The 57,671-nt window shown below is 40.6% G+C and carries 55 protein-coding genes, 1 pseudogene and 1 riboswitch (2 of these 57 only partly in view); of the genes and pseudogenes, 26 read left to right on the top strand and 30 right to left on the bottom strand.

Going from position 1 to position 57,671, the window contains the following annotated elements; all coding sequences use genetic code 11:
- The 5 genes in view from bcp to NSQ23_RS02770 are tightly spaced (at most 45 nt apart) and all read right to left on the bottom strand, a layout consistent with a single transcriptional unit that may run on beyond the window.
- Positions 1 to 172 carry the start of a thioredoxin-dependent thiol peroxidase gene (gene bcp / locus NSQ23_RS02790; protein ID WP_077429385.1) on the bottom strand. Its footprint begins 290 nt before the window's first position, so 172 of the gene's 462 nt are visible here — the first part of the coding sequence; its start codon is at positions 170 to 172; its stop codon lies beyond the left edge, outside the window.
- A gap of 12 nt (positions 173 to 184) precedes the next feature.
- Positions 185 to 583: a potassium channel family protein gene (locus tag NSQ23_RS02785; RefSeq protein WP_041637782.1), complete on the bottom strand. Its 399-nt coding sequence runs from the start codon at positions 581 to 583 to the stop codon at positions 185 to 187.
- Positions 584 to 628: 45 nt separating this feature from the next.
- Complete coding sequence (locus NSQ23_RS02780) at positions 629 to 1,414, bottom strand: ABC-2 family transporter protein (protein WP_004888914.1); 786 nt, start codon at positions 1,412 to 1,414, stop codon at positions 629 to 631.
- Positions 1,415 to 1,418: 4 nt separating this feature from the next.
- Positions 1,419 to 2,210 carry an ABC-2 family transporter protein gene (locus tag NSQ23_RS02775; RefSeq protein WP_006322070.1) on the bottom strand — a complete coding sequence of 264 codons (792 nt, stop codon included), beginning with the start codon at positions 2,208 to 2,210 and terminating at the stop codon, positions 1,419 to 1,421.
- Positions 2,203 to 3,198 (bottom strand): ATP-binding cassette domain-containing protein, encoded by a 996-nt coding sequence (locus NSQ23_RS02770; RefSeq protein WP_064214532.1) that lies wholly within the window; start codon positions 3,196 to 3,198, stop codon positions 2,203 to 2,205. Before NSQ23_RS02770 ends, NSQ23_RS02775 begins: the two co-directional genes overlap by 8 nt.
- Before the next feature lie 133 nt (positions 3,199 to 3,331).
- Between NSQ23_RS02770 and NSQ23_RS02765 the strand changes: the two genes are divergently transcribed.
- The 3 genes from NSQ23_RS02765 to NSQ23_RS02755 all read left to right on the top strand — a co-directional run bounded on the left by NSQ23_RS02765 (position 3,332) and on the right by NSQ23_RS02755 (position 10,573).
- The gene (locus NSQ23_RS02765) at positions 3,332 to 4,627 is read left to right on the top strand and encodes a glutamate-1-semialdehyde 2,1-aminomutase (protein WP_035018424.1); all 1,296 of its coding nucleotides are present in this window, start codon (positions 3,332 to 3,334) and stop codon (positions 4,625 to 4,627) included.
- Positions 4,628 to 4,889: 262 nt separating this feature from the next.
- Complete coding sequence (locus tag NSQ23_RS02760; protein WP_339172767.1) at positions 4,890 to 9,362, top strand: glutamate synthase-related protein; 4,473 nt, start codon at positions 4,890 to 4,892, stop codon at positions 9,360 to 9,362.
- A 137-nt stretch (positions 9,363 to 9,499) separates the two neighbouring features.
- Complete coding sequence (locus NSQ23_RS02755; RefSeq protein WP_004888909.1) at positions 9,500 to 10,573, top strand: aromatic acid exporter family protein; 1,074 nt, start codon at positions 9,500 to 9,502, stop codon at positions 10,571 to 10,573.
- A 114-nt stretch (positions 10,574 to 10,687) separates the two neighbouring features.
- Here the strand turns inward: NSQ23_RS02755 and NSQ23_RS02750 are convergent, their stop codons facing one another.
- On the bottom strand, positions 10,688 to 11,218 hold the full coding sequence (locus NSQ23_RS02750) for a DUF402 domain-containing protein (protein WP_339172765.1): 531 nt from the start codon (positions 11,216 to 11,218) through the stop codon (positions 10,688 to 10,690).
- Positions 11,219 to 11,317: 99 nt separating this feature from the next.
- The gene (locus tag NSQ23_RS02745; RefSeq protein WP_339172763.1) at positions 11,318 to 11,467 is read right to left on the bottom strand and encodes a gamma-type small acid-soluble spore protein; all 150 of its coding nucleotides are present in this window, start codon (positions 11,465 to 11,467) and stop codon (positions 11,318 to 11,320) included.
- A gap of 504 nt (positions 11,468 to 11,971) precedes the next feature.
- Between NSQ23_RS02745 and NSQ23_RS02740 the strand changes: the two genes are divergently transcribed.
- Positions 11,972 to 12,196 carry a cytosolic protein gene (locus NSQ23_RS02740; protein WP_339174247.1) on the top strand — a complete coding sequence of 75 codons (225 nt, stop codon included), beginning with the start codon at positions 11,972 to 11,974 and terminating at the stop codon, positions 12,194 to 12,196.
- 12 nt (positions 12,197 to 12,208) lie between these two features.
- Here the strand turns inward: NSQ23_RS02740 and mutY are convergent, their stop codons facing one another.
- Positions 12,209 to 13,297 carry an A/G-specific adenine glycosylase gene (gene mutY / locus NSQ23_RS02735; RefSeq protein ID WP_339172761.1) on the bottom strand — a complete coding sequence of 363 codons (1,089 nt, stop codon included), beginning with the start codon at positions 13,295 to 13,297 and terminating at the stop codon, positions 12,209 to 12,211.
- Between the two features lie 55 nt (positions 13,298 to 13,352).
- On the opposite strand from mutY, the gene NSQ23_RS02730 reads away from it, so the two are divergent.
- From NSQ23_RS02730 to NSQ23_RS02720, 3 genes are all read left to right on the top strand, one after another.
- A complete protein-coding gene (locus NSQ23_RS02730; protein ID WP_339172759.1) occupies positions 13,353 to 14,330 on the top strand; it encodes a metal-dependent hydrolase in 978 nt (325 codons plus the stop codon).
- 91 nt (positions 14,331 to 14,421) lie between these two features.
- On the top strand, positions 14,422 to 14,589 hold the full coding sequence (locus NSQ23_RS02725) for a small, acid-soluble spore protein K (RefSeq protein WP_004888903.1): 168 nt from the start codon (positions 14,422 to 14,424) through the stop codon (positions 14,587 to 14,589).
- Between the two features lies 1 nt (position 14,590).
- Entirely contained in the window at positions 14,591 to 14,755 is a 165-nt protein-coding gene (locus NSQ23_RS02720) for a YpzG family protein (protein WP_081253675.1), read from the top strand.
- Positions 14,756 to 14,778: 23 nt separating this feature from the next.
- Here NSQ23_RS02720 and NSQ23_RS02715 read toward each other — a convergent pair whose 3' ends face one another.
- Together NSQ23_RS02715 and recX are read right to left on the bottom strand one after the other, a co-directional pair.
- Positions 14,779 to 15,099, bottom strand: coding sequence for a YfhH family protein (locus tag NSQ23_RS02715; protein WP_339172755.1), 321 nt, complete (start codon positions 15,097 to 15,099; stop codon positions 14,779 to 14,781).
- A 353-nt stretch (positions 15,100 to 15,452) separates the two neighbouring features.
- A complete protein-coding gene (gene recX, locus NSQ23_RS02710) occupies positions 15,453 to 16,253 on the bottom strand; it encodes a recombination regulator RecX (RefSeq protein ID WP_339172753.1) in 801 nt (266 codons plus the stop codon).
- A gap of 68 nt (positions 16,254 to 16,321) precedes the next feature.
- On the opposite strand from recX, the gene NSQ23_RS02705 reads away from it, so the two are divergent.
- The 4 genes from NSQ23_RS02705 (at position 16,322) to NSQ23_RS02690 (ending at position 19,409) form a co-directional block, all read left to right on the top strand.
- A complete protein-coding gene (locus NSQ23_RS02705) occupies positions 16,322 to 17,230 on the top strand; it encodes a TIGR01777 family oxidoreductase (protein WP_064221136.1) in 909 nt (302 codons plus the stop codon).
- Between the two features lie 38 nt (positions 17,231 to 17,268).
- The gene (locus NSQ23_RS02700; protein WP_339172751.1) at positions 17,269 to 18,396 is read left to right on the top strand and encodes an amidohydrolase; all 1,128 of its coding nucleotides are present in this window, start codon (positions 17,269 to 17,271) and stop codon (positions 18,394 to 18,396) included.
- Between the two features lie 232 nt (positions 18,397 to 18,628).
- Complete coding sequence (locus NSQ23_RS02695; protein ID WP_339172750.1) at positions 18,629 to 19,186, top strand: GNAT family N-acetyltransferase; 558 nt, start codon at positions 18,629 to 18,631, stop codon at positions 19,184 to 19,186.
- Between the two features lie 94 nt (positions 19,187 to 19,280).
- Positions 19,281 to 19,409 carry a YfhE family protein gene (locus tag NSQ23_RS02690; protein ID WP_081253673.1) on the top strand — a complete coding sequence of 43 codons (129 nt, stop codon included), beginning with the start codon at positions 19,281 to 19,283 and terminating at the stop codon, positions 19,407 to 19,409.
- Between the two features lie 110 nt (positions 19,410 to 19,519).
- On the opposite strand, the gene NSQ23_RS02685 is transcribed toward NSQ23_RS02690, so the two are convergent.
- The 3 genes from NSQ23_RS02685 to NSQ23_RS02675 all read right to left on the bottom strand — a co-directional run bounded on the left by NSQ23_RS02685 (position 19,520) and on the right by NSQ23_RS02675 (position 22,471).
- Complete coding sequence (locus NSQ23_RS02685; RefSeq protein ID WP_339172748.1) at positions 19,520 to 21,049, bottom strand: methyl-accepting chemotaxis protein; 1,530 nt, start codon at positions 21,047 to 21,049, stop codon at positions 19,520 to 19,522.
- Positions 21,050 to 21,090: 41 nt separating this feature from the next.
- Positions 21,091 to 22,224 (bottom strand): IS4 family transposase, encoded by a 1,134-nt coding sequence (locus NSQ23_RS02680; RefSeq protein WP_339170758.1) that lies wholly within the window; start codon positions 22,222 to 22,224, stop codon positions 21,091 to 21,093.
- Between the two features lie 82 nt (positions 22,225 to 22,306).
- Positions 22,307 to 22,471 carry a hypothetical protein gene (locus NSQ23_RS02675; RefSeq protein WP_339172745.1) on the bottom strand — a complete coding sequence of 55 codons (165 nt, stop codon included), beginning with the start codon at positions 22,469 to 22,471 and terminating at the stop codon, positions 22,307 to 22,309.
- Positions 22,472 to 22,582: 111 nt separating this feature from the next.
- A riboswitch (cyclic di-GMP riboswitch) is annotated at positions 22,583 to 22,671 on the bottom strand.
- A gap of 236 nt (positions 22,672 to 22,907) precedes the next feature.
- Here NSQ23_RS02675 and adhP point away from each other — a divergent pair.
- Positions 22,908 to 23,921: an alcohol dehydrogenase AdhP gene (gene adhP, locus NSQ23_RS02670; RefSeq protein ID WP_339172743.1), complete on the top strand. Its 1,014-nt coding sequence runs from the start codon at positions 22,908 to 22,910 to the stop codon at positions 23,919 to 23,921.
- Between the two features lie 75 nt (positions 23,922 to 23,996).
- On the opposite strand, the gene NSQ23_RS02665 is transcribed toward adhP, so the two are convergent.
- Complete coding sequence (locus tag NSQ23_RS02665; RefSeq protein WP_339172740.1) at positions 23,997 to 25,439, bottom strand: YdiU family protein; 1,443 nt, start codon at positions 25,437 to 25,439, stop codon at positions 23,997 to 23,999.
- A gap of 208 nt (positions 25,440 to 25,647) precedes the next feature.
- Between NSQ23_RS02665 and dcm the strand changes: the two genes are divergently transcribed.
- The gene (gene dcm, locus NSQ23_RS02660; RefSeq protein WP_231106945.1) at positions 25,648 to 27,003 is read left to right on the top strand and encodes a DNA (cytosine-5-)-methyltransferase; all 1,356 of its coding nucleotides are present in this window, start codon (positions 25,648 to 25,650) and stop codon (positions 27,001 to 27,003) included.
- A 23-nt stretch (positions 27,004 to 27,026) separates the two neighbouring features.
- Here the strand turns inward: dcm and NSQ23_RS02655 are convergent, their stop codons facing one another.
- Positions 27,027 to 27,770 carry a PmeII family type II restriction endonuclease gene (locus NSQ23_RS02655; RefSeq protein ID WP_128356965.1) on the bottom strand — a complete coding sequence of 248 codons (744 nt, stop codon included), beginning with the start codon at positions 27,768 to 27,770 and terminating at the stop codon, positions 27,027 to 27,029.
- Between the two features lie 231 nt (positions 27,771 to 28,001).
- Here NSQ23_RS02655 and NSQ23_RS02650 point away from each other — a divergent pair, with 231 nt between their 5' ends.
- The 5 genes from NSQ23_RS02650 to NSQ23_RS02630 all read left to right on the top strand — a co-directional run bounded on the left by NSQ23_RS02650 (position 28,002) and on the right by NSQ23_RS02630 (position 31,689).
- Positions 28,002 to 28,367, top strand: coding sequence for a winged helix-turn-helix transcriptional regulator (locus NSQ23_RS02650; protein WP_064220694.1), 366 nt, complete (start codon positions 28,002 to 28,004; stop codon positions 28,365 to 28,367).
- A gap of 359 nt (positions 28,368 to 28,726) precedes the next feature.
- Positions 28,727 to 29,584, top strand: coding sequence for a carbon-nitrogen hydrolase family protein (locus tag NSQ23_RS02645; RefSeq protein WP_064220695.1), 858 nt, complete (start codon positions 28,727 to 28,729; stop codon positions 29,582 to 29,584).
- A gap of 33 nt (positions 29,585 to 29,617) precedes the next feature.
- On the top strand, positions 29,618 to 30,304 hold the full coding sequence (locus tag NSQ23_RS02640) for a GNAT family N-acetyltransferase (RefSeq protein ID WP_064220696.1): 687 nt from the start codon (positions 29,618 to 29,620) through the stop codon (positions 30,302 to 30,304).
- A 5-nt stretch (positions 30,305 to 30,309) separates the two neighbouring features.
- Positions 30,310 to 30,981 carry a hypothetical protein gene (locus NSQ23_RS02635; RefSeq protein WP_064220699.1) on the top strand — a complete coding sequence of 224 codons (672 nt, stop codon included), beginning with the start codon at positions 30,310 to 30,312 and terminating at the stop codon, positions 30,979 to 30,981.
- Between the two features lie 156 nt (positions 30,982 to 31,137).
- Complete coding sequence (locus NSQ23_RS02630; RefSeq protein WP_064220697.1) at positions 31,138 to 31,689, top strand: DJ-1/PfpI family protein; 552 nt, start codon at positions 31,138 to 31,140, stop codon at positions 31,687 to 31,689.
- 210 nt (positions 31,690 to 31,899) lie between these two features.
- Here the strand turns inward: NSQ23_RS02630 and NSQ23_RS02625 are convergent, their stop codons facing one another.
- Entirely contained in the window at positions 31,900 to 32,349 is a 450-nt protein-coding gene (locus NSQ23_RS02625; protein WP_052023561.1) for a DUF5071 domain-containing protein, read from the bottom strand.
- Between the two features lie 446 nt (positions 32,350 to 32,795).
- Between NSQ23_RS02625 and NSQ23_RS02620 the strand changes: the two genes are divergently transcribed.
- A complete protein-coding gene (locus tag NSQ23_RS02620) occupies positions 32,796 to 34,454 on the top strand; it encodes an IS1634 family transposase (RefSeq protein ID WP_339170145.1) in 1,659 nt (552 codons plus the stop codon).
- 509 nt (positions 34,455 to 34,963) lie between these two features.
- Here NSQ23_RS02620 and NSQ23_RS02615 read toward each other — a convergent pair.
- From NSQ23_RS02615 to NSQ23_RS02595, 5 genes are all read right to left on the bottom strand, one after another.
- Complete coding sequence (locus NSQ23_RS02615) at positions 34,964 to 36,043, bottom strand: CopD family protein (RefSeq protein WP_033016621.1); 1,080 nt, start codon at positions 36,041 to 36,043, stop codon at positions 34,964 to 34,966.
- A gap of 3 nt (positions 36,044 to 36,046) precedes the next feature.
- Entirely contained in the window at positions 36,047 to 36,610 is a 564-nt protein-coding gene (locus NSQ23_RS02610; protein WP_081253598.1) for a copper resistance CopC family protein, read from the bottom strand.
- A 10-nt stretch (positions 36,611 to 36,620) separates the two neighbouring features.
- On the bottom strand, positions 36,621 to 37,238 hold the full coding sequence (locus NSQ23_RS02605; RefSeq protein ID WP_064214394.1) for a class I SAM-dependent methyltransferase: 618 nt from the start codon (positions 37,236 to 37,238) through the stop codon (positions 36,621 to 36,623).
- Positions 37,239 to 37,507: 269 nt separating this feature from the next.
- Positions 37,508 to 38,881 carry an IS1380 family transposase gene (locus tag NSQ23_RS02600; protein WP_088223286.1) on the bottom strand — a complete coding sequence of 458 codons (1,374 nt, stop codon included), beginning with the start codon at positions 38,879 to 38,881 and terminating at the stop codon, positions 37,508 to 37,510.
- 152 nt (positions 38,882 to 39,033) lie between these two features.
- The gene (locus tag NSQ23_RS02595; RefSeq protein WP_163152605.1) at positions 39,034 to 40,221 is read right to left on the bottom strand and encodes an IS701 family transposase; all 1,188 of its coding nucleotides are present in this window, start codon (positions 40,219 to 40,221) and stop codon (positions 39,034 to 39,036) included.
- 279 nt (positions 40,222 to 40,500) lie between these two features.
- On the opposite strand from NSQ23_RS02595, the gene NSQ23_RS02590 reads away from it, so the two are divergent.
- On the top strand, positions 40,501 to 41,784 hold the full coding sequence (locus tag NSQ23_RS02590; protein ID WP_163152606.1) for a cell wall-binding repeat-containing protein: 1,284 nt from the start codon (positions 40,501 to 40,503) through the stop codon (positions 41,782 to 41,784).
- 264 nt (positions 41,785 to 42,048) lie between these two features.
- Complete coding sequence (locus NSQ23_RS02585) at positions 42,049 to 43,497, top strand: IS66 family transposase (protein ID WP_339172734.1); 1,449 nt, start codon at positions 42,049 to 42,051, stop codon at positions 43,495 to 43,497.
- Between the two features lie 346 nt (positions 43,498 to 43,843).
- Here NSQ23_RS02585 and NSQ23_RS02580 read toward each other — a convergent pair whose 3' ends face one another.
- A complete protein-coding gene (locus NSQ23_RS02580) occupies positions 43,844 to 44,335 on the bottom strand; it encodes a PCYCGC motif-containing (lipo)protein (protein WP_064214013.1) in 492 nt (163 codons plus the stop codon).
- A gap of 322 nt (positions 44,336 to 44,657) precedes the next feature.
- On the opposite strand from NSQ23_RS02580, the gene NSQ23_RS02575 reads away from it, so the two are divergent.
- From NSQ23_RS02575 to NSQ23_RS02565, 3 genes are all read left to right on the top strand, one after another.
- A complete protein-coding gene (locus NSQ23_RS02575) occupies positions 44,658 to 45,422 on the top strand; it encodes a ZIP family metal transporter (RefSeq protein ID WP_080706532.1) in 765 nt (254 codons plus the stop codon).
- A gap of 91 nt (positions 45,423 to 45,513) precedes the next feature.
- Complete coding sequence (locus NSQ23_RS02570; RefSeq protein WP_033015899.1) at positions 45,514 to 45,837, top strand: metalloregulator ArsR/SmtB family transcription factor; 324 nt, start codon at positions 45,514 to 45,516, stop codon at positions 45,835 to 45,837.
- Between the two features lie 18 nt (positions 45,838 to 45,855).
- Positions 45,856 to 47,955 carry a cation-translocating P-type ATPase gene (locus NSQ23_RS02565; protein WP_064214496.1) on the top strand — a complete coding sequence of 700 codons (2,100 nt, stop codon included), beginning with the start codon at positions 45,856 to 45,858 and terminating at the stop codon, positions 47,953 to 47,955.
- A 731-nt stretch (positions 47,956 to 48,686) separates the two neighbouring features.
- Here NSQ23_RS02565 and NSQ23_RS02560 read toward each other — a convergent pair.
- Complete coding sequence (locus NSQ23_RS02560) at positions 48,687 to 49,253, bottom strand: SCO family protein (RefSeq protein WP_033015904.1); 567 nt, start codon at positions 49,251 to 49,253, stop codon at positions 48,687 to 48,689.
- Between the two features lie 307 nt (positions 49,254 to 49,560).
- On the bottom strand, positions 49,561 to 49,938 hold the full coding sequence (locus NSQ23_RS02555; RefSeq protein ID WP_042410023.1) for a FixH family protein: 378 nt from the start codon (positions 49,936 to 49,938) through the stop codon (positions 49,561 to 49,563).
- 320 nt (positions 49,939 to 50,258) lie between these two features.
- On the opposite strand from NSQ23_RS02555, the gene NSQ23_RS02550 reads away from it, so the two are divergent.
- The gene (locus NSQ23_RS02550; protein WP_033015916.1) at positions 50,259 to 51,173 is read left to right on the top strand and encodes a cation diffusion facilitator family transporter; all 915 of its coding nucleotides are present in this window, start codon (positions 50,259 to 50,261) and stop codon (positions 51,171 to 51,173) included.
- Positions 51,174 to 51,582: 409 nt separating this feature from the next.
- Here the strand turns inward: NSQ23_RS02550 and NSQ23_RS02545 are convergent.
- The 3 genes and pseudogenes from NSQ23_RS02545 to hxlA form a co-directional block, all read right to left on the bottom strand.
- Positions 51,583 to 51,744 (bottom strand): annotated as a pseudogene (locus tag NSQ23_RS02545) (IS701 family transposase); the annotation flags it as partial.
- A gap of 507 nt (positions 51,745 to 52,251) precedes the next feature.
- On the bottom strand, positions 52,252 to 52,809 hold the full coding sequence (hxlB, locus tag NSQ23_RS02540; RefSeq protein WP_077429955.1) for a 6-phospho-3-hexuloisomerase: 558 nt from the start codon (positions 52,807 to 52,809) through the stop codon (positions 52,252 to 52,254).
- A gap of 5 nt (positions 52,810 to 52,814) precedes the next feature.
- On the bottom strand, positions 52,815 to 53,450 hold the full coding sequence (gene hxlA, locus NSQ23_RS02535) for a 3-hexulose-6-phosphate synthase (protein WP_339172729.1): 636 nt from the start codon (positions 53,448 to 53,450) through the stop codon (positions 52,815 to 52,817).
- A 477-nt stretch (positions 53,451 to 53,927) separates the two neighbouring features.
- Here hxlA and NSQ23_RS02530 point away from each other — a divergent pair, with 477 nt between their 5' ends.
- A complete protein-coding gene (locus tag NSQ23_RS02530; RefSeq protein ID WP_339170009.1) occupies positions 53,928 to 55,046 on the top strand; it encodes a transposase in 1,119 nt (372 codons plus the stop codon).
- A gap of 206 nt (positions 55,047 to 55,252) precedes the next feature.
- Here the strand turns inward: NSQ23_RS02530 and NSQ23_RS02525 are convergent, their stop codons facing one another.
- The 3 genes from NSQ23_RS02525 to NSQ23_RS02515 form a co-directional block, all read right to left on the bottom strand.
- Positions 55,253 to 56,137, bottom strand: coding sequence for an AraC family transcriptional regulator (locus NSQ23_RS02525; RefSeq protein ID WP_064213871.1), 885 nt, complete (start codon positions 56,135 to 56,137; stop codon positions 55,253 to 55,255).
- Between the two features lie 558 nt (positions 56,138 to 56,695).
- Positions 56,696 to 57,058 carry a DUF3221 domain-containing protein gene (locus tag NSQ23_RS02520; protein ID WP_064213870.1) on the bottom strand — a complete coding sequence of 121 codons (363 nt, stop codon included), beginning with the start codon at positions 57,056 to 57,058 and terminating at the stop codon, positions 56,696 to 56,698.
- A gap of 233 nt (positions 57,059 to 57,291) precedes the next feature.
- On the bottom strand, positions 57,292 to 57,671 hold the 3' portion of the coding sequence (locus NSQ23_RS02515; RefSeq protein ID WP_062898339.1) for a hypothetical protein. 256 nt of this gene lie beyond the right edge of the window; 380 of the gene's 636 nt are visible here — the last part of the coding sequence; the start codon falls outside the window, past its right edge; the stop codon is at positions 57,292 to 57,294.

The following is a 57,671-nucleotide window of genomic DNA, read 5'->3' as shown; positions in this document are numbered from 1 at the left end:
CCCCAAGTTCCGTAAATACTTCGTATTGATCACGAAACTCACAAGCCTCTGTCGTACATCCCGGCGTCATGTCTTTCGGGTAAAAATATAATACGATGTACTTCCCGCGAAATTGTGACAGCGTGACGTTTTCCCCATTACTTGCTGGCAATGTAAAATCAGGTGCTTTCATGATTCTCTCCCCTTATCTTCTTTCTGCATCTATCACCGTTCGGACAACAAAAGCGGCGGGTAGTGCGTAGCCGAGTAGCGCTTCGACCATCGCAATCCACCGACCAATTCCAATCGGTACAATATCCCCGTAGCCGACCGAAAGTAATGTAACTGCACTAAAATATAAACTCGTTTCGACATATTGAAAAAAGTTAGAAGCGTTTATATTCTCCCCATTTTCCATCATAACAACATGTCCATTTATATGCAAAATTGTATACACGAGTGCAAAACCGATCATTGTCGTTGAATAAACAAATAAAATGGCAATAAAATTTTTCACTGAAATAACAGAACGTTTCGTTTGCCAAAACGAAATAAAACTCATACATATAACAAAAACGATCATGCCAATCCACACATACGTCACAACATCCCCTCCTGTTCCTTTATATAATACGAGGGGATGTTTTATTTAATTCCCGGCACCACGATAACGTTTGACGCCCGCATTCCATAGCAGCAACGATAACGTAAAACATACAATGCCCATCACCGGTGTTAAAAATGAATACATATACCATTCCGTTTTACGCAAAAAATACGCCGACGGATACACGCCGACAAACGCAAACGGTAAAATCCATGTCAAAATGTAGCGAATAATACGATTATAAATATCAACCGGATATCTCCCATAGTTTCCTATGTTATACATCATCGGCATAATTGAACTGCGCGCATCAGACCAAAAACTGATACTTGCTAACGAAATAAAAATGCCTGCGTAAACAAACGTTCCTCCTAGCACGAACAACACAAACAAAATCGCATCATACCAATGAAACGTTATATCCAATCGAGACGCAGCATACCCCATGACAATGAAACCGGTAATGCCTCCAAGGAGCGACTCGAGTTCCATTCGTTCAAGTACAATTTGAAATAAACTATGCACAGGTCGAGTTAACACTCGATCCATCTCTCCGCGCACAATATATCGTTCATTAAAATCCCAAATGTTAAAAAATGAAGCAAATAAAGCGAAAGGAATTAAAAAGAAACCGTAAATAAAAATAATTTCATCGCGCGTCCAACCGTTTAATAATTGCGTATGCCCAAATACAACAAGAATAAAAATTAAATTTACCCCTTGAAACATCAGATCAGACAAAAACTCAACAACCAAATCCGTTCGATATTGCAACTTTGTCTTAATATATTGGCTCATATATTGGAAGAAAATAGACATATAAAACATATGTTCACCCCCCTTGAATGATAAGTTTTCGTTTGGCTGCTTTCCATAGCAAATAAATCGGAACGATCAGTACGACACACCAAACAGCTTGAAACATCATTCCTCTGATCGCAGCATCCCCTGTGAAGCTTTCCGTAAAAATCATACTTGGGATGTAACTAATCGCTTGAAAAGGCAAGTAGTGCATCACATGTTGCGCCCACTCGGGATAAAAACTAATCGGCAAAATGAGCCCCGAAAATAAATCAATGATGAAACGTTTAGCCCGAAGTAATCCCTCCCCGTTTAACGTAAAAAATGTGACCATCCCTGCTAATAAATTGAGCTGCGAGTTAATAATAAAGCTAAGCGTTGTCGATAAAGCGAAGTAACCCCACGTATGAACATTCGTTGTAAATTGAAGCGAAAAAACGAATGTAACGATAACCATGCCCGGAAGCGAGAAGAAAAGTAAGCGAAAAATTCCTTCTCCAAGCCCTTGCATCGTTTTCATGACTAAATAGTTGTACGGACGAATCAGTTCAATCGCCACTTTACCATCACGAATTTCCATCGCAATTTCACGATCAATGTTATTAAAATAAAACGCTCTTGCCATCCATGCGATCGCCACATACGTCGTCATTTGTTCTACTGTCATCCCTTGAATAGACGATTGCCCTCCATAAATGGCAGACCACAAAAAATAATACGCACCAATATTGATGCTATAAATAAAAATGCCGCTATAATAATTCGTTCGATAAGCTAACATCATTAAAAAACGCATACGAATCATTTCAATATATTTAGCCATGATGAATCCCTTCTTCATAAATGTTGCGAATAATTTCTTCCGTTGAAACTTCACGAATGTGAATATCTTTTAACTCATAGGAAGAAACAACTTTTCCGATCACATGTGCCATATCATTCGCGCGAACATGCGCAATCCAGCTGTATCGGTCTTCCCCTTGTTCCCATGTAACATGAACGAGCGATGTCAGCTCTTCTTTTGAAACAAGATCTCGAAATTGGAAGTGAATCTGTTTTCCTTCTCCCCAGTTTTGTTTTAAATGTTGCAATGACCCATCATAAATGATTTTCCCTTCATCAAGCATAATAACGCGTTCGCAAAGCGCTTCAATATCTGTCATATCATGCGTCGTTAATAAAATCGTCGTGTTGTATTTTTCGTTAATTTCTTTTAAAAACTGACGAATTTTTAACTTCACAAGCACATCTAAACCAATTGTTGGCTCATCTAAAAATAAAAGTGGCGGATTATGAATAAGGGCAGCAGCCAATTCACAGCGCATTCGTTGACCAAGCGATAACTTGCGCACCGGCTTATCAAGTAACGGACCAATATCTAACGTTTCAATGACATGATCCATATGTTCGTTATAGTCTTGGTCAGAAACGCGGTATACTTTTTTTAACAACCGGAATGACTCTTGCACCGCAATATCCCACCATAATTGCGATCGCTGACCAAACACAACGCCGATCGTCTGCACGAAACGTTCCCGCTCTTTATGTGGATTCATCCCATTCACAACAACTCGTCCAGATGTCGGCGTTAAAATTCCTGTTAACATTTTGATTGTCGTCGATTTACCTGCTCCGTTTTCTCCAATGTATCCAACCGTTTCGCCCTGTTTGACAGCAAATGAAATATCGTCGACAGCACGAATGATTTTATAGTTTCTCGTGAACAAATCACGAAACGCTCCTGCTAAACCAGACCGACTAGAGTAAGATTTAAATTCTTTCCGTAGTTTTTCTACTTCAATCGCATACATGTTCCTCACCCCTTATGAAATCACTATTCACTAGTGTAACGAAAATGTTGAAACTCAACAAATGGTGTGCTCAAATAAATGTGATAAAATAAACACCATGAAAGAAATTTTACATAAAAGGAGGAGGCTTCGCGTGAATTTTACGAAGTCTGAACAATTATATCAAGAAGCGCTCGAACATATCGTTGGTGGCGTCAACAGTCCTTCTCGTTCATATAAAGCGGTTGGAGGCGGTGCTCCTGTCGTTATGGAAAGAGCACAAGGGGCATATTTTTGGGATGTAGATGGAAACAAATATATCGACTATTTAGCTGCTTATGGCCCTATTATTACTGGACATGCTCATCCGCACATTACAAAAGCAATTCAACACGCAGCTGAAAACGGTGTTTTATATGGGACACCAACACCGTATGAAATTACGTTCGCGAAAATGTTAAAAGAAGCGATCCCTTCCCTCGAAAAGGTGCGTTTCGTCAATTCGGGAACAGAAGCGGTCATGACAACAATTCGCGTCGCACGCGCATACACAGGTCGTGATAAAATCGTGAAATTTGCAGGTTGTTATCACGGCCATTCCGATCTCGTTCTTGTTGCGGCTGGTTCTGGACCATCCACATTAGGTACACCTGATTCAGCAGGGGTACCAAAAAGCATTGCACAAGAAGTGATTACTGTTCCTTTTAATGATGTCGATGCGTTTAAACAAGCTATGGATCGTTGGGGAAATGAAGTAGCAGCCGTTCTTGTCGAGCCTATCGTTGGTAACTTCGGTATCGTTGAACCAAAACCAGGCTTTTTACAAGCAATTAACGATATTGCTCACGCGGTCGGAGCGCTCGTCATTTACGATGAAGTCATTACAGCTTTTCGTTTTATGTATGGTGGCGCTCAAAACTTGCTCGGCATCGAACCAGACTTAACCGCACTCGGAAAAATTATTGGTGGCGGATTACCAATTGGTGCGTATGGCGGTAGAAAAGAGATTATGGAACAAGTAGCCCCACTCGGCCCTGCTTACCAAGCCGGAACGATGGCGGGAAATCCCGCTTCCATTTTAGCTGGTATTGCTTGTTTAGAAGTATTACAACAAGAAGGCGTGTACGAACATCTCGATCATCTCGGCGCGATGTTAGAGGCTGGCATTTTAACACATGCGAAAACATACGATATTCCTGTGACGATTAACCGTCTAAAAGGAGCACTCACCGTATACTTTTCAACAGAAAAAGTAGAAAACTATGAACAAGCCGAACGAACAGATGGAGAAATGTTTGCTAAATTTTTCAAGCTTATGCTTCATCAAGGGATTAATCTTGCTCCTTCGAAATATGAAGCATGGTTCATTACATTAGCCCATACAGAAGAAGACATTGAATATACAATTAGAGCAGTAGAACACGCATTTAAATCCTTAAAAAATGAATAAATATACAAAATAACGAGGTGATACGTATGTTTTCACCTCGTTTTTTACGCTCAAAATCAATGAAAACGCTTACAAATTTCATGAACTTTTTGTTACATAAACTGAATATCATATCCAAAAACATGAATAAATAATTGATTTTCTATCATGGTCGTGTTAATATAGACTATAAAATTTAGAAAATTTTATTTTTTAAAAAAAGTTTTTTGTAGGAGGTGGCGAAGGCGAGAAGCGAATGATAGTCGCTTGCAAGCCGCATGCTATGAAACAACGGTGGAATCCAGCTTCATTTCAACATTTTTACAAACATGAGCACGACGCGTGTGGAATTGTCGCTGCGGTTGAAAAACGACGCATCCCGACAAGAGAAAACATTACAACATGTATTAACGCCCTCGTCACAATGAATCATCGCGCAGGATTTATCAACGGAGAAGGAGATGGCGTCGGCATCCACATCGACATTCCAAAAGCACTTTGGAAAGAAAAATTGGCTGTTGCCCAACTTAATCCTCAACTCGTTGACCGCGACGATTTTATCGTTGGCCATATATTTATTACACGAACAACGAACGTGGAAGAAAAAAAAGCACGTATGCGCCAATTATTTGCTCAGTCCCAATTGACGCTCATTTTTGAATCTGACCGCGTTACATCTTCTTCAGCGCTCGGTCCAATTGCTTTACGCGAAGAACCAGTATTTTGGCAAGTTGCTCTTTTACCAAATCATCAACAAAAAACATTATCTCAAACATTATTTGAATTAACAATTGAGATCGAAAAAGATGAACATATTCATGTCGCTTCGTTAAGCAATCATCACGCGATTTATAAAGTCATGGGTGCTGGTGATATTTTACCAAAATATTATCATGACTTAGCGAGTCCGCTTGTCGCATCTACGATGACACTTGGCCATAATCGCTATTCAACAAATACATTATCAAACTTTTTCCGCGTTCAACCGTTCAGCGTCCTAGGTCATAACGGTGAAATTAACACGATTGCCAAACTACGTGAAGAAGCAACAATGATCGGTGTCCCATTGACAAACGGCGGAAGCGATTCGCAAGATTTAAGCCGTACGATGGAAACGCTCATTTATCGAGATGGTTATACACTATTTGAAGCGATGGACTTTTTATTCCCTCCCATCGTAAACGAAATCAAAAACTATCCAGATCATTTACAAGATTTATATACTTACATTCGCGAAGCTTGGGGACATTTTGCTCAAGGTCCTGCCGGAATCATTTCGCGCCATGCTGATGAAGCGGTATTTAGCGTTGATGCGCTCGGATTGCGCCCACTTTGGAAAGTTGAGACCGAGCATCGTTACGTATTCGCATCTGAGCCAGGCATTATTCCAACGTGCGAATACACAGGAGAACCAAAACCGCTCGCCCCAGGGGAAAAAATCGGCTTAAAATGGCAAGCGGACGGAACGATTCGTGTTTATGAATACGCAGATTATCAACAAGAAGTATACAATCGTATTCGAAAGCGTTTAAATATTGAAAATATGCGCCAACGTCTACAAACGCCGACATTCAAACCTTATGTGCTCGTTGCTCAACCAACAAAAGTGCATAATGGACAGTACGCTGCATTCGGTTGGGATCGCGAACATATTCAATTGCTCGAACAAATGGCGGAAAAAGGTGCTGAACCGATTCGCTCCCTCGGTCACGATGCTCCGCTTGCAGCGATCGATCCTGAACGAAAAAACATTGCTGATTTCATAAAAGAAAGTGTGGCGGTTGTCACCAACCCTGCTATTGACCGCGACCGCGAAACAGAACATTTTTCGACGCGCGTGGTTGTCGGAAAGCGGCCAAGCATTGTTTCACATGAAGAACATCCGTACACAGTTGAACTTCTTTCACCTATTTTAATTGAAGGAAAGCTCGGAAACGAATGTGCCGAAACATTGCAACAGCCATCATATGATCAACTCGTTCATGCATTTGAAGAAAAACAATTAGCGTACTTTATATCAGCGACGTTCGTTGAGCACGAAACGATCCCGATGGCGCTTAATCGCTTAGGCAAAGAAGCATGTGAAGCTGTCGCAAATGGGAAAACATTACTTATTATTGACGATGTAAAAGCGCATCAAAGTGGGCATTTATGGATTGATCCGCTCCTTGTCATATCAGCCATCGATCAAGCATTAACAAAAGCGGGGATAAGAAGACATTGTTCTCTCTTACTTCGCTCCGGTGCGATTCGCTCACTTCACGACTTGATCGTCGCTTACGGACTCGGCGCGAACGTCATTAGCCCATATTTAATGTTTGCGACAGTAGCTGACACGTCAACTCGTCCAGCAATTCATTTATATCAAGCGTTAAATAAAGGGCTCGAAAAAGTCATCTCAACGATCGGGATTCATGAATTGCGCGGATATAGCCGACTATTTTCGTCCATTGGATTGCATGACGAAATCGCAGCTGTACTAAATATCGTTAACTTTTTCGGCTCGCACACACTTATCCAAAATTTTGACACATTAAAACAAGATGCGATTGCACGAGCTAAAGATTTTGAATCAGAGCAAGCAAAGTTACGAAAAACGTTTCACGTATTCCCACGTATTTGGAAGGCAATTGGCGAAGTAGCTCAAACCGGCTCATACGACAGCTATCGTGACAAATTGACAGAAATCGAAACGGGGACACCAACAGCCATTCGCCATTTAACAGACTTAAAACAAGCAGACGTCCCTGCAAAAAAAGAACACGTCGACATTTCAGTTGGTGAACATAGCTTGCCGTTTGTCATTGCTTCGATGTCATTCGGTTCACAAAATGAAATTGCCTTTCGTGCATATGCCGAAGCAGCAAATCGCCTCAACATGATTAGCTTAAACGGTGAAGGTGGCGAAATTAAAGATATGCTCGGTAAATATCCACGCACGCGCGGGCAACAAGTCGCCTCTGGTCGATTTGGCGTTAATGCTGAACTACTTAATTCATCCAATTTGCTTGAAATTAAAATTGGGCAAGGGGCAAAACCGGGCGAAGGTGGTCATTTACCTGGTTCAAAAGTAACAGCTAAAATTGCTGAAGCGCGAAATGCAACGATCGGCTCTGACTTAATTTCACCGTCAAACAACCATGACATTTATTCAATCGAAGACTTAGCGCAAATGATTGCTGAATTAAAAACAGCAAATGACCAAGCAAAAGTGGCTGTCAAAGTGCCTGTCGTCCCTAATATCGGCACGATTGCGGTCGGCATCGCAAAAGCTGGCGCTGACATTATTACGCTAAGCGGTTTTGACGGAGGCACAGGAGCAGCACGCATTCATGCCATTCAACACGTTGGCTTACCTGTAGAAATTGGCGTCAAAGCGGCACATAACGCCCTTTTAGAAGCCGGATTACGCCATCAAGTGGAAATTTGGGCAGACGGCGGCATTAAAAGCGCGATGGACGTGATTAAAGTTATGCTTCTCGGCGCCAATCGCGTCGGTTTCGGAACGTTAGCGATGATTGCCATCGGATGTACGACATGCCGTGGTTGTCATTTAGATACGTGCCATGTCGGAATCGCTACGCAAATTGAATCAGAAGCACAAGCAAAAGAACACGGTTTGCGTCGCTTCGTTCCAAGACAATTCGAGCAAGCCGTACAAAACTTAGTTCGTTTCTTTACCGCGTTCGGTGAAGAACTTAAAGCGCTCACCGCATCGCTCGGTTATACAAACTTACAACAACTTGTCGGTCGCTCTGACTTACTTGAACAAACACGCGGACGCGATCGGATAAATTTAGCGACGTTATTAAAACCATTGGAGATCGGTCAATGGTATCAAAAAGAAGTAGCAGCAACATCAGAAGAAGGAAAGCTTGCCGTTGCAGTTGGTGCGGAATATTTAGATTACCAAGTTGAAGACTTGCACCGCTCACGTGAATTTTCAACTGTCACAGCTGAACAGCGTGTGCTCGGTAGCCGTGTTGCATGCCATCGGGTACGTGGTCGATTAGACGGATCGTACAAAAAATTGCCAAATATTTCTCTACGATATAAAGACGGCTCTGTACCTGGCAATGGACTCGGTGCGTATAACGTCACGGGCATTCATATTCACGTCGATGGCGGAGCACAAGATGGCGTCGGAAAAACATCGTTTGGTGGCGGCATCTTCATCTTCAAAGCAAAAGGAAAAGACGGAAAGTTTTACAACGGATCAGTCGGAAAAGGATTTGGCTACGGTGCCCAAAAAGGACTATTAGTCGTGCAAGGAAATGCTGATGCACGCGCAGGCATTCGCCTATCAGGGGCGGATATGATTATCGGCGGTCAAGTGACAAAACCAATTCCTGAAGTAGAACATGGCAATATCGGTGTCAACGCCAACATTAAAGGTTTTGCCTTTGAATATATGACAAACGGACGCGGGCTCGTTCTCGGCGATCCAGGGCCATGGATTTGTGCAGGAATGACAGGCGGTGTCGTTTATTTGCGTCATCAGCCAGAAATGGGATTAACGAAAACAGCTCTTGAACGTCGCATCGCCAAAGGAGCGAACGTTACGATTCAACCGCTTAACGAGAAAGGAAAAGCGGACGTGACAGAACTGCTTCGCACATATGTTGATTTGCTTATCGAACACGAACAGCACGACGAAGCAGCAATGCTTCAACCGTTGTTGCAACAACCGGAACAACACTTTTTCCAAGTCATCCCGAAAAAAGAGCAAGCAGATCCATCGGTGTCAACAGAATAAATATAAAAAGAACTGCTTCAAAAAAATGAGGCAGTTCTTTTAATTTTTTTCCTTTTTTCTTGATATACTGATAAAAAACATGTATATTTTTTTGTTGTTCTAACAAGATGATAAAAAAGAAAGGAATTTGAGCGACGATGAGACTTGGAGCCCGCGTCTTTAAAACCGGGATTGCGATTACATTTGCATTAGTTTTAGCAAAATTGTTGCAGTTACCTTCCCCTGTATTTGCTGGCATTTCTGCTGTATTTGCGATGCAACCGACCATTTACCGTTCATACTTGTCCTTAATTGAACAAGTGCAAGCAAATGTCATCGGTGCGGTTTTTGCGATTGTTTTTACACTTATTTTCGGACACGATCCGTTTATTATCGGATTAACTGCCATTTTAGTTATTGCGTTATTTCTTCGTCTTCGTTTAGAATCTTCCATTTCTGTCGCGCTTGTAACGGTCATCGCAATTATGGAATATACGGGGGAACACTTTATTGAATTTGCGCTTATTCGCTTTTCTACGATTATGTTAGGTGTGTTGTCCGCGTTTGTCGTGAATTTAGTGTTCCTTCCACCGAAATACGAGAAAAAACTATATACGAAAATTGTCGAATATACAGAACAAATTTTAAAATGGATTCGCATGAATATTCGCCATGCATCTGAGCACCATCTGTTGAAGGAAGATATTGAAAAGTTTAAAGAGAACATGATGAAACTTGACCAACTTTATTTACTCTACAAAGAAGAACGAACGTATTTCCGTAAACATAAATATAGTAAGTCGCGCAAACTTGTCCTGTATCGACAAATGATTGTTGCAACAAACCGCGCCTTAGAGACGTTAAAGCTACTGCATCGTTTAGAAAACGAGCTGTCGCATACACCTGCTGAACTTCAAGATGCAATAAAAAACGAACTCGATTGTTTATTAAATTACCACGACCAAATATTGCTGAAGTTTATCGGGAAAGCAAAATCTGATCCACAATCACAATTTGCAACGGAAGCGTGTTCTGGAAAAAAAGGATTAATTCGCTCGTTTTTAAACCATTATGTTGAACAAAGCGTCGAACAAGAAAATTATCAACTATTTCCTCTGATCGGAGCGATTATTGAATATAGTCACCAACTTGAACATTTAGACACACTGATCGAAAGTTTCCATCATTATCATAAAGAAGAACATGTCGTGCCTACTCCTGAACAAGAATAAAAAGATGTCCCGCCAAAGAAACGGGACATCTTTTTTAGCTTTCCCTTCCGTAGACACTCTGGAAACACTAGCCACAAGCAAGAAACCGCTGTTTTAAAATAAAGTATGTACCTTTTACTTTCCATACATAATAAACTTTTTATACCAATGTTCTACCACTTCAGGAGCAAACGGTCCCTTTTTTTCTTTAATCCATTGAATTAATTTTTGAATGTTATTTTTTAAAATCTTATCAATAATTTCAGGATAGTTCATTTCGTCGCGATGTCGTTCATATTCATCACGATCTAATATATCGTACTGACCGTTTGGAAATACTTTAATATCCAAGTCATAATCAATATATTTCAACGCTTCTCCATCCCAAACGTAAGGAGAGCTCATGTTGCAATAGTAATACACACCTTCTGACCGAATCATCGCAATAATGTTAAACCAATGCTTCTCATAAAAAAAACAAATGGCCGGCTCGCGTGTCACCCATGTTCTTCCATCAGCTTCCGTCACAAGTGTGCGATCATTGCCGCCAATGATTTCTTCTTCGCTTCCCTTCAACACAACTGTCTCTTTCCATGCCCGATGAATATGCCCATCATGTTTATAACTATGAATTTGAATGATCGCCCCTGTCTGTGGATACTCCATACACATTCCCTACTTTCATTCGACGCTTTTTCTTCTATTATAACGTTAATCAGCGAGGAAGAAAAAGGGCATCGGACGAAAACCGATGCCCTTTGCCCATTATTGATTTTTCTTTGCTTCTGATTTTGCATTTTGTTGCTTCACGTGTTGAACATCTGTTTCAGCAGAAAACTCTGTTCCATATTGACCAGCATTTTGTTGTTTCACATGTTGAATGTTTGTTCCTGCTGCTGTTTTGTTTGGTTTCATCCTATTTCGCGCAGGAGACTCCCACTTCAACGACCAAAGAGAGTAAGTGGGAGAGGAATGCGCGTTCCCCCTTTCTTTTGTGTATGATATAATAAAGACGTGGAGAAAACCGTTCAATAAAGGCACTCCAATAACTGCTACTCGATGTATGGAGTTGGTTACAGGAAACGTTGTAACCGTAAAACATCGAGCGTAGGTCCGTCTGTTGTGTGTGGAAGCCAAGTACTGCCAACAGACACACCGAGAGAATCGGTAACGATGCAGGCATGACCTGCGTCGTTGGGTAGTCGTCAACCTGCCCCTGATGCAACCCCAAGTCAAGGAAGGAGGACGAAATCCGTTTGCACTTCTGGGGAGTTGCAAGCCCTCACTTCAAGCGTTAGCTAAGTGGGGGTAGTTGACGATACTCACCTCCACGCTTATTACTTTGCGTCATCTACTTAAAAAATATCCGTATGAATAATTTTTATTTCGCTTTCTACACTACATAAAGAGGTGAGAAAAATGTATGTTGGACGCGACTTGGCAGCCCTTCAAATGATTCCGAAACAAAAGTGGAAAGATAGCGAGTTAGCATTTTTTCACCATGTCTTCCAACAAGTCACTCCATATTTGAATGCAGAGGGACAAACGTTACATCGTGAAATGATCGAAGAAATTGAAGCAAGAGGCGGTTTACAACGAAACGAAGCAACATATACAAATGGAACACGAGTATTTTACGAGTAAAGGCATATGCCTTTACTCGTATGCTTGCCATATTTTTTGGTATATGACCGGGAACGCATATTGGTTTAGTTCATCGACTGTGACCCATTTATTCGTCTCGTCATCGATTTGTAATTCAAGCGCGTTTCCTTTATATGCTTCAATATGCCACACGATATGGGAAAATACGTGTTCGAATGTACCGATTCGTTGTATTGAACGAAGCACGACATGATATCGTTCGCTTATTTCTTTTATAAATGCTTGTTCATTCGATGTCGGAGCATGTTCGTCATTTGGAAATTGCCATAAATTCGCAAGCAATCCGCTACTTGGTCGTTTTTCAATTAATATGTTTCCGTCTTCATTGACGAGCACAATGGCACGGAAGGCAACATGCTTCGGTGCTTTCGCTTTCGTTTTTACTGGCAGCTGCTTTTCTACCCCTTCAGCAAACGCACGACAATGTCGTTGAACGGGGCATAATAAACAACTCGGATTTTTCGGCGTACATATGAGTGCACCAAGTTCCATTAACGCTTGATTAAAATCAGACGGATTGGTATGTGAAATAATATGGGATACAATTTGTTCGAACTTTTTTCTTGTGCTTCCTTTCGCAATGTCGTCTGTAATATAAAAAATACGCGATAATACTCGCATCACATTTCCATCTACCGCAGGCTCAGGAATATCGTAAGCAATGCTTAATACCGCACCCGTTGTATATGGTCCAACGCCCTTTAATGAAGAAAATTGTTCCTTAGACGCTGGCACACGTCCACCATACTTTTCTTTTACTTCTTTTACAGCTGCATGTAAATGGCGAATACGGGAGTAATATCCGAGCCCTTCCCATACCTTTAACACTTCTTCTTCCTCTGCGTCAGCTAACGCGTCTAAAGTCGGGAACTTTTCAATAAACTGATAAAAGTAAGGGATGACCGTATCGACACGCGTTTGTTGCAGCATGACTTCTGATACCCATATTTTGTATGGATCTTTTTCTTTACGCCATGGTAAATCACGTTTCTCCGCTTGAAACCACTGAATTAAATCGTGCTGAAATTGCTCAATATGAAAATGGTCCAATATTTGTTGTACATTTTCTTTCACGTTCATTCCTCCATGGTGGTAAACTAAAAGTAAGTCCAATCGGAAAAAGGAGGCCTTTTATTTGGATACTGGTACACACGTTTTAATGGGATTTGCATTAGGTGGATTAGCGACGCTCGATCCAACGATTGCGAACGATCCGACGCTAGCTCACGCGGTGCTCATCGGCACGATCATCGGCTCGCAAGCACCTGATATCGACACTGTTTTAAAATTAAAAAATAACGCCAAATATATTCGCAACCATCGCGGCATCACCCATTCCATCCCCGCGTTATTTGTTTGGACGCTGCTCATTAGCGTTGCCCTTTTTTACGTGTATGGTGCATCGTTTTTTCACATCGCGCTTTGGACGTTTATCGCTGTCAGTTTTCATGTGTTTGTCGATATTTTTAATTCGTATGGCACGCAAGCATTACGTCCTTTTTCAAAAAAATGGATTGCCCTCGGTATCATCAATACATTCGACCCGTTCATTTTTATCATTCACTTAGCTGGTGTCATCCTATGGCTGAACGGGCACCATGCTGGGTATACGTTTCTCGCTGTGTACGTTGTGCTCATTGGTTACTATATCATCCGCTTTCGTCAACAACAAGCAATAAAACGCAAGATCAAACAAATGTTTTCGGATGTCGAACAAATTATTACCGTACCGACAATAAAATGGAATGAATGGCATTTAGCTATGACAACATCAACCCACTTTTACGTTGCTCGCTCGCAAAGGGGGGCGATTAACGTGCTCGACATGTTCGAAAAATGCCCTATTCCAAACATTCCTGTCATTGAAAAAGCAAAACAAGATGAAAATTTAGCGGCATTTTTGTCGTTTTCACCTGTATATCGCTGGGAAGTTCATGAGTATGACGACCATTATGAAGTGCGTTTTATTGATTTGCGTTACCGAAGCAAAGATTATTATCCATTTGTTGCGGTCGTGCAGCTTGATCGCGACTTAAATATTGTTAGCTCCTATACAGGATGGATTTTTAACGAGAAGAAATTGCGTAAAAAACTAGAACTTATTCCAGGCTAAAGTAAACGGGCGGTGTTCATAAATCACCGTCTATTGATGAATACTATACGTGTGCTTCAAGAGCACGACATCACGTCTGGGGGGACTAACAGTGGGCAATAAAGAACGAGGCTTTCCGAATCAAAACAACGAAAAATTAGAAGGTGAGCCACGCGCAAAAGCGGAATACGCATCAAAACGTGCAAACGGAACAATTAATACGCACCCTCAAGAGCGAATGCATGCGTCAAGTCAACGTGGCGACATCGAGGAGGAATAAAATGGGCAAACATTGGCGCAAAAAATTTTATGATAACCGTTATTCCGATCCTTTCCTGAAACCATGGGCAAACCCGAAACACGCTCATGCCCAAGTAAACGGTGAAACACAACAATCACAAAGTTTAATGATTTTACATTCTGAGGTAAGTAAGCGAAAAGCATGATGAAAAAGAGGTTGACGCTCGTGTCAACCTCTTTTCTTTAACAATGAAATAGGTAACGCTACTTCTGTATCTGGGTCATTCAAGCGATATCCCCATGCGAATACACCGTTCACATACTGAAGTTTAAATAGTGACTGTGGGTCTCCTTCAATTTCGTAAAACTCTCCTGGTTGAAAGTTATCGGGATTTAACAAATACGACTTCGCCACAGCCATTTTTCTTTCGTACACCGCGTATTCGTTTACCATGCCCATTTGTTCTGCTTTTCGTGCTTTTTCAGTTAATGTGGCGATCTCTTGTTTTAATTCCCATTCACTCATTTCACTATATCGTTTTTGTTCCATTCTCCCCACTCCAACTTTATGACTAACTCACCCTCATCGTATCATAAAGCGAAGCTAAAATACATAGATGGATATAAGGATAAATATTCCATCCGTCGATACACAATAAAGCATCGGTATAATCGTTCCTTTTTTACGAACTAGGCCGACAACGGAAACTGTCGCAACAACGTTTAATCTTGACAACTGCTTATGTATACGTCTTCCTTATTGTTATAAATATAAATACACCGTTTTGGGACGATTCCGACCATATTCAAGATCGCTCCCGTCTTCGTTCACCAAAACGTATAGCAGAAACGATTATAAATGAATATAAGCGACAGCCAGAAATCGTCATTGAGTAGGAGGAGTTACTCCTCCTTTTTTTGTTCTAAAAACTTCTCAATGAGTGAGAGCGAAAAACCTTTTCGATATAACGCCTGTTTTATTTTTTGTTCGTACGTGTAACGATCATATTTTTCGTAACGGCGATGTGCTTTTTCCCCGTAATATACGAGCGCTTCCCATTCCGCTCCATCATCTGCAATCATATGCTGTTTTGCCATTTCAACAATATGTGAAGGAAAACCTTTCATATGCAACAGTTGTGCAATGTATGCTTTTTGTTCTTGATGCGACCGTTTTTTCGATTGCTTATTTATTTTTTCCACCCACTTGATCGCTTTGTCTCGTTGCATATCCTCTGTATAGCGTTCCATCGCTTGTGCGATCATATCTTCACTTATCCCTTTATCCATTAGCTCTTTATAAATCACATAAGGTCCTTTCATTGTCGTATTTACTTGCGTTTGCACGTACGCATGTGCAAATTGCTCATCGTCTATATATCGTTCCTGTTGTAGCTTTGCAATCACTTGTTCAATCGTCCGAACATCTATGTCCCTTTTTTTCAAATAGTCAACAACTTCTTGTTTCGAGCGCATACGGTAAGCTAAAAAACGAAGCGCCATCTTATACGCTTGTTTTTCATGATCTTTTTTCATCATCTCCTCGCATTGGGCCGCTGTCAACATCATTCCTTTTCTCATTCGATATTCAATGAGGACATCTTGATCAACGGAAACGATTTGTTTATCGCCACTTTCCTTAACGAGATGAACGTAAAAACGTTCAGCATTTTTTCGATCTACTTCAATTTTTTCAATCCACATATGTTGAACACACCTTTTCTTTCTTTTTTCCTAAAAACAACGCATAATGAAGGAAAGGAGGGAAAAAAATGAATATTTTAATAGCTGGAGGAACTGGTTTTGTCGGTCAAGCGTTAACGGCGTACTTTGCTCAAAAAGGTTATCATATGTATATATTAACGCGAAATGCCCAAAAGCAGGAACACCATCGTTATATTCATTATGTACAATGGCTAACGAACGAAGCAAATCCTCTTGAACAACTTCCTTATATCGATGTCGTCATTAACTTAGCTGGAGAATCAATTAATAGCGGTCGTTGGAACGACGCGAGAAAACGAACAATTGTCGAAAGTCGGTTACAAGCGACAGAAGCGATATACGAGCTCATCGCACAAATGCCGAACAAGCCAAGCGTCGTCATTCAAGCGAGCGCAATCGGCATTTACGGGACATCACTACACGAAACATTTACCGAGCGTCACAACAAAGTCGGAACAGACTTTTTGGCTGAAACAGTGAAGAAATGGGAAGAGGCTGGACAACGTATCGAATCACTCGGCGTCCGCACAGTATTCATGCGCTTTGGCATTATTTTAGGGAAACATGGTGGCGCCCTGCCACGCATCGTGCTTCCGTACAAATGGTTGATTGGCGGAACAATTGGAAGCGGCCAACAATGGATGTCGTGGGTGCATATCGACGATGTCGTCGGTGTAGTGGATTTTGCGATTCGAAATGGAAATATATCGGGTCCGGTCAACGTCACCGCCCCACAACCTGTAACAATGAAGCAGTTCGGAAAAACAGTCGCAAACATATTACATCGCCCACACTGGCTACCCGTCCCATCATTCGCGTTACAATTGCTGTTAGGAGAAATGAGCATGCTCGTGTTGGAAGGACAACGCGTCATCCCAGAAAAACTACTGCAAGCTGGCTACCGTTTTTCTTTTCCAACTATTGATCGAGCGCTAGCGAACATACTACAATCGTAACGAATACAATAATAGAAAAAGAAATAAGGGAGCTTGCTATGAAAGATATATTACTAAAGTACGGTACGATATACCCAATCACTTTCCCACCGATGAAGGGGGCTGATGTACGTATTGAAAATGGAAAAATTAAGGAGATAGGCTATGACCTTCCTGTATATGAACAATCAGAAGTTATTGATGTCTCAGGAAAATACGTCTTTCCAGGTTTTATCGACGTTCATACACACCTTGGTTTATATGACGAAGGAACGGGATGGGCGGGCAACGACGCGAACGAAACGATTGAAACGATGACGCCGCATGTGCGTGCCATTGATAGCGTATATCCACTCGATCCAGGTTTTCGCGATGCAATCGAACATGGGATTACAACGGTACACATTATGCCAGGAAGTGCAAATGTCATCGGAGGAACGACGGCAGTCATTAAAACGTACGGAAAAAACGTCTCAAAAATGATTGTGAAAGAAACCGCAGGTCTAAAACTCGCCCTTGGAGAAAACCCAAAACGAATGCACAGTCAAGGAAATAAAGAATCACTTACACGTATGGGCATTATGGGGATGCTTCGCGAGACGTTTTATAACGCCAAATATAGCGATTGGCCGCACGATTTTCGTACGATCCCTATCATTCAGGCGTTAAATCGCGACATCCCGATTCGTGTCCACGCCCATCGTGCTGATGATATTTTATCCGCCATTCGTTTTGCTGATGAATTCGGGCTTGACTTACGCATCGAACATTGTACCGAAGGGCATCTCATTGCTGAAGAACTGCAAGGGCGAGATTTACAAGTTTCTGTCGGACCAACACTAACACGTCGATCGAAAGTAGAATTGAAAAACAAAAGTTGGAAAACGTATAAAATTTTATCTGATGCCGGCGTTCATGTTTCGATCACGACAGACCATCCTTACACACCGATTCAATATTTACACATTTGCGCGGCGATCGCTGTACGCGAAGGACTTGATGAACAAAAAGCGCTCGAAGGCATTACCATTTTACCAGCGCGAAATTTGGGAGTGGACGACCGAGTCGGCAGCATAGAAGTGGGCAAAGATGCTGACATCGTCGTTTGGAATTACCATCCGTTTCACTACTTAGCAACCCCTATATTCACGATGATTAATGGAGAAATAATATACAAAAAAAATTAATAAAAAAACTATTTATTTTTTACATCATTTCAAGTATGATATAAAAGGTTATGTACAAAAAACTATATATGTATGCGATAGTAAGGGAAGGCAAATGGTGCGCCACCAGCAGTGCGCTGGTTCTAGTGGGTTCGATTCCCACCCCGAAATTTTTTGATTTGCATAAATTAAAAAATTTCGAGGGTGGCTCGTTCCCTATGGTCGACTGCCCTCGTGAATGGAGGGAGATACGATGCTTAAAAAACGTGAACTGCAAGATTGTCAAGCGTTATACGAGCTTATGGTGCACCCGGATGTCTTCCCTTTCGTGCGCCATAAAGCATATTCATACGAGGAGTTTTTATTTATTACGAAACAAACAATCGAAGCCGAAGAACGCGGTGAACTCATTTCGCGCACCATTTTAGATGAGTGGGGCAATCCGATTGGAACGATTAACTTATTTGATATTGAAGATGGTGCTGGCTTTTTAGGCACATGGCTCGGAAAACCGTATCATGGGAAAGGATACAACCAACTTGCCAAAGACGCCTTCTTTAACGAACTGTTTTATGAACGTTCCATCAACACGATCTTCATGCGCATTCGCAAAGTCAACGTCCGCTCCACAAAAGCTGCTGAAAAACTTCCTTACGTCACCCTTGCTAATGAAACGAGAAAGCGATTATGGGAAGAAATTAATCAAGGTGAAGACATATATAACTTATATGAAATTTCAAAGGACAACTATACGTTATATGCGATGCGCCAACAAAAAGCTGATGATGAACAACAATTAAAAGAAGCGTAACCTGTTCTGTGCGAACAGGTTTTTTTATTTGGATAATTTTTTATTTTTCTGTTCATAATGTTAACGCTACATTTGAAAAAAGCGAGGGATACATATGTCTGACAAAAAGAAACGTGGGAAAACAAAAAGTACGCTCTCGAGAGCACAAGAAGTGACCTATGCCCGCGATTTTAAGCGTGCCGATCAAGCTGGAGGATTCACCGCCAAGCACGCACGCCATTAACAACATTCTCCATTCATTTTTTTCGCTATTCGTCACATGCTAGTAGCGAAATGAGACGAAGAAGGTGTCCGAATGTCGGGACACCTTCTTTCCTAACCTCGTAACTCGTACTACACTCTAAACTTCGCCACTTCACTTCTTAATTTCTCGGCCATTTCAGCTAACGATGTAGCTGCGGACATGATTTCTTCACTAGAAGCGAGTTGTTCTTCAGAGGAAGCAGAAATTTCAGCCGTCCGTTCAACGAAACGTTTCGCAATCGACGATACTTCATCCATGGACGCATGCACTTGATGGACACCAGCCGACATTTGTTCTGAAACCGCTGATAGCTCTTGAATTTGTTCATTCACTTGTTCAATCGAACGTAAAATTTGTGCAAAAAATGTTCCTGCCTCTCCCACGAATTTTGTTCCTTGTTTCACTTCTTCTGTTCCTTTTTCAACAATGCTGACGACATGGCCTGTATTTTGTTGAATCATTTCGATTAACAGGGCAATTTGATTGGCCGATTCGCGTGATTGTTCCGCCAATTTACGCACTTCGTCCGCCACAACCGCAAATCCTTTGCCATGCTCTCCTGCGCGCGCTGCTTCAATGGCTGCGTTAAGCGCCAATAAATTTGTTTGTTCAGCAATACCGACGATGACATCAACAATTTTCCCGATTTGTGCTGATTTTTCGTTTAGCTCTTTAATCACTGCATTCGTTTCATTTGTTGATTGGTTAATTGTATTCATTTGTACAACGACTTTTTGTAAATACTGCTGTCCGACAGTCGCTTGCTTCGTCGTCTCTGCCGCAGAGTTCGCTACAACGGTAGCTGTTTGAGCCATCCGCTCAATTCCTGCTGCCATCTCACTAATAGCCTGCACGCTCTCTTCTGCATGTTTTCCTTGCATTTCTGCCCCTTGAGCTACTTCTTGAATGGCTGTCGTTACTTCTTCCGTTGCTGTGCTTGCCTGCTCAGCGCTTGCCATAAGTTCTTGTGCCGAAGCAGACACATGCTCTGTCGCTGCGCTTACTTGTTGAATAAGCTGTTTTAAATTGTGAGCCATTCGATTAAACGACTTCGCCAAATCACCAATTTCATCTTGATTTGTCACATGAATATCATCAACCGACAAATCACCGTGTGCAATTTTTTCAGCATGATCGGAAATTTGTTTCACTGGTCTTGCGATTTTTTCGCTAATATAAAGCGCAATTGCCATACTCACAAAAAAGGCGATACCAATTGTAATAAGCGTCATGTATTTCATATCTTTTGCTTGTTGTGACAACATCGCGCTCATTTGCTGTAAATGTTTTTCTAGTGCTGCCCGCGCTTGCTCACCCGCTTCAGTTACTTCTAACGCAATGGCATTTCCTCGCTCTTTCATGAGGCGTGAAATTTCAGCCATTTGACCTTGCTTTTTGAACTCCACTACCTGTTTCGCAATATCACGATAGTCTTGCTCTGCTTTTACTAACCGATCAACCGCTTCCTTTGTTTTGCTCTCTAACTGTAATGATGTCATTTTTTCTTGATTATCCGCAAATTCGCTCGCTGCTTGTTCAAATGCATTTAAACTTTCAGGTTTTCCGTTAATTAAATATTCCTCTACAGCAATTTGTTCGCGCAACGCTGCATTTTGCATACTTGTAACAATATTTATTTGTTCAAACCCACGGCTGTTGATTATCCAAAATTAGGCATACTACTCCCATATATTCGGGCATACTCAAATAAGACAGCTGCCATCTCGGATTTCCATTCGAGAGGAAGTTGCCCAGAGAAAAAACGACGGACAAACGAAAGAAAGGTAAGGGACGAGGTTGTCCGTTTTTCCGTTCGATGATATAGCCATCTCAGTAACACATAAGCGATAAATGCCGCAAAAAGTTGGTTGTATACCGCATGCTCGTTGGTGCCAAATAAGGTCGGAACGTTTAGATATTGCTTGATCCATCGGAAAAACACTTCCACTGTCCAACGTTCTTGATACATCTCGGCAATCTTTTCCGCCGATGCCTCTAAGACGTTCGTGACCACACGGATTTCATGCCCGTTCGCATCCTGAAAGATCACGACGCGATGGCGCTTTTTGGAACGACATTGTTTCGTTCCTAACTGGCAAGTAAAATCCGCCACAATAGAAGAAGAGGAGGAAGAAAGGCGCTTTAGGCTCTTTTTTTGATGGATCTCGACATTGTCTTTCATCCGAATCACAAACGGTTGCTTCTGTTCGACAAACCGATCGAGGCGTTCAATTTTAAAGTACGCTCGATCTTCGACAAGAACCGTTTGTACGTCTGTGAGCCGCTCTCCCACCGGTCCATCGTGGCGCAACCCTACGGTTTCTACGATGTCGCTCGGCATTTGTTGCTCAGGGGAATACGCGACGTGCATTTTCACTCCGGATCGTTCCCCATGATAGGGTGCCCATGTCAGGCGGTTTTTCCCCACGGTGACGGTCGTGGAGTCTACTATACGCAATGCTTTTGGAAAGCGAAGCGAACGGCGGGTTTGGCGATTGCACTTAGAAACAACCAAAGCAAATAAGCGCTTCATCACCTCGTACGGAACTTCTTTCGCTTTCTTAGAAACCGTCGAGTAATGAAACGTCGGCAATCCGTACATTTTCGCCACATCGGCACCATGACGGAAACTTTTCCATTCGTGAAGTGCCGCCAGCAGAAAAAAATCAACCAACGTGCGCACCGTAAACGTCCGCGAAGTGTCATGGTAGCCAACGGCTTCGGTAATCGACTGGAGATCTTCATCAGAAACAATTTTTTGCATCAAATTTGGGAGTGTGGTATGCTTGTGCATAGAGAGCACCTCCTAGGTTTGTTTGTGTTGTTACTTACATTCTACAGGAAAGGTGCTCTTTTTTCTATGTTTTTTATGGATATTATTGGTTAATCAACACGCCTGGTTCAAACCCTTCTTTCATCGCATTATAATACTGCTCATCAATTTGTTGTAAACGATTATATGTAAGCATACTTACGACAAAAAATAACAATAACACTGGAAGAACCGTCGCAATTATTTTTTTTCTTACCGTTAAACTCATGATGCTTCCCCCTGTCTTAGTAAAATAAAAAAGCTGCCCAAACAAAGTAAATAGAGGCAGCTATAGTTCGACACGTATCCTAGAGAACGGAACCTTCTTATACTTCACAAGAAGGGCAACTGGCTGGCATATCTATACACATAGACGTAGCCCCTATAGCTTTGCGACCTACCCTTTTGAGTAGTTTGCCTATTATTCAATTTTTTACATTTTTATCTTAGCATAGCAACTAAGAAAAAGGAAATACGAAATTGTGACTAAAATGGAAACTTTATATGATGTCAACTCCCGAACCAAATTTTTAACTTTTTATCCAAAAATATTTTTCATTTTTTTGAACATTTTATTTGCGGTATTTTTCACAAGTTAAATGTATGCTACACTACATATGTACAGACCAAAAAATCTCTTTTTTCCTAAAAGGAGGATTATAATCATGAAAGCTGCAGTTGTGGAACAATTTAAAAAGCCGTTACAAGTGAAAGAAGTGGAAAAACCTAAGATCTCATACGGGGAAGTATTAGTGCGCATCAAAGCGTGTGGAGTATGCCATACAGACTTGCATGCCGCGCATGGCGACTGGCCTGTGAAACCTAAACTGCCCCTCATTCCTGGACATGAAGGTGTCGGTGTAATTGAAGAAGTAGGTCCTGGGGTAACACATTTAAAAGTTGGAGATCGCGTAGGTATTCCTTGGCTTTACTCAGCGTGCGGTCACTGTGACTATTGCTTAAGCGGACAAGAAACATTATGCGAACATCAACAAAACGCTGGCTATTCCGTCGATGGTGGCTATGCTGAATATTGCCGTGCTGCAGCTGATTATGTTGTAAAAATTCCTGATAACTTATCTTTTGAAGAAGCTGCTCCAATCTTTTGTGCTGGAGTCACGACATATAAAGCATTAAAAGTCACAGGGGCAAAACCTGGGGAATGGGTAGCCATTTACGGTGTTGGCGGGCTTGGACATGTCGCAGTCCAATACGCAAAGGCGATGGGGTTAAACGTCGTTGCTGTCGATTTAGGTGATGAAAAACTTGAGCTTGCTAAACAACTTGGTGCAGATCTTGTCGTCAATCCGAAACATGATGATGCAGCACAATGGATAAAAGAAAAAGTGGGCGGTGTGCATGCGACTGTCGTCACAGCTGTTTCAAAAGCCGCGTTCGAATCAGCCTACAAATCCATTCGTCGCGGTGGTGCTTGCGTACTCGTCGGATTACCGCCGGAAGAAATACCTATTCCAATTTTCGATACAGTATTAAATGGAGTAAAAATTATTGGTTCTATCGTTGGTACGCGCAAAGACTTACAAGAAGCACTTCAATTTGCAGCAGAAGGAAAAGTTAAAACAATTGTTGAAGTACAACCGCTTGAAAACATTAACGACGTATTCGATCGTATGTTAAAAGGGCAAATTAACGGCCGCGTCGTGTTAAAAGTAGATTAAAAAGAAGGCGTCTGTGGGCGCCTTCTTATTTTACTTCAACGGAAAATACGTGATGATCATGAAGCTCTTCCTTATTTACGTCCCACAAAACGTCCGATACGGCCGATCAGACGGCTCAGGAGGTATAGCATATTGTTCTTGTTCTTTCGTGTATGCATACGGATGTTGCAACGCATGAAGCAACTGCTCCATGACCGTATAATCCCCGCGTTCAACCGCCTCCGTCAGCGCTTCTTCGACCCGATAGTTGCGCGGAATGATCGCCGAGTTGTTTTGCCGCATTCGTTCATACACTTCATCTTTTGTTACGCCTTGACGGGCGATTCTTTCCTGCCAACGTGTATACCAGTCGCGAAGTTCTTGTTCGCAAAAATTCCACTCGCCTAACGTTAATGAGCGAAACGTATTCGTATAGTCAGCACGATAAGTATACATAAGATGAAGCAACTCCCCGATAAGCTTTTTGTCTTCCTCCTCTTTCGTAAAAAGCCCAAGTTTTGCCCGCATCCCTTCTAGCCAATACGTTTCATACAACGCCGGAAATCGACCTATCGTTTCTTGCGCAAGCTCAATCGCTTTTTCCTCATTATCATGCAAAAGCGGCAAAAGACTTTCAGCCAAACGTGCAATATTCCATCCAGCGATATACGGCTGATTACCGTACGCATACCGCCCCTGCGTATCAATGGAGCTAAACACCGTCTTTGGATCGTACACATCCATAAATGCGCACGGTCCGTAATCAATCGTCTCACCGCTAATCGTCATATTATCGGTGTTCATCACCCCATGAATAAACCCGACTAATTGCCATTTCGCTACAAGCGCCGCCTGCTTTTTCATCACTTCTTCAAGCAAAAAAGCATAACGATTGGACGTCTGTTCTCCGTTTGGATAATGTCGCTTGATCGCATAATCGGCTAACGCTTGCAATTCCTCTTTCGATAAAAAGCGTGCCGCATATTGAAACGTCCCGACACGCAAATGACTCGCTGCCACGCGCGTTAAAATCGCCCCTGGAAGCTCTGTTTCGCGAATAACAACTTCCCCTGTTGTCACAACGGCTAAACTGCGCGTCGTTGGAATACGAAGCGCATGCATCGCCTCGCTAATGATATACTCACGAAGCATCGGTCCGAGCGCTGCACGTCCATCTCCCCCGCGCGAATACGGCGTCCGTCCCGACCCTTTCAGCTGAATATCGAACCGTTCTCCGTCTGGCGTCACATGTTCACCAAGTAAAATCGCTCGCCCGTCGCCAAGCATATTAAAATATCCGAACTGATGTCCTGCATACGCCTGCGCCAAAGGCTCCGCACCTTCAGGAATTCGATTTCCGGCAAACACCGCCACCCCATTCTCGCTCGCTAGCGCCTCCGCACATAGCCCAAGTTCCCCTGCCAGCGAACGATTAAGCACGACAAGCTTTGGGTCACTGACAGGCGTCGGGTAAATTCTTGTAAAAAATCGCTCAGGCAAGCGGGCATAACTATTGTCAAAATTCCAGTTCGCGTCCAACGTGCTTCCTCCCTTATGAAACGTTCAAATGATGGTTGTATGTATTAGTATATCCTATTTTCTTTCATCGTGCTGTGTGGGAATGCATGACGTCAATTTCAAGCGAACAGTGCCTGGCACCGTTGGCTAATTGACGGTCACCTTCTAATTATATATAATAACCACATAACAGTTAAAAAAATATTTTAACTTTTATGGGGGTATAAATTTGTATAGCATTAGTAAAGAAAAAGTTAGGAAGTATATGACGAAATCAGGAATTTCTACACAAAAAGAACTTGCGGAAAAGATGGGAATTAGTAAAAATCAATTATCTATGCTCCTTTCCCCTAATTTCAATCCTATCAAGTCAAATGCCTTAAAACTTTGCCATACACTTGGAGTAGAAATTGAAGATATCATTTATTCCGAGCAACTGGAGCTTGATTTAGGAGATATAGATACAAAAACTGATGTTGAAACAGAAAATACCGTTAATGTTTTTCACTACGAAGGCTCTCATAGTGTAGAAGTGAGAGATATCGTTGCTGATAAACAGTACACAGCTGTTGAATTATTTGCAGGTGCTGGGGGGTTAGCTCTTGGGCTTGAAATGGCAGGTTTTCACTCCTTGGGGCTAGTAGAAATTGATAAATATGCTTGTCAAACATTAAGAAAAAATCGACCTCATTGGAACGTAATCGAAAAAGATATTATTGAAGTGGCTGAGCATGGAATAAAAAACTTTATCAATAACTGTCCAAATGATATCGATCTATTATCTGGAGGGTATCCTTGCCAGGCTTTTAGCTATGCAGGGAAAAAACTAGGGCTAAATGATGCAAGAGGAACGCTATTTTACTATTACGCAAAAATTCTGCAAGAACTGCAACCAAAAATGTTTTTAGCCGAAAATGTAAAGGGGCTTGTCAACCACGACAACGGAAAAACATTAGCAACCATGCTCTCCGTTTTTGAAGAAATAGGCTACAACGTTCAATGGAAAGTATTGAATGCTTTAGACTATGATGTAGCACAAAAAAGAGAACGAATATTCATTATAGGGATAAGAAAAGATTTAGTTGAAAAATATAACGTTTCTTATCGTTTTCCTAAACCGTATGGATATACGCTGACATTAAGGGATGTCTTGCAAGATGTTCCTCCATCCGAGGGCGCTAAATACCCTGAAGAAAAGAGAAAAGTTCTTGAACTTGTTCCCCCTGGCGGTTATTGGAGAGATCTCCCAGAAGAAATCGCCAAACAGTACATGGGAAAAAGTTACTACTCAGGTGGCGGAAGAACCGGGATGGCGCGAAGATTGTCATGGGACGAACCATGCCTAACATTAACATGTTCTCCTGCCCAAAAACAAACGGAAAGATGCCATCCAGAAGAAACAAGGCCTTTTACTGTCAGAGAATATGCAAGAATACAAAGTTTCCCTGACGATTGGGTATTTGATTGCTCGATGAACAATGCTTATAAACAGATTGGTAACGCTGTTCCCGTTCATATGGCTAAAGCTGTAGGTTTATCTATCGTAAAAGTTTTGAACGAAATTAACAAAAAAGGGAATGCCTAGGCATTCCCCTTTGCTTTATATTTCTAGCTATCGGCGTTCAACGTTTCCTCGATCTCTTTTGCGAGCTGTTCAATAATCTCTTCGATTAACTTTGAAGAGTCAAATTCTGTTGCAACTTCCCCTATCGCATCTGTTAATCTTTGATAAAAGTTTTCAATCCCCGTAATTCTGTACCAAAACTCTTGTCCAACAATGACAGGATATTCTTGATTAATTTTTTGATAATGACCGCTTAACTGATCAGGTGTACCATAAAGAACACCAACGACTAAATCAGTGAAGCCAATATGAAGATTATTCGTCCTCGCAAGCCTTTTAACACCTGCAAAATGATTCTTTATCGTTTCTACATCGTCTTTATTAATGGTGTTGGGTCCTGCTTTTACTTGACAATATTTTCTTCTTCCATCTAATTTATCAATAAATTCAATGTCTATCCCTGCTGTAGTAGAAGCAAAGCTCCCCAGTACTTCACTACAAAATTTTTGGAGTTTATTCCCAAACGTTGTGTTAATAGATGTCCCCAATACCCTTGGATACACCAACGCCTTTGCCATGCTAACAGGATCGTCATTCCCTGTTAAAAATCTCGCTTTATACTTGTCTAAAAACGGGTTCAAATGGAACTCCTTTAATTTCTTCAACTTTTTTGTATTACGTATATGGCTAGAAGCGATTTCTTTCCTAAAAAATTCTTTCGCTCTTTCAATCATTTCGTCCGATTCTTCTTCACTCAATACATTTACATGTGACGTTTCTCCCGACATTTCCATCCCTCCTACAAACACCCTCTACTTTTATATTAACATTTCTATCCTCCAAAATGTGTTAAAGTAGCATCAATTTATTTGAGTTTTTGGCGAACAGTGCCAGGCACTGTTCGCCTTAATACTAGATGTTATGGGTGTAAATGAAATGTTTTGTAAATACATGCATTGTTATCATGTAGTGTTAAAAAGTATACTATTGGTTTATAATAGAGAATGGAGGTGGAATAAATGGGACATGTTTGTGGCAAAGTGTATAATTGTGAAAAAGAATTGACACTTGCTGTTATTGGCGGTAAATGGAAAATGCTTATTTTATGGCATCTAGGAAAAGGTGGAACGAAGCGGTTTGGCGAGCTAAAGGCTCTCATGCCGGGGATCACCCAACGAATGCTTGTTAACCAGCTGCGAGAACTGGAAGCAGACCTTATTGTTGAACGCAAAGTCTATCCAGTAGTTCCTCCAAAAGTAGAATATTCACTGACTGAACACGGAAAAAGTCTAATGCCAATTCTCGATGCTATGTATGAGTGGGGTAAAAATTATATGGAGACGGTCGTGAAGGGCCAAGTAAAAATCAATGAGTCCACCAAATAAAAAACGCTCTCTCCTTTGCTCGAAAACGGCCTTCTCATCTTCCTTTATTTCAATATCGTTATGTTTGCAGAAAGAATGTGTGTTTATTGGAGCGCTAAATCTTATAGAGGCATACAGTCATCAAAAAACGGGCAGCATCTTTATAAATGGTCTGCTGCCCGTTTTTTACGTATATACATTGATGACTCTCCTCGCTTAATTCTTTATATTCCCTTTTAGTATACTTTTTTACACTATGTTACATGAAAGTGTGTACTTGTTAAAGCGAATGATATGCTTAATAATATCAATATCATGGCTATTAATAACATGAATGGGGTAAAATTTTTTAAGACTGATAACAAGAAAGGAGAAGGCTCATGAAACTAAGAGTTTCAGCCGTTCAATATCATCTTCATACGATAAATTCTTTTGAAGAATTTGCTAATCAAGTGGAGCATTATATTAAAACAGCTCAAGAATTTGATGCGGATTTTGTTTTATTCCCAGAATTTTTTACTACTCAGCTCATGTCCATTGGCAATGAACAAGGACAGCCTTTGACGATTCAAGAGCTTCCTGATTTTACTGAACAATATCGGTCTTTATTTATAAATTTAGCAAAGAAAACAAAAATGCATATTATTGGAGGAACACATGTCATCCGTAAAGGCGACCGATTATACAATGTAGCTCATTTGTTCTATCCAGATGGAAGAGTTGCCGAACAGGCAAAGCTCCATATTACTCCGACGGAAGTAAAGGAATGGAACATGTCTCCTGGTGATGGTCTACAAGTGTTTGAGACTGAAAAAGGAACGATTGCCATGTTGACGTGCTATGACATTGAGTTTCCAGAAATTGTTCGCATGGCTAAAGCGAAAGGCGCGGATGTTATTTTCTGTCCTTCTTGCACGGATGATCGTCACGGATTCCATCGTGTTCGTTACACAAGCCATGCAAGAGCCATCGAAAATCAAGTCTATGTTGTCACGACGGGTACAGTAGGTTCCCTTCCGACGATTGACTTTATGCGGGCGAATTTTGGGCAAGCAGCGGTGATTACACCGAACGATATTCCATTTCCTCCGCGCGGCATCTTAGTCGAAGGGGAAATCAATCATGATATGATTGTAACCGCTGATCTTGATTTAGACCTGTTATATCAAGTTCGCGAAAGCGGTTCCGTCACTACATGGCGTGACCGACGCACCGATCTCTATCCGGACTGGAAATAAGGTAAGACTAGCGCTCTTAAAGGAGGGAGAAAAATGTATCGAAAAGAATTTTACGTCCTTGACCAAGATCGGCCTGTTCCTGCGGTCATTCGAAATTATGAAGAAAAGGACTTTCCCGGCTTAATCCGCATCCAGCAAGAAAGTTTCCCACCGCCATTCCCATCTGAATTATGGTGGAACACGGAACAGCTGAAAAACCATGTTACTCTCTTTCCAGAAGGAGCCTTATGTGTAGAGGTCGATGGCGAAATTGCTGGATCGATGACAGGATTGATTGTTGACTTTGATCCGAATCATCCGGAACATACATGGGAAGAAATTACCGATAATGGATATATTCGCAACCATAATCCAAATGGAAATACGCTCTATGTAGTCGATATTGGCGTGCGTCCTGCTTATCGCAAATTAGGATTAGGAAAATGGCTAATGTTATCCATGTATGAAGTCGTCGTTCAATTGGGATTAGAACGTCTGTTAGGCGGAGGAAGAATGCCCGGCTATCATAAAAAAGCTGATGAGATGACGCCAGAACAATACCTCGAAGCAGTCGTCAAAGGAGAATTAAAGGACCCTGTTATTACTTTCCTGCTTCGCTGTGGCCGTACCCCTGTTCAAGTGGTTGCTAACTATTTAGAGGATGAAGAGTCTTGTAACTACGCGGCGTTGATGGAATGGAAAAATCCTTTTTATACAACAAAATCTGAACAAGGAGAATGATGAACATGGAATATCGGAGAATTACGAGTATTGAAGACCCTTTGTTTAAAAAAATGCACGAATTGATGCAAGAGGTATTTCCTCCTGAAGAAGTATTAGCATTCGATCTTTGGAAAGAGCCTCTTGAAGATCCGGGAATTCGTGTGTGTGTTGCTGTTCACGAAGGAAATGTTGTAGGTGCGACAGAGTACCGCTATTATGAAGATTTAAATGTCGCAATGACAGACTTCACGATCATTGGCCAACCAGGACTTGGCATCGGCCGATTTTTAGTGCAAAAGAGGCTAGAAGATTTGAACGCTTGGGCCGCAGCAAACGGAAAGCAGTTATTTGGCATGTTTGCGGAAATTTATGATCCTTATCGGGTGGAACATTATGAATTTGGCGGAATTAAGCCGATGGATCCATATGTCCGCCGTGAAGTATTGTCTCATCTTGGTTATAAGCGTCTTGATTTCCCTTATGTTCATCCATCTTGGAACAATGATGGAGAGGCTGTAACTGGACTCGACCTTTGTTTCCTTCCGATGGATGATAACGTAAATGAACTTCCAGCGGAGCTTGTTGTGAAGTTTTTGAAACGTTATTATTCTGTCTTATCAAACAAGCCAAAGGCTTGGTATGAAATGATTGAAAATCTTGAAACAAAAAATACGGTACCTCTTTTAAGCATTTAATGTACTGACGTCGTATTCATTTAATTTCAAAAGTCCAAATTCAAAAAACTAGGAATCCTTGATAAATCCAAATAGTTACAGTATACTTTGGTTATGGAAAGTACCGTGTTAAAATTCTTTCTATAAATAATCATAGTAATGAAGGAGGTTGTTCATATGAGCAAAAAAGTATTAATTGTTGCAGGAGATGCGGTGGAAGCGTTAGAGATTTATTATCCGTATTACCGTTTGTTAGAGGAAGGTTTTGATGTTACAATCGCTGCACCAAGGAAAAAGAAACTACATACAGTTGTCCACGATTTCGCTGATTGGGATACTTTTGTAGAAAAGCCAGGCTATCTCATTGATGCGCATGCATCGTTTGCAGAAATCGATCCGACACAGTACGATGCGCTCATTATTCCGGGAGGACGTGCGCCAGAATACATCCGCCTCGATGAAAACTTGCCAAAAATCGTACGCCATTTCTTTGAAGCGAACAAACCAGTTGCGACGATTTGCCATGCTTCACTTGTATTAGAAACCCTTCCTGATATTATGAAAGGGCGCAGCATGACTGCATATATTGCCTGCAAGCCAGGTGTAGAAGCGATTGGCGCCAACTATGTATCTGAGCCAACTCATGTTGACAACAATTTCGTATCTGCTCATGCATGGCCAGATTTACCAGCGTTCATGCGCGAATTTATTAAGTTATTAAACAAGTAAAATCGTTTGTTAAGGCGTTCTCCTATGGGGACGCTTTTTTGATTTAAACAACATGTTGCATTGATTGTTGATGATCTAGACACAAAATATTATCGAACAGTGCCAGGCACTGTTCGCCAATAAAACACCCCCAGCTGCATTTTACGCAGTTGGGGGATTCTATACAATATTATTTCATAAAAGACAAGTGCCCGCTCCTAATTTCTTGGTTTACCAATCCGATAATTTTAATAACTTATATACTTCCTTATCATGAAAGTCTGATTCAGAAATTTGTAATATATCTATAAGTCTCTGAATTCCCCCTATCCACATGCGATCGTCATCCTCAGCTGCTTTTATTAGCGAAGCCTCTATATGTGGAACTATCACACTTTTATCTATACTCTTCAATATCTCTATCGCTGTAGGGACACCAGGCCAATTCATATCTTGCATTAACTCTATTAAGCAGGGTATCGCCAGCCTATTTCGTGGGTATCCAATTTTATTTAAAACTTTAACCGCATTCTCCCAACAATGCTTCTCGGTATCTTGTATTAACAAAGGAGTGTATTCATCATCAATTGTTGTTAACTCCCTTATTGCAGATAGTTGAACTTCTTGGGGCATATTCCAACTCAAGTTTTTCATCAATCTTTTAACTTCACTAAGTTCCATTAAAATTCATCTCCTACTATTTAACTTTCACAGAAAGGGCCTGCAATAATTTTGTATATTCATGTGGTCTAGTATTAGCATTTTCCCTTGAGTTTATCCATCCCTGCATTTTCTTCATATTTACTGGTCTCACTGACACATGAGTTTTACCATCTTTTATTGCTACTAGTTTTCCTGTTGCATTAATGGCCTCAATAGTAGTTGCTGTATATGGTCCAGATAAAGGCTTTACTGTAGTATAGGATAGCCCACTAACATCTTTTGGTCTTGGAGTTAAATTAGTGCCGTTTCCACTTCCAGTACGATAAATAACTGTTGGGTTTTTCCTATTAAATTTACGTTCTAACTCACATTTCGCACCCTCTCGACAAAAATCGGGAGGATTTTTTTATCTTCCTGTCGAATAAAACCTTGGAATACAAGGAAAGCAAAGGAGTTTGCTCATCATGGACGTTCAAATTCGGGCCATTTATGAAAGTTCTTATTTGAATATAATAAGCGCCCTGTTCAAAGATCTTGACCTTCCTCAGTTGATTGATCGTCTCGTTCCCGTGGATCCGCAATGCCAAACTCGAGCCAGCGATATCGTCAAACTAATCGTTCTGGATATCTTGAGCGGCCGGCAAGCGCTCGTTCATTTGGAACAATGGGCGCATGACATCGATTTGCCGAAGCTGATTCGGCCAGGGCTGGAGCCGTCTTGGTTCAACGACGATGCCATCGCGCGTCATTTGGATCGCCTGTATGAGGCGAATATCCATCAAGTCCTTTCGTCTTGCCTCGTGCAGATCTACAAGAAAGAAGGCCTCTCTCTTCGCGTCTTCCACGCCGATACGACGGACAAGACCGTTTATGGCGCGTATGAATCGGCCTCGCCGGATGCCTTGCAGATTACGCATGGCTACAACCGGCATCATCGTTGGCAAAAGCAGATCGGATTTGGGCTGATTGGCAACGAGGATGGCATCCCGTTTTATGGCGATGTACACGACGGCAACCTGCCGGATAAGACGTGGAATCCCGAGGTGTTGTCCCGTGTGCAGAAACAGCTGAAGCAGGCGAAGATCGAAGATGAATGGATTTATGTTGCCGATTCTGCCGCCATGACGAAAGACACACTGGCGCAAACGAAGGCCGCCAAAGCCTTTTTGATCACAAGAGGCCCTTCTTCGCTCCGGATCGTCAAAACCGCGCTGGCTAAAGCTGATGCCCAAGACACGCCGTGGAGCGATCCGTTTTCCTTAGCGGAGAAAAACGGAGCCACCTACCGGGTGTGGGAAACGACATCGACGTACGAAGGTCATTCGGTCCGGTTGATCGTCGTTGAATCCAGCGCGCTCGACCAACGAAAAGGAAAGACGCTCGAAAAAGAGCGAAACCAAGAAGCAGAGCTTCTTCGGCAGAAACAAACCCAGTGGGAAAGCCGTCTGTTTTCGTGCCGGGAAGACGCCGAACAAGCCCTAGCGTCTCTAAAGGCGTCCCTTCGTCTCCGGTTCCATCGCGTCGAGGCGTCGGTCGAAGCGATCGTGCGTCCGAAAAAACGGCGCGGACGTCCGAAAAAAGGGGCGGAACCGGACATGGAAACGCTGTACGCCCTTCGCTTGAACGTGGAATTCGACCAAGATGCGTGGGAACAGGCGAGACGGAAAGCGTCCCGGTTTGTCCTTGTCACGACCGTTCCGGAGGAATGGAAAGGTCAACCGATGGATGCGAAAGAGATCTTGAAGTTGTATAAAGGCCAAATCTCGGTGGAAATGAACTTCTCTTTCTTGAAAGACCCGTTCTTTACGGATGAGATTTACGTAAAAAAACCGGAACGGGTCGCGGTATTGGGCTATTTGTTTCTGTTGGCCTTGGCGATTTACCGCGTCTTCCAGCGCCGGGTGCGTCAGTTCATCACCCCGGAACACCCATTAAAGGGCGCGGGAGGCCGGAAACTGACCCGACCGACCGGACAAGCGATTTTTCAATTGTTTTGGTATGTCAGAGTCGTCCTGTTGGAACTGCCGGATGGACGAATTCAACGCGCGTTAGGTCAACCGCTCACGTACGAGCAGCGAAGGATTCTGCAAGGATTAGGGATGGACGAGAGCATTTACGTCTAATGGGATAAAGAACGACCAACGATGGTAAAAAAAGGATACCATCACTTTTGGTGTTGGTTTAAAAGTTATTCTAAAAAACTGAATAAAAAATCCTTTTGTTCCGCCCTACCAAGGTGCGAAATATGAGTTCTAAGCGTTCTTGGATATATTTCTAAGGAAAAAATGAATTGTATATGTTTGGATTAGTCTCAATAAAAGCAGCAAAATGTTTGGGATGCAACATAATCAAGATTATAGGAAGTCCTAAATTTTCAGTAACATACACTGCACCTTAGCAAACCTTAAAAGCTATGCTTTTTAGGGTTGGTTAGCCGACTTGGCTTCCCCAAGCCGTCCGAAGAGCGCAGACCCTTTACGCGCCTAACAAGCAAAAATTATAATGGGGAGAGGCAAAGGAAGGAGCGTACTTGGGAAGGAGGTAAAAAAATAAAACGCATTTTTGGCCTGTTGCATTTTTTAAAATGCAACGGCCTAAAAATGCGCCAAGACAAACTCTTTATGTTAACCAATTATTTTATACTCACCATTAGACCAAAATAAGTACAAACTATAAATAACAATCCACAAACTACTGCAAAATATGGCTTCATCTTTTTGTAAAAGCTCAAAAAGATCATAATTAAAAATATAAAACTAAAGAGTATTAAGAAAAATCCTTCAACAGAAAACATTGGTTTTAGATTAACGGGAGTTATAATCGTTTTGCCGATTAAGTATTCAAGCCACTTAGATGCTCCCTCAGATTTAACTGTAAAATCTATATCGTGTGGGGGAGATAAGGTGCCAAGTATACTTGTGAAAAAGAATATGACAGTAATAATGATGGTTTCAGCTTTCAACCAAGCTCGAATATTAAGATTAGGCTGCGCTGACAATCTCCTTAAAAGAATTCCATTGATTAGTGCAAATGCAAGTAAAGGTATGATACTGATATGCTTTAATAATAACATTTGACCATAAGGCAGAACCCATGAATTGATATAATCACTTATATCTACTACAAAGAGCATCACAGAAAAGCCACTTGTTAATATGATTACCATACAACCAATAGCAAATGGTGTAAACCATTTTAAAAAGGTCATCCAGTTATGAAGGTTTTTTGAAAACCATGCAACATGAATGAGAATTCCAGTCCATAATGCTACTGCTAAAAAGTGAATACTGTGAGAAAGCAGCCCAGTCCAAAATGATAATGATGCAACATGGCTAGCGTAACCAACTGCTAAAATCATCAATAATAACCAAAAGGCTTGTAAATATTTCGAACCTTCCACATACACGGTCATCCACAAGAAGGTTGCCACCCAACCAATGAAAATCCACGCTTTTCCAACTTGAAAGTCAGTTAAGATTGACCATGATTTCTGATTAAAATAGTCACTACCATCAGAAAAATAAAAAATGACTTGTAAAACTGGACCAAAGGATGAGACGATGATGCCTAATATAGATAAAAGGAGCATTGGTTTTGGAATAATGATTTTTGGTTTTTTTTCATCAGGTACAAAAGATAATGCAACATGACCAGCAAGTAAAGAATAGAAAATATAGTTAAAAAATTCGCTAAGTGAAACAATGAATGGCAATGCTTATCCCTTCTTTTTCAAGATTGATATCAAACCAACGATAAGAATAATACCTAAGCTAACTGTTAAAATTCTGATCAATGTGCTGGAAGATGTATTTTTTGCTTGACTATCTTCTTCTGTTTTCTGACTTTTTTCTAGTTTCGTATCTTTTTCAATGCTGTCTTGTTTCGTTGTAGAGGTCGTTGACTGGGTTGGCGTTTTTGTCTTATTTTGTGCTACTTTTACATTAAACGGAATTTCGCCAGTGATTGGATGACCGTCTTCTCCAACAATTTTCCATACAATCGTATATGAACCGTTCTCAAGTGGGGTTGAAATAGTACCGATAAGTTGATTGTCTTTCACCGTGATATTGTTCAATGGAATTTCATTTCCATTGTTGAGAAGATGCATTGTGCTTAGTTTCTCTATTTTTGTCTCAAATGTAAGAGTAATTGTTTCTAGTGGTTGAGTTACTGTTTCTTTTGCTTTAGGATTAGAAGACGATAAGTAACTATGAGCATGTCCGATGGATGGAATACATAAAAAGGTAAGAAACATCATTAGAATCATTTTTTTTATCATTTTTAATCACCTAGTTCTTTTTTAATATGATTTTTCGGTACATACCTTTCATCATAACATCTTTATCTTCAACTAAGTAACATTCATGTTTGACCTTTTTGTAAACCTTTTCAAATGAAATACCTATATCAGTACCCAACAGCTTGATGATGGGACGAATTACTTTTTTTCCGAATGACAGTTCTCTATGTTTAGGTGCAAATTTATCAAATATAATAATACGTCCACCTTTCTTCGTTACACGCACGATTTCTGACATCACTTTTTCGGGGGAAGGGACTACGCTTATGACTAAACTTGCTACTACTACATCAAATGAATTGTTTGGAAATGTTAGAGATTGAGCATCCATTTGAATGAATTTTATATTTTCATTCTGATACTTATTTTTTGCTTTTTCCAGCATTTCTTTAGAATAATCAATAGCAACTACATTTATTTTTTCTAATGGACAAAAGGCCAAATCAGCACCCGTTCCTACTCCAACAAATAGAACATTCTCGCCATCTCCAAAAGGAAATTCATGAAATATCTGTTTTCGCGCTGAATAAAACACACCTCTATTAAAAAATAAATCATAAAAAGGAGCCCAACATTTATAAATAATCCGATTCCATTTGTTATTCATTTTCTTTTTCTCCTTTTTACATGGCATTTGAGCATTGATTAAGTCAATTACTGTAGATGAGTACCTGAATCCGTGATGGATTGACATCGACTTTGACTTTTTTGCTGGTTTTATGGATGTGTGATCCACCATTCCCTTTTTATGTTTAAAACAGATGTCATCTTCACTCTCAGAAATGAAATAAATATCTTTTTTAGGTATATAAACCAAAGAAAAAACAAAAAAGGACAGAGGGTTAGGATGAGTACAGAATTGCGAACAATCATTCGTTATGCTCCTTCTCTCCATTTTATGTAAATGTTCAGAAGGGGCTCGCTATAGCCACTCCTTCGCGTCAGTTTCATCCAGATCTGTCGTGATCGGCGGACGAGTCGACCTGCCATCGTGATCACCGTCTGAATAATCGTCTTGATGCGGCGGCGTTTCACTTTATGATGTAATGGATGTCTCGGATCGCTTAATAGATCTTGTCCAATCAGACGAAGAAGGTTGTACACGAATGCTCCCATGACTAACACGAGCGCATTCGTTTTCATCTTCCCTGATGGAAGTCGCTCTAAATCTAAGTCGCTTTTCAGTTCGCTATGAAACTGTTCGCATGTCGCATGATCGTGATACAATGCGAGCACATCACTCATTCGAACATGCTCGTATCCTTCGAGGCGCACCCAGTAGCTTTCGACTTCGTAATTAGGAACGAGCATCAGCTGTCCATTTCGTTCCATCGTTCGTTCCGTCACTTGGGTGACTTGAACGTACGTATACGTGTGTCCATCAATTGCTGCTGTCTGTGGAAGGCATAACTCATACGTTTGTACTCCTTCTGTTTGTCCATCATCGACGCGTCTGCCCTTTTGCGAAGCGATCTGGAACCAAAGCGCTTTCGATTCTCGGCGTAAGTTTCGCTTGATGACAAAGTCCACGTCTTCCTTTAGACATACGTGCACATTCGCTTCCGCATCGTTTCCTGCATCCATGCGGACAAGCAGACGAGACGAGGTCAGCGGACGAGCTCGACGGATGGCGGTAGTTAAAAACGAAGGCATGTTGTCTTGTACATGTTGTTTCCCTGGACGCAGCTCGGCATGAACGATATACCCTTCCTTCCCTGCATACGCAAACAACGGCGTAAAACCGTCAAATCCTTTATACGTTCGACTCACTCCTTCTTTCTTCGTATCGGAGTTGTCAAATGGGGAAGCATCTATATCAAGGGGAAGCCATGTCGTTTTCCCTTTCGCCCAACAAGGGGACAAGGTAGCGTGTTGTCGAACCAACAGACGCATCGATTCCTCCCAAATGATGGTTTCGGTCATCGGAAGACAAGCGAGCTGATCGAGTCGCTGTCGCAACGTTGGGGAGGAAGGTACGTGCCGAATGCCCATTGATGTCGAAAAGATATCGTCCTGACGATACGCTTCGATATGATCAAAATCCGTTTTTCCTGTGGCAAGCAAGCCAATCATCGAGCGAATGACGTCGCTATGGGAAATGTGCACATCTCGACGAACCGTTGGGAGCCGAAGGGCGTTTACTCGTTTATCCAGCTTCGTTTGGTGCAGTAAGTAGCCCACGAGAGCAAGCCCAGCACTTGGAGTAATCGCTTCATCTGTCAATACAAACCGAATCGGGAAATCTTTCATCACATTCACCTACTTGATGAAGAATCGTCAACGTCGTTTTCCCTTATCGTATCAACGGTTTGCGACCATTGTAAAGATGTTTTGTCACGGATTCAGGTGAGTATTTTTCATTACAGTAATTTCCATTCCCTAAGAGACAAACAGGGGACCCCTTAGGCGACATGGAGCTGTTTTTTGATCACATCAATGGGAATATCTTGCTTTGCGGCGTCATAGATGAACTCGACAACGCTGTGCCCTTTCCGAGACCGAAGAAGCTCCAGGCCGGAAGAGATGTCTTGTTGAAATTCCGCGATGCTGTATACGCAGGCTAACAGCACCACGACCCAATACCGTTTCACCGCCCGAACGTGGCGAACACGGTACCCATCGAGCTTCAGCTGGTCTTTTGCCTGCCGGAAAAAGCATTCGGTCGTCCAGCGCTGGGCATAGTAACGCAAGATGTCTTCGTCACTCAGCTCCCGGTCGGTGCTCAATATGACATGGAGATGATCCGGCGTCATCGGTTGATCCGCCTTCCAGGCCAGCAGCACCACCGCGTCATCAAGACCGTTGAGCGCGCCTTCGTAGCGGTAGACACGATAGCGCTCGTTCCCCACCGTGACGAGGCGGGTGTCATTTGGCTCGATATAGCGGGCAAACTCCTTCGCTTGGATGGCGATACCTTTCGGGTAGAGAATCCGGTTCGTCTTGAGCATGGCGATGACATGAAATCCTTGTTTCAGACAGGCTTCGATGAGCGCTTGGGACAGATACCATGAATCCACGAGCACATACACCGGCTGAGCCCGCTTCCCCTTGAGCGAGGAAAGCATCTCGATCGCCAGGTCGATTTTGCTTCTTCCCGATGTCTTGTCATACAGACGAAAGGCGAACGGAAACGCTTGCGTGAAGGTGTGCACCATCAGCCAAACAAGCGAATGCCCCCAGACCAATTGATGATCGCTGTGAGAGAAATGCCAGTCACACCCTTGAATGGCGTGCGTTGCCCGTGACGAAGGCTTCGTTTTTTGGCAAATGGTATCATCAATCGAAAGGAACAGGGGTTGATTCGTCCGTTTGGCCAGGCGTTCGATCTGGCGAAGAACCCACTCCTGAAGCTTCTCAAGCAGTTTTTCCTCGTTCCAAGGGCTTTTCGTGAAAAAGTGGCTGAGCGTGGTTCGATGATTCGGATGAAAACTCCAGTACCGGACATCCGTCAATGTCCCCGAAAATCCCTTGGTCGTCAAGGCGTCGACAAGATGAACGAGATGCTTGATGACCGGCTTCGAGAAATAAAGCGCCAATCCCAGCGTCATGAAAAACTTGTGGATTCCTTGATGATGTGCTAATCTATTCATGAGACATGAACCTCCTTGTGGGTAGTTGGTAGCACATCTATTCTAACCAAGGAATCGGGTTCATGTCTCCTTTTTTGTTTGGTTTGTAAATTTATGTTAGCAAATTTGCTCATCTACAGTCAATTAAATAAAATCCATAAATTCTGCACAAATTCAAGATAATATAAAAAAAGTAGAAATATACGGTATGTTGAAAAAAGCTTAAGAGTCTTTAAACAAGTATTTTTTAACAGTTTAATCACTGAACATAATAGAAATCAAGGAGGGTAATATAGATAGATGAACACAAAAAAAATTCTCAAAATGTTAATTGCACTTTTTGCGTCTACTATTATTGCGGCAGGTTGTAGCGCACAAAATGGAAATGACTCAAAAAAAGCAGAGCAATCAATGGAGCATAGTCAGCATAGAAGTAGTCAATCGAATGGAGCAAGCAATGACAAGGAAAACACAGCTATAGTTGTTCAAGAACCGAGTGTATATAATGAAGAAGCGAGTAAAAATCTTCTTACATTGTCAACAAAAAACGTTACTCGATTAAATACTGATGATCCAGTTGAACTTTCGGTATTAGTATCACAAACGGTATGGCCGGCTACTCATAAAGAAAATCAACCAAATGGGATTATCCTAGCTCCCCTTGAAAATTGGCAAGCAACATTGGCTGCAGCTGATCTTATTCATCATCCAAATAACGGACCTATTTTATTTACAAAAAACAATACAATTCCAAATCAAGTGTTGAATGAAATTCAACGTTTAAATCCACTTGGGATTAAAGACGGTACACAAATTTTTGTTATCGGTAACTTGCCGAAACAAGAGTTGGATAAACTAAAACGTTATAAAGTTCAACAAATTAATGAAACCGATTATGCAGCATTAGCACAAAAAATTGATCAATTGTATGCTGAAGTAGCAGGTAAACTACCAGAGAGTGTCATCATTGGTTCTTTTGAGGAAAAAGCAAAACTTTATACGATTCCTGCGGCCAATTGGATTGCTCATATGGAAGAACCGATTTTATACGTTAGTCAAAATAAAATTCCGAAACAAACAGAAGAAGCATTGAAAAAAAGAAAAGGAAAAGCGAATATCTACATTTTAGGTCCTCAGTCCATAATATCAAAGGAAGTCGAAGAGAAGTTAAAAGAATTTGGAAAGGTTACACGAATTTCAGGAGATACTCCAACTCAACAGTCTGTTGCATTTGCGACTTTTAAAGATAAGAAAACAGGATTTGGTTGGGGATTAAACAATCCGGGACACGGTTTATCATTTGTTTCGACCAAATCTCCTGAAATGGCATTAGCAGCAGCGCCTTTTTCGCATTTAGGAAAACATGCGCCACTTATTTGGCTTGAGAATGGCGAACTTACCCCAGAAGTTTATGAGTTTATGGCTACCTTAAAACCAACGTTTGAAAACGATCCAACTGTAGGACCGTATAATCATGCTTATTTATCCGGAACAGAAAAACTGATTTCGTATCAAACGCAAGGGGTTATTGATGAAAAGCTTGAAATTGTTCCAGAGAGTGGAGAAGAGCATGGCAGTCATTAAGAAAAAATTGGAGAATTTTTCATTAACCGTACAGAAACGCATCTGTACGGTTTTTTGTTAGTTCAAACTAAAGCTTTTTCTCCCGTCCCATATTAACTAACTTTATTGATTCGAGTAATTTTTAGGTAAAAATATCTTTCATTAAAAATTTATTATATTTATAAAGAGTTCTTGTAACTATTCAGCCACATCATAAAGTGAGCTGAATATTTTCTTCTTTCCTTGTCTATGATGTGAATACTGATAGACAAGGAGGTGAATCGCATGTTGACGGTACAACAAGCTGTATTTACAGTTGAGAGCTTAATCGGCAAAGTTCAACAACAAAAACAGCTCATTCATCAACTCGTTCAAGAAAATGAACATTTGCGTCACGAAAACAAACAACTACGCAAAGAAAATGAACAACTGAAGTACCGTGTTCAAGAGCTGGAAGCACGCACGAAAAAAAACAGCTCCAATAGCCATTTGCCCCCATCTTCTGACCGTTTTGCCAACACACGTTCTTCTCGTCAACCATCTGGCAACAAGCCAGGCGGACAAGAAGGACATCAAGGAACGACGCTCCGTCAAGTGGAACATCCACATCATCGTGTCGTCCACCGTGTGCATACGTGTCAAGGATGTGGGGCTTCTTTGCGTGAAGTCAAACCGTTCAAAGTCGATATCCGTCAAGTGTTTGATCTCCCTCCTGTGACGATCGAGGTGACACAACATGAACGTGAAGTGAAATCGTGTCCGCATTGTCGATGCGTGCAACAAGCCGAATTCCCATCCCACGTCACGAATCATGTGCAATACGGTCCACGGCTCACAGCGCTCGCTGTATATTTGCATCATATCCAATTGATCCCTTACAAACGTTTGAGTGATACAATCGAAGCATTATATCAACACTCAATCAGTACAGGAACCCTTGCCAATATGGTGAAACGAGGACGTGAAGCGCTGGAATCAAATATGGACATCATCGAAGACGCCTTACTTGAATCCAACATCCTGCATGTCGATGAAACGAGTTTGCGCATCAAGGGGAAACTCGCATGGGTGCATGTCGCGTGCACATCGAAATATACGTACTTGGCTCCTCACGTTTCTCGTGGAAAGAAAGCGACTGATGATATTGGGATTCTTCCCCGATATGAAGGGACGATGATGCACGATGGATTCGGTACGTATCCAAAATACACGCAAGCCACCCATGCCCTTTGTCACGCCCATCATTTGCGTGAGTTAAAAGGCTTCATCGAACAAGGGCATATATGGGCATCGCGCATGACGACGTTTCTGTTAGCCGCCAAACAGGCCGTCGAAGCTCATCACGGTGCGCTTTCCGAAGAAGAAGCGAAACGATGGGAACGAGTGTATGATCGCATCCTAGAAAGAGCACAACACCGATTGGAAACGATGACGCCTCTTCCAAAAAAAGCACTTGCTTTTGTTCGACGGCTTCAGAAACGAAAGGAAGAAGCGTTGCGTTTCTTACGTGAAGTGCATGTTCCCTTTGACAACAACCAAGCCGAACGCGATCTTCGCATGGTCAAAGTGAAAGAGAACATTTCGGGTACATTTCGCGAAGAAACATTCGCCCAGTCTTTTTGTATCACAAGAAGTATCGTTTCCACACTGACGAAACACGAAAAAAACGTGTGGGATTCGTTATGTCTTCTGTTGACAGGCGACACGCTCGATCGTGTTCTTTCTACCACTTAGGGCATTTTCTATTACGGGGATGCCCTATTTGTGTTGCGCTTCTTTACATACTACTATCGGAGTGAATAGTTACGAGTTCTTGGTATGTTGCAAGAGGCATTATTCAAAAGGAGTGAATCAGATCGTCTATGCCCTCATTTTATTTTTGCGGATGTTGAAGCGTATGCTTTCCATTAAATTTTTCTTGCGTCTAATGTCAAAAAAATAAAATTAACTCCTTTTGCTTATTATCGATTCATGCTTGCTGTTTTTTATAAAAAAGATTAGGAGTACTCTTACAAGTTTGAAGAGTACTCCATCTAAGAGTCAGTACAGGGACTTTTAAAACTTCAACGTTATTAAGATATTACAGGTTTGGCGTTGGAGTCGGTTCGGCATACCCATTTTTATATGCTTCATCAATTTTTTTTCGAATCTCTTTTATTGATTTTCCTGCTTTATAATCTTGAATGGAAGTGGCCGCAATTTCTAGGCAAACTCCACATTTTGTAGCATGATCGTCCCACACAATTGCTCCGTCTTTAAGATTTTTATATACAAAGCAGTCATAATTATTTTTATGCCCAGAAGATTCACCGCAGCCACAATAACACGGAATATTTTCAAGCAATTCTCTATTTTTCGCTGCGCTAGCGTATAAGTTTTTCATTTCTTTCGGTTTATCATCCAAGAAATTTGGTAGAACCTCGACACTTTTTGTTTCTTCTACAATATCTCTGCTTTCTGTTTGTTGATGTTCTTTTTTGTTGTTTCCTGATTCTTGTAGCGAATTAGAGCAACCAACAATTAAGAACGCACTTAATAATGTAATAGGGAAAAATTTTTTGTAATTTACCATTTTATATCCTCCTGACACTAGATTAATAAATGAACATATATTCATAAAAGATACGTATCTATTATACACGTTTTCTTAACACATAGAAAAGCTTTTCAGTTTGAAAACAACACAATACATAGTGGTTAAACGGAATATGAGATACTAGGGAGGCGGAAGAAGTAAAAATTTTGATGTAAAAAATAACGATCTAATTTTTCCGTTATAACCTCGAATATAACCTCGAATCATTTTATTGCGGAAAGACAGAAAGAAAAGTGTGTTTTTATGTTGATAAGACATGTTTTGTTTCATTCATGCATAGGATAGATAAAAATGAATTATGGACAAAATGGATGGTGACATCATGGGAGAAAGAGAAATATTAATGGTTCCCATCATTACTATTTTTATGTTTTTAGGAATTACCTTGGGGGGGATTTTCAGCTTTTTATTCCGTTTTATTTTAGGAATGAAAATAGAGCGGACTTTCGTTTTCTGCGGCGGTCTGTTGCTCGGATTGATTCTATTCGAATTGCTTCCAGAAAGTTTTACTCAGAATAGCTGGATGGGAATTGTCTTAGGGATATTAGCAGGTATTTTATCGATGAGTATAGCTGAGAAATTATTACATAAAAATTTAAATGTGGCCAATGGAAGCCTAGAGTATATACGTTCTTTTGTACTTTTGCTTGTTGCAATTGGCATTCATAACTTGCCAACTGGTTTGGCGTTAGGGACCACAATGAAAACCGATGCATTTTCTCTTTCTCCACTGTTAGCCGCATTGATTCTACATCATATTCCTGAAGGAATGGCTTTAATGGGGGCAATGGCATTTGTAGAATCCCCATCCGTACTGTTTGTAATTAGTGCTGTTTTTTTGGCTGTTGTTCTTGGCGCAAGCATTTTTATCGGATTTCTAATTGGAGACAATTCTTACAAACTCAATACTCTCTTGTTCGGAGGAGCAATTGGCACTTTATCATTCGTAACGTTCCATGAAATCTTATGGAAAGCCAAAAGAAAAATGAGATTTCATGAGTTTGGGTTGTATGTATTACTTGGTTTATTGTTTGTTTATATGTTTTTATTACTTATTCATTAAATATTGTTTGACAGTGTATAGAGTATTATGATACTTTTTTTGTAGCATATATGAAAATGTGTTCATATATTCAATATAGGAGGAATATTTTATGGAAGAATCTAAACACACACAATCTGTTGATAAGGATTTAGACGAGGAAACCTTATTTATTGTTTCACAAACGTTTAAAGCATTAAGTGACCCGACGAGAATTAGAATCTTATATTTACTATCACAAAAGGAGTATTCAGTGAACGAAATTGCTGAAAAATTGTCGTTAGGACAATCAGCTGTGTCACATCAATTGCGCTTTCTAAAAAATTTGCGCCTTGTTAAATACCGACGCGCAGGAACGACGCTGTATTATTCTCATGACGATAAACATGTCATGAACATCCTGAAACAAACAATTGATCACGCGAGACATCATTAAAAAGGCAGGGATTTTATCATGGAGGAATATCGAATAAAAGGTTTGTCATGTGCTCATTGCGCCGCCGAAATCGAGAAGAAAATTCGGAGTTTAGAACACGGGGAATCAGCAACACTAAATTATAATACAGGAAAACTAAAAATTGATGAAAAAGTTGATTTAAAACAAGTCGAAAAAATTTTATCAGAAGACGGAGCATTTATTGAAAAAACTCAAGCTCATCATCACGAACATGAGCATTCACATCATCAAGGAGTCAATTTAAAGTTTTTACTTATTGTTTCGACTGCTTTATATTTCATAGCGTTTTTCCTTGAGAAGCAGACAAACAGTTTTCTGGTGATCGGTTTGTACTTAATTGCCATGGTTATTAGTGGATATCAGACGTTTTTGAAAGGTTTAAAAAACTTAATTAAACTGAAATTCAACATTGATACGTTGATGACCGTGGCATTAATTGGGGCCATCTCCATAGGAGAGTGGAAAGAAGCAACGGTTGTTGCCATTCTTTTTGGATTAAATGAATATCTTGAAGGCATTGGAATGGAAAAGGCCAGAAAGTCGATGGAAAAGTTGTTGGAAGTGGCTCCAAAGCAAGCGACAGTATTGAAGGATGGCATAGAGAAAGTGGTTCCTATTGAGTCCCTTCAAGTAGGAGATATTGTTTTAGTAAAACCCGGAGAAAAAATTCCTTCGGATGGAGTAGTTGTGGAAGGTAAAAGCTCCGTGAATGAGGCCGCTATTACGGGGGAGTCATTACCTGTTGAAAAGGAAAATGGAGAAACAGTATTTGGCGGAAGTATTAATAACGAAGGGATTTTGAAAATTGAGATTACAAAATCATATGAGGATTCATCATTAGCCAAAATTTTACACTTAGTCGAGGAAGCACAGGAAACAAAAACGCCAACTGAATTGTTTATCAATCGTTTTGCCAAATATTATACTCCTCTAATCATGATTGTTGCCGTTTTAGTTATGGTGATACCTCCACTATTTTTTGGTGCCGAGTGGAACAAATGGTTTTATCAAGGTTTAGCCGTTTTAATTGTCGGGTGTCCGTGTGCGCTAATTTTATCTTCACCGATTGCAATTGTTTCTGGGATTACAAGAAATGCTCGTAACGGGATTCTTGTGAAAGGGGGAGTGTTTCTTGAGCAGTTAGGAAAAATTAATACGATTGCCTTCGATAAAACGGGAACTCTTACAAAAGGAGAGCCACATGTTGAAAAAGTAACGGTTTATATAGATGATCAAGATGAGTTTTATCGGATTATCGGTTCAATTGAGAAAAATTCATCCCACCCGTTGGCCAAGGCAATTATGAAAAAAGTGGTTGAGACAGAAGTTGCTTTACATGATCCGGAGGAAATCGAAACGGTTTCTGGACAAGGAATCATCGCGCTTATTCAAGGCAAACGGTATTGGGTGGGGAACGAGAAAAGTATTTCGCATTTACAAATAACGGAGAAAGTAAAAGCCGATATTGAGAAAATGAAAGAAGAAGGCTTGACGTTAGTGTTGCTTGCTGATGAACGTCAAGTGATGGGGCTAGTCGGAATTTCTGATGAAATTAGAGAAGAAAGTAAAAGTGTAATCAAGGCGCTCCATCAAGCGGGTATTCAACATACAGTGATGTTGACGGGTGACCATCAAAAAACAGCAGAGAAAGTGGCACGAAAAGTGGGAGTAACAGAGTATTACGCCAATCTGTTACCAGAAGATAAAGTGGAAAAGGTAAAAGAATTAGCGTTAAAAGGCAAAGTGGCGATGATTGGTGACGGTATCAATGATGCACCTGCTTTAGCAACAGCTGATTTGGGTATTGCAATGGGAAAAGGTACTGACAGCGCAATTGAAACGGCAGACATCGTTTTAATGCAAGACCATCTTGGAAAACTACCGAGCGCTATAAGAACTGCTAAAAAAGTAAATCGTATTATCAAACTAAATATTTCCCTTGCATTAGGTCTTAAATTATTAGCTCTATTACTGACTATTCCGGGCTTGCTTACACTCTGGATTGCTATTTTATCGGATATGGGTGCCACTATTTTAGTTACTTTAATTAGCTTAACGATTTTGTGGGAGAATAAAGAACATAATGTAATAAATTAGATAAAGAAATATACATCTAAGTTTTCGATGTATTTGATACACGCATAAAATAAAATTGCTAAAGATTAACCGTTGGTGGGAAAACGGATGAAACCAGAAAAAACGGAATCGAAAATGAAAAAGAGTATAGAACAGATTATTGAACATTTTAGAAAGAAAGGCATTCAAGTAGAGAAGGTATTATCGAGAGCGAGCATGGCAAGAAATCTTAAATGTGTTCTGTTATAAAAGTCATATGGTTCTTACGAAATTAAGTAAGAGGGGAGCGGGGCGACTCTCCCTTGTCTTCTCCACCACCTAGCACGCGGTCCTGAACTAAGTGGTTCACTAATCTTGATGAAGTTCAACATATTTCTGCATAATGCTCTTGAGTCCTCGGGATTGCCAATACGCAATTCCGAGGACTTTGTTCTGTATAAATGAGGAGTGCGTGTCGTCCGCCATGCTTTTTGGGTAAAAGCGTCATCTTTCCGTTCATATGCCCACCCAAGTTTATTGAAATAGCCCTTGGCGGCTTTGGACTTTACCTTGTCTAGCAGTCTCATCGGGCAATTTGGTTCGTGTAATCTAGACCAGCGTTTGCCTCCAGATTTCTCCAGATTCTACCTCGTGATAGACACCTTGCCTTTGGTTAGCCGTAGACGCTCGCTAATCCCCGCCTAGGATTTTTATAGATGACGCCCATACTGGGAGCACCATGAAAAGGTAAAAATGCGCCGCCATTTTTGCGCCTAGGATGATTGCAAAATTTTAATGTGCTCTAAAATCGTTTCGTACGGAACATCCTGCACTCCGTTATATGTCTGGACGATTTTGCCGTCTGGACCGACCAAATAAAAGCTTGTTCCGTGAATGACTTGATCGTCGTTTTCCGGTTTTTTCACGATCGTTTTAAAGCTTTTTTGCGCCAGTTGCTCGATTTCTTCTTGGCTATATCCCGTCAACAAATGCCAATTTGACAAATCTGTTGTAAATTTTTTGGCATAGGCCTCGAGCTTTTCCGGCGTATCTACTTCCGGATCGACGCTAAATGAGACAAATTCGACCTTAAGCCCTTTCTTGGCCGCCATTTTTTTCAGCTTCGCCATATTCGCTGTCATCGGCGGACAGACGGTTTCACAGCTTGTAAAAATAAAATCAGCTACCCATACTTTTCCCTTTAAATTACGCAACCCAAACCTCTTCCCATGTTGGTCGGTAAACGTAAAATCATCTACCGGCCAATTTTTGGCGTCCGGAATCGTTTTTCCGCACGCAGCTAGCAACACGATGGAAAGAATAAGCAACATTCGTTTCATCTTTACCTTCACCTATCCTCTCTCTTCGTCCGTATCATACATGATCCTGAGCGCTACGTCTCCGGTATAAATCGAAATAATTGGCGTCGTCCTGGCAATATCGATATGCGAACATCCCGTCGCTTCTATGAGCACCTGTTTCAGTCATTTCGCTCATGCCTGCGCATAGCATGGGCAATCGCCATCGCCCGTACGGTTTGCTTGGCGAGTTCCTCTGCAAACTGATTCGTTAAATATTTCACCGTCCGTGAGAAACTTTAGCTTGTCCATAAAATCGATAAGCTGAAGTTTCTTTAAGGAGTTTTTTTCACTTTACAATTACTTCGTTTTTAGGCATATTATGCATTCCTCTAGCTGTTGTGTGTGAAATGACATAGTACTTTCCTGTTTCTTTAAAGACATAAGTAACCTTGTATTCACCATTTTTAGTGTGTTTGGCTTCAATTTTTTTATGTTGGTCTTTCGTTTGTCCTTCCTTCCAAATTTCAAATGTTACTTCATCAGCATCTTCTACTTTTTCGGTTCCTTGAGTAACAGTGGCGACTAATTCCACCTCTTTATTGACCTTTATATTCTCTGGAATTGTTTTAAATTTTACTTCAATCAATTCTGGGGCTTCTTTTTCCTGGCTACACCCACCAAGTACAAAAAGGCTTATTAAAGCCAACGCGAATAACTTTTTCATTTTTAACACTATCAAAAACCTCCCTAAGTAAGGTTAGTAATATCTTATATCATTTTACTTCATAAAAAGGCTTTGTTCTGTTATGAAATGTGGCTAAAAACCAACAATAAAGAAATTTCCATGCACAATGCAATATTATTAAATGAATATATATTCATATTTAAAACATCACTGATTGGTATGTAAAATATAAAGGCTGCAAAATGGCGAATATACGAATGATTGGTTGCTATCGTTTAATGAATACATTTGGAAAGAGAGAAACCTATTGAATAATAAAATAAATTCAGAAGAAGAATATGTAAAAAGGAGGTTCAAATATGGGACATCATCATGGTTGCGGAGATCATTCTCATGCACATCATGCAAATCAAAAAGCATTGCTAATTAGTTTTTTTCTCATTTTATCATTTCTTGTTGTTGAAATTATAGGTGGGATTTTAACGAACAGTCTTGCTTTAATATCCGATGCAGGACACATGTTAAGCGATGCAGCAGCATTGGGTTTAAGTCTTTTAGCTCTAAAGATGGGAGAAAAGCAAGCAAGTGAAACGAAAACCTACGGATATAAACGATTTGAAATTTTAGCTGCATTATTGAATGGAGTGACCCTTTTACTCATTTCTGTCTATATATTCTACGAAGCCTACCATCGTTTCTTTGATCCACCTAAAGTAATGAGTTTTGGAATGTTGACAGTAGCTGGAATTGGACTTATCGTTAATGTTTTAGCTGCATGGATTTTAATGAAAGGAGATAGGAGTGAGAACCTTAATTTAAGAAGTGCTTTCTTACATGTGTTGGGAGATTTACTTGGGTCAGCTGGGGCGATTGTAGCAGGATTACTTATATTACTTTTTGATTGGAACATTGCTGATCCGATTGTGAGTGTGTTGGTATCTGTTTTAGTTTTAATTAGTGGTTGGCGTGTAACGAAGGAATCTGTCCATATTCTCATGGAAGGAAGACCGGTGCATATTGATTTGCAAGAAGTGAAAAATAAATTGTTGTCTTTATCAGGAGTCACAAGTGTTCATGATTTACATATATGGTCGATTACTTCAGGCTTTCCGGCTTTGAGTTGTCATCTTGTTGTTGATTCTCGGATTGATCGCGATCATGTATTACATGAGGCAAAAGCGATGTTACAGAAGCATTTTGGCATTCAGCACTCCACTATACAAATAGAAGGCGAACAAATGAAAAAATGTACGGAAACAGATATTTGCAATTAACACCCCCTTTTTTTTTGATAAGGGGGAAATTTTATTCTTTATACGCCTAACCTACAATAGCCTTTTTGTTAAAATGTGAAATAGGTTTTTTAAGAAAGTTTTTTTAATAAAAATACATATAATACCAAGTTTGCATTTACATCAAAGTGTTAGATTTGCGAAGTCGGTATCCGACAACGTATAGGAAATTTAAATAGAGTACGGCATGATGTTGTATTGCTTGAACGTTGCAGTCATAATTACTTTATAAATTTTATATAATGCTTTGTATATATAAAAAGTGACTGTATATGGCAGAATAAAAGTGGTTCTTACGTAATTTTAGTGATAGGAAGGGGACTAATTAACTGTAGTTGAGCAATTTTCGTTACAATAATTACCATTTAAAAAGAGACAAACAGGGTACCCCTTATGCCACGTGGAGCTGTTTTTTCACGGTATCAATGGGAATATTTTGTTTTGCTGCACGATAAATGAACTCCACGAGGCTATGTCCTTTTCTCTTGCGCAGGAGATCGAGCCCATCCGAAAAATCACTGTTAGACTCGAACATGCTGTACACATACGCAAGTAATGTAAATTATCAATCGTTTAAGATGACTATAAAAACCCGCCCGCACTCTCATTCGTTTGCTATTGCCAAAAGTTTATCCATCACGATTTTTCTCTGAGTTTTAACGTCTGGAAAAAAGCTTGTCACCTCTGTTTTTCGGCCATCATGAAATAACTACATACTCAACAGCCCAAACATTGTGATGAACAAGGGGGAAGAGATGATGAGAATATCTGATTTTCTTAAAAGATATCATTTGCATGGGAGTTTAATGGCGAACAGTGCCAGGCACTGTTCGCCTACATGTTGCACTGATTGTTGATGATCATGAAAAGGTAAGACGTCTCATACTCCTGAGCGTGACAGGCGTGACTCTAATGAAAAGACCGCAAAACGCTTCCTTTAAGAAACGCTTTGCGGTCTTTTTATTTTTTGTTTATTGAGGTGAAAATTCAGTTTGATCAATTACTTGAATTAGTTTAAAATTTTAGTTAGGACTTAAAATGATGATTAGGACTCCTTACACTATTCAAGATTGGCATGTCTTTTAAACATCGTATTGGAGTCCAATCCTTTTTTCTCCATGCATCTCAATATGATCGCATCATAGAATAATAAGAGAGTTTGCTCAAATAGTGAGCCCATTGGCTGGATCGTTTTATATCCGCTGTCTGATTGGTCTTTCGGTGAACCAGGTAATTTAACAGTGATATCAGCTAATTGTCCGATGGTTGATTCAGGGAAAATCGTAACAAGCGCTACTGTCGCGCCTAAGCGTTTTGCTTTTTCCGCCATGGAAACTAATGTTTTCGTTTCTCCTGAACCGGAGCCGATGATTAAAATGTCATCTTGTTCCAGGTTAGGGGTTATCGTTTCTCCTACTACATAGGCGTCTAAACCCATATGCATCATTCGCATCGCAAAAGATTTGGACATAAATCCAGATCTGCCTGCGCCAGCTACAAAGATTTTCTTTGCCTCAAGAATCCCTTTTACCAATTTTTCAGCTTCTTCATCAGCGATTAAATCGACTGTGCGATTTAACTCTTTTATGATTTCCGCTAAATATTGTGTAGTCTGCATAATTGTCATTCACCTTGCTCAAGCATTTTTTTCATTTCAGCAGCTACAGCTCGTTTATCTTTTTGTCCGGTAATACCGCCGCCGACAACGACAAGATCTGGTTTTGCTTTAATGACTTCTGGCAGCGTGTCTAATTTAATACCGCCAGCGATGGCTGTTTTCGCATTTTTTACAACACGCTTAATTGTGTGAAGTTCTTCAAGGGAATCTTTTCCGACTGCTTGAAGATCGTATCCTGTGTGTACACAAATATAGTCAACTCCAAATTCATCCACTTCTTTAGCGCGTTCTTCTAAATTTTTAACACCGATCATGTCAACCAAGATTTTTTTGCCTTGTTTCCTAGCTTCTTCAACGGCTCCCCTGATCGACATATCTTCAGCCACTCCAAGGATCGTAATAATGTCCGCGCCAGCTTCGGATGCTTTCATGACTTCATATGCAGCCGCATCCATGATTTTTAAGTCGGCTAAAACGGTTAAATGAGGAAATGCTTCTTTAATTTCCTTAACAGCTCTCAGGCCTTCATTAATAATAACAGGAGTACCGATTTCTACAATATCCACATACTCCTCAACTTCTTTCACAAGCTCTTTTGCTTCAGGAATATTTACAAGATCCAATGCTAATTGTAGTTGCATGAATTCTTCCCCCCTAATAAAAATTGATTGTTTGTTGCACAAGCGAACATATCTTTTACCTGCTTACCACTTGTACAGCAATCAGTATACTATGTATGACTTTCTTTAGAAAGTACGCACTTTATTTTTACATAGTGTTAAAAAGTATACTATTGGATATGATCATTTCATTCTCGGGACACCTGTCTTCCTTTTTCAAAATGTGCCTAACAACATCTGACCGATGCGTATGTCGAAACATGAAATTCCTTCCTTTCCTCTTCAACCGCACTAATATGTACTTTCTTTCGCCATTTTGCAATAAATCCTCATTTTTCCAAAGATGTTCATTGACTTCACAAAATGACGAAACAGTAGTAAAATTCATGATTAATCACGCAGGAAACCCCTGCTTTCAAGCATGGGGAGGAATGCGTTTTTTTTGTTTATTTTTCGCTAAAAAAATATAAAATCAAATTAGTGAAAGGTGGTGAGGACATGAAATTGACTTTAACAGCAAAAATTAAAATTTTACCGACATCTGAACAAGAACAACTTCTTCAAAAAACGATGCAAGCATATCGTGATGCGTGCAATGCGGTGTCGGAAGTGATATACAAAGAAAACACCCTTGTGCAAGCCAAACTTCACAAGATGACGTACCGCAAACTTCGCTCTACATTTGGCTTAAAATCTCAAATGGCGCAGTCTGTGTTAAAAACGGTGATTGCAAAATATAAAACCAACCAAACCAATGGACATAAGCGTTGTCAGATTGCGTTTAAAAAACCGCAAATAGACCTCGTTTTTAATCGAGATTACAGCCTAACCAAAGGGTTGTTTTCCATCAATACGTTAGAAGGACGAATCAAAGTTCCTTTTCAAACGAAAGAACTTGAAACGTATTTCGACGGAACATGGACGTTTGGAACAGCAAAGTTAGTGAATAAACATCAAAAGTGGTTTCTCCATATCCCTGTATCCAAAGAAATGGAAGAAGCAAACCTTCATCACATTTGCCAAGTGGTTGGCGTAGATATGGGTGTAAATTTTCTTGCGACTGTTTATGATTCAAACGGACAGACGCTATTTTTCAAAGGTAGACACATCAAACACAAACGAGCAAAGTATAAACAACTCCGCAGACAACTACAAAAAAAGCAAACTCCGTCTGCTCGTAGAAGATTAAAGAAAATCGGTCAACGAGAAAACCGTTGGATGCAAGATGTCAACCATTGCATCAGTAAGGCACTCGTTGAGCGTTATGGTAAGAACACGCTGTTTGTGTTAGAGGATTTAACAGGTGTTCGCCAAAGAACAGAAAAAGTGTCCGTTAACCATCGGTATGAAATGGTATCTTGGGCGTTTTATGATTTAAGACAAAAAATCGAGTACAAAGCACACAAACACCGAGCCAAAGTGATTGTGGTAGACCCAACATACACATCCCAAACATGTCCAAAATGCGGACATACAGAGAAAGCAAACCGAAATAAGAAAACGCACACGTTTTGTTGTCGAACATGCGGATATACCTCAAACGATGACCGAGTTGGTGCGATGAACCTTCAACGAAAAGGAATCGAGTACATCGTTGAAGGAACGACACAGGCATGACCTGCGTCGTTGGGTAGTTGTCAACCTGCCCTGATGCAACCCCAAGTGAAGGAAGGAGGATAACATCCGCTTGCACTTCTGGGGAGTTGCAAGCCCACGGCTTTAGTCGTTGGGTAGTTGACATAATCATATAAGAAAGGTGGGAATAAACAATAAGGCGAACAGTGCCAGGCACTGTTCGCCTATTTTACGGGGATAAATATCATCTACTCCCACTCTTCAAAAGATAAATTGGTAGGCTCGTCTAAAAGGTCAACTGTAAAATCAATATTTGTTGTTGGTGTACGCTCATCCACTTCCTCAAATTTAAGTTCATCAATCCACACTTGCCCTTTCCCCAAAAGTAAAACACCAAAAGATATGACTGCACTATTTTTAGGAACATCTAAAACGATATAGTAATGATTCCATTCAGTATCTCCTACAATCGGGCGGTCACTCATATTATCAAATTGCAACACATCCCCAAGTGCATCATCCACTCGCATCCAAAACCCACAGAATCCATCAACACCTTTTGATTTTATAAACCCAGAAAGTTTTATCCTTTTACCAAGATACTTTTCTGCCTTAAATTGTTGCATCATTGTGGCAAATTCAGCTTGAGATTGGACAGTAACAGCCTTTAAGAATCCAGATGCTTTCCCCTTGTGAAAGATTTCTCTGTCAATTCCCATTTTATAATTAAACGGGTGACTTCCGCTTAATTTCCATCCTTTCAATTGTTCGTTTTTCAACATGACATCCTCCCTTTGTAAAGTTAATTTACCCATGATTTTGCGGTATTGTCCTGGCGGTAATTGATAATATTTCTTAAACGAACGGGTAAATGATTCTTGTGTTTCAAAGCGATAATAGAAAGCAATATCTATTATCTTTTTATCCGTATAAAGCAGCATGTTGGCTGAATTAGCAATTCTTCGATATCGAACATATTCAGATACAGTCACACCAACTTCTTTTTGAAAAATACGATGAAAATGGTACTTTGAAAAACCAGCAAACTGAGCAATGTTTTCTAAAGATAATTCTTCATGCAAATTAGTCTCTATATATTCAATCGTTTTTTGAATAATGGGACTGTAGCTCATTTCATAGGCCTCCTTACACCTCCTTACAAATAAGATAACAGAAGAAACCATGATTTTTTTGACCTATATTGCTTTGTTTAACATCAAACGAATATTGATTTTGTATATCATAAAGTTCAAAGCATAGGATAAGTCCCGAATTTCCTGATCAAATCACATCAAAAAATGATTTTCCTTTCGCCTGCCCCCTTTAAGTAACAAACCGTAAGAACGCGATGATCCCATTTTGAATTCCCTACTATGTCAAGAGACAATAAATCATGTCCATCCCTCTCCTCCCCCCTCAAACCCTCTCTTCCCTAGAACCTCAAGGGTTTTCGGGATTTGAGGAACCAGTTGGAACAAAAAACCAGGAAAATAAAAAGTGTCCGTCCAATTGGAATAAATTGGCGAACAGTGCCAGGCACTGTTCGCCTTTAAATAGTGCACAAAAAGACGAGGAAACACCTCGCCTCGTTTTGTCAGATATCGTTGAATGCAACATATTGGCTATTATGTTGTATTTATTTTCTCCTTTGTAAAGAAGGATAGCTATGAAAACTTGTGAGTTTAGTTAGTTTAATTATCTATCACCTCAATCTTTTCTGCACCAACCTGTAAAATTTTAGACTCTTGCACAGGTGGGGTATACCAAACTCTAATTTTTTGACCAACATTTATATTCTTATAATATTCCTCATCAACATAGAATAAAAAGCTATCATGATTAGCTGCATATTTAAGTATTTCGTCCTGAGACATACTACTGATATCCTCTTTGGTAATATCATTAATAACCAATAGTCTTTTACCATTATACTCTTTCTTTAACGCTACATACCCTTCAAATAAAACAAAATCAGATGATTCTTTTCCTGTTTCATTTTTAGAACAAGAAATTAACAATAATAGGATTGGAAACCAAAGAAGTTTCTTTTTCATAGCTACCCCCTGACCAGAACTAATAGAGATTAGTTTTAGTATTAAAAAACAATTTCAAAAAAATCAAAACGCTCTATAAAATGTAATAAAACTTTCAGTCAAATCTTACATTTGTATCGCTGGCGAACAGTGCCAGGCACTGTTCGCCTTGAAGCGCTATATAGAATTAAACAGACGATTTTTCCCTTAGCGTAGGGAAAATCTTAGTGGCAGTACCTTTTTAAGAAATGGTTTTAATCAACTTTAAATGGGATTTCTTCTTTATAAGCCTTTGTATATTTTTCAATCAACTCCTTCTTCTCCACATCGCTATTAATTGGAATATCTCCACCAACAGGGATTAGTGTGTGCCACTTTTCTTCCGCTAAATATCTAGTCGCGAACAAGTAAGTTTGTCCTTCCTCAATTAGTTTATCACCCTCCATTAAAAACAAATAATCTCCTTCATACCCACCTACTTGGTTCACTTTTATTGTACCGTTTACTTCACCCTTAATATTATAAAGAACCTCAACTTCGAATTGTGTTTCTGGATAATCCCTATTTCTTGTTCCAACTTGCTTTACAACTTTACCTACAAAAACATTATCTGAAAAACCTACAACCTCTCTAG

The organism is Anoxybacillus sp. FSL W8-1294, from assembly GCF_037965005.1.
GTDB lineage: Bacteria > Bacillota > Bacilli > Bacillales > Anoxybacillaceae > Anoxybacillus > Anoxybacillus flavithermus_G.
This window is presented reverse-complemented; position numbering and strand designations above follow the sequence as displayed.

What these genes read in the sequence shown, in the direction of transcription:
- mutY (WP_339172761.1), bottom strand. Translation starts at nt 13,297, where the DNA reads ATGAACGTGAAAGAAAATGTACAACAAATATTGGACCATTTTCATATT.
- NSQ23_RS02600 (WP_088223286.1), bottom strand. Translation starts at nt 38,881, where the DNA reads ATGAAAGATTTCCCGATTCGGTTTGTATTGACAGATGAAGCGATTACT.
- NSQ23_RS02585 (WP_339172734.1), top strand. Translation starts at nt 42,049, where the DNA reads ATGTTGACGGTACAACAAGCTGTATTTACAGTTGAGAGCTTAATCGGC.
- NSQ23_RS02700 (WP_339172751.1), top strand. Translation starts at nt 17,269, where the DNA reads ATGAAAGATATATTACTAAAGTACGGTACGATATACCCAATCACTTTC.
- NSQ23_RS02695 (WP_339172750.1), top strand. Translation starts at nt 18,629, where the DNA reads ATGCTTAAAAAACGTGAACTGCAAGATTGTCAAGCGTTATACGAGCTT.
- NSQ23_RS02750 (WP_339172765.1), bottom strand. Translation starts at nt 11,218, where the DNA reads ATGGAGTATCCACAGACAGGGGCGATCATTCAAATTCATAGTTATAAA.
- NSQ23_RS02690 (WP_081253673.1), top strand. Translation starts at nt 19,281, where the DNA reads ATGTCTGACAAAAAGAAACGTGGGAAAACAAAAAGTACGCTCTCGAGA.
- NSQ23_RS02720 (WP_081253675.1), top strand. Translation starts at nt 14,591, where the DNA reads ATGGGCAAACATTGGCGCAAAAAATTTTATGATAACCGTTATTCCGAT.
- NSQ23_RS02555 (WP_042410023.1), bottom strand. Translation starts at nt 49,938, where the DNA reads ATGAAAAAGTTATTCGCGTTGGCTTTAATAAGCCTTTTTGTACTTGGT.
- NSQ23_RS02560 (WP_033015904.1), bottom strand. Translation starts at nt 49,253, where the DNA reads ATGAAACGAATGTTGCTTATTCTTTCCATCGTGTTGCTAGCTGCGTGC.
- hxlA (WP_339172729.1), bottom strand. Translation starts at nt 53,450, where the DNA reads ATGCAACTACAATTAGCATTGGATCTTGTAAATATTCCTGAAGCAAAA.
- NSQ23_RS02580 (WP_064214013.1), bottom strand. Translation starts at nt 44,335, where the DNA reads ATGGTAAATTACAAAAAATTTTTCCCTATTACATTATTAAGTGCGTTC.
- NSQ23_RS02605 (WP_064214394.1), bottom strand. Translation starts at nt 37,238, where the DNA reads ATGAATAACAAATGGAATCGGATTATTTATAAATGTTGGGCTCCTTTT.
- NSQ23_RS02590 (WP_163152606.1), top strand. Translation starts at nt 40,501, where the DNA reads ATGAACACAAAAAAAATTCTCAAAATGTTAATTGCACTTTTTGCGTCT.
- NSQ23_RS02640 (WP_064220696.1), top strand. Translation starts at nt 29,618, where the DNA reads ATGTATCGAAAAGAATTTTACGTCCTTGACCAAGATCGGCCTGTTCCT.
- NSQ23_RS02685 (WP_339172748.1), bottom strand. Translation starts at nt 21,049, where the DNA reads ATGCAAAATGCAGCGTTGCGCGAACAAATTGCTGTAGAGGAATATTTA.
- NSQ23_RS02655 (WP_128356965.1), bottom strand. Translation starts at nt 27,770, where the DNA reads ATGTCGGGAGAAACGTCACATGTAAATGTATTGAGTGAAGAAGAATCG.
- NSQ23_RS02715 (WP_339172755.1), bottom strand. Translation starts at nt 15,099, where the DNA reads ATGGAACAAAAACGATATAGTGAAATGAGTGAATGGGAATTAAAACAA.
- NSQ23_RS02620 (WP_339170145.1), top strand. Translation starts at nt 32,796, where the DNA reads ATGGACGTTCAAATTCGGGCCATTTATGAAAGTTCTTATTTGAATATA.
- NSQ23_RS02565 (WP_064214496.1), top strand. Translation starts at nt 45,856, where the DNA reads ATGGAGGAATATCGAATAAAAGGTTTGTCATGTGCTCATTGCGCCGCC.
- NSQ23_RS02770 (WP_064214532.1), bottom strand. Translation starts at nt 3,198, where the DNA reads ATGTATGCGATTGAAGTAGAAAAACTACGGAAAGAATTTAAATCTTAC.
- NSQ23_RS02550 (WP_033015916.1), top strand. Translation starts at nt 50,259, where the DNA reads ATGGGACATCATCATGGTTGCGGAGATCATTCTCATGCACATCATGCA.
- NSQ23_RS02760 (WP_339172767.1), top strand. Translation starts at nt 4,890, where the DNA reads ATGAAACAACGGTGGAATCCAGCTTCATTTCAACATTTTTACAAACAT.
- hxlB (WP_077429955.1), bottom strand. Translation starts at nt 52,809, where the DNA reads ATGCAGACTACACAATATTTAGCGGAAATCATAAAAGAGTTAAATCGC.
- NSQ23_RS02570 (WP_033015899.1), top strand. Translation starts at nt 45,514, where the DNA reads ATGGAAGAATCTAAACACACACAATCTGTTGATAAGGATTTAGACGAG.
- recX (WP_339172753.1), bottom strand. Translation starts at nt 16,253, where the DNA reads ATGTGGATTGAAAAAATTGAAGTAGATCGAAAAAATGCTGAACGTTTT.
- NSQ23_RS02740 (WP_339174247.1), top strand. Translation starts at nt 11,972, where the DNA reads ATGTATGTTGGACGCGACTTGGCAGCCCTTCAAATGATTCCGAAACAA.
- NSQ23_RS02520 (WP_064213870.1), bottom strand. Translation starts at nt 57,058, where the DNA reads ATGAAAAAGAAACTTCTTTGGTTTCCAATCCTATTATTGTTAATTTCT.
- NSQ23_RS02780 (WP_004888914.1), bottom strand. Translation starts at nt 1,414, where the DNA reads ATGTTTTATATGTCTATTTTCTTCCAATATATGAGCCAATATATTAAG.
- NSQ23_RS02595 (WP_163152605.1), bottom strand. Translation starts at nt 40,221, where the DNA reads ATGAATAGATTAGCACATCATCAAGGAATCCACAAGTTTTTCATGACG.
- NSQ23_RS02525 (WP_064213871.1), bottom strand. Translation starts at nt 56,137, where the DNA reads ATGAGCTACAGTCCCATTATTCAAAAAACGATTGAATATATAGAGACT.
- NSQ23_RS02745 (WP_339172763.1), bottom strand. Translation starts at nt 11,467, where the DNA reads ATGAAACCAAACAAAACAGCAGCAGGAACAAACATTCAACATGTGAAA.
- NSQ23_RS02575 (WP_080706532.1), top strand. Translation starts at nt 44,658, where the DNA reads ATGGACAAAATGGATGGTGACATCATGGGAGAAAGAGAAATATTAATG.
- NSQ23_RS02530 (WP_339170009.1), top strand. Translation starts at nt 53,928, where the DNA reads ATGAAATTGACTTTAACAGCAAAAATTAAAATTTTACCGACATCTGAA.
- NSQ23_RS02680 (WP_339170758.1), bottom strand. Translation starts at nt 22,224, where the DNA reads ATGCACAAGCATACCACACTCCCAAATTTGATGCAAAAAATTGTTTCT.
- NSQ23_RS02675 (WP_339172745.1), bottom strand. Translation starts at nt 22,471, where the DNA reads ATGAGTTTAACGGTAAGAAAAAAAATAATTGCGACGGTTCTTCCAGTG.
- NSQ23_RS02630 (WP_064220697.1), top strand. Translation starts at nt 31,138, where the DNA reads ATGAGCAAAAAAGTATTAATTGTTGCAGGAGATGCGGTGGAAGCGTTA.
- NSQ23_RS02775 (WP_006322070.1), bottom strand. Translation starts at nt 2,210, where the DNA reads ATGGCTAAATATATTGAAATGATTCGTATGCGTTTTTTAATGATGTTA.
- NSQ23_RS02705 (WP_064221136.1), top strand. Translation starts at nt 16,322, where the DNA reads ATGAATATTTTAATAGCTGGAGGAACTGGTTTTGTCGGTCAAGCGTTA.
- NSQ23_RS02755 (WP_004888909.1), top strand. Translation starts at nt 9,500, where the DNA reads ATGAGACTTGGAGCCCGCGTCTTTAAAACCGGGATTGCGATTACATTT.
- NSQ23_RS02650 (WP_064220694.1), top strand. Translation starts at nt 28,002, where the DNA reads ATGGGACATGTTTGTGGCAAAGTGTATAATTGTGAAAAAGAATTGACA.
- NSQ23_RS02635 (WP_064220699.1), top strand. Translation starts at nt 30,310, where the DNA reads ATGGAATATCGGAGAATTACGAGTATTGAAGACCCTTTGTTTAAAAAA.
- adhP (WP_339172743.1), top strand. Translation starts at nt 22,908, where the DNA reads ATGAAAGCTGCAGTTGTGGAACAATTTAAAAAGCCGTTACAAGTGAAA.
- NSQ23_RS02610 (WP_081253598.1), bottom strand. Translation starts at nt 36,610, where the DNA reads ATGATAAAAAAAATGATTCTAATGATGTTTCTTACCTTTTTATGTATT.
- NSQ23_RS02645 (WP_064220695.1), top strand. Translation starts at nt 28,727, where the DNA reads ATGAAACTAAGAGTTTCAGCCGTTCAATATCATCTTCATACGATAAAT.
- NSQ23_RS02625 (WP_052023561.1), bottom strand. Translation starts at nt 32,349, where the DNA reads ATGGAACTTAGTGAAGTTAAAAGATTGATGAAAAACTTGAGTTGGAAT.